Origin of the sequence: Paenibacillus lentimorbus NRRL B-30488, assembly GCF_000411595.1 — a bacterium.
Taxonomy (GTDB): Bacteria; Bacillota; Bacilli; order Bacillales; family Bacillaceae; genus Bacillus; species Bacillus velezensis.
Map to the genome: position 1 here is coordinate 57,672 of NZ_ANAT01000040.1, position 57,671 is coordinate 115,342.

Sequence of the window (57,671 nt, forward strand, 5' to 3'; positions counted from 1 at the left end):
CATGCGGCGTCCGCGGCCGTGCCCTTTTTGACGTCTGACAAGCTCAAAATTAATATCTTCTTCAGTTATATAAAGCCCCGCAGGCACACCTTCTATAATTGTCGTCAGCTGCGGACCGTGTGATTCTCCGGCTGTTAAGTATCTCATTTCTTTCTTCTCCCTTCATCGCATTAACGCTTTTAAGTAAAACTATACCACAAGTTTTCATTAAATGTCTTCTATCTTTTTTGATAAAAAAATGTATCAGTGCTCTCAAGGCCGAATTTTTCCGGGCTGAAAATCTGCTCTGTGCTTCCGACAAACAGAATTCCGTTCTTTTTCAGGCTGCCCGCCATTTTCACATACAGTTCTTCTTTTGCTTTTTCAGTAAAATAAATAAAGACGTTGCGGCAGACGATCAGATCAAAATCCTGTTCATAGCTGTCGGCGAGCAGGTTGTGCCGCTTAAACCGGATGTTTTTTGAATCTCTTGTTTTACTTGATAACTGTTGTCAGCCCGCTTGGTGAAATAACGGCTTTTCACGGAAGCCGGCACCTCTTGCAGCGAGCGTTCCTGATAGATGCCCCGCTTGGCTTTGCCAAGCGCCTTTTCATCAATATCTGTCGCCAATATATCAAATCCGGCCAAACCCGCCTGCTGATTGAGAATCATGGCCAAGGTATAGGGTTCCTCCCCCGTTGAACAGGCCGCACTCCATATTTTTAACGGTTTGTTATGCTTTATTAACGGAAGAATTGAGGTTTCAAGAACTTCCCACCGTTTATAATTTCGGTAAAATTCAGAAACATTGATCGTCATTCTGTCCAATGTTTCATTTAATAAAAGCTTGTCTTTCTCCAAAGCGGCGGCAAATTCCTGAAAATCTTTGAATCCCTTTTTTCATAAAGGGACGTCAGCCGCCTTTTCATTTGTGCTTCTTTGTATAAAGATAAATCAACACCGGTTATTTGTTTCCACTTGGTGATAAAAATTTCGTAAGGCTCCATTGCTTCTCTCCCAATCTCGCTGTCTTTTGTCCTAGTATAGCCTGTTTTCTTTCTAATTTGTACGATTTCAATAAAAAAATCAGCCCGCAGGCTGATTTGTGAGAAATGAAAAGACAGGGCAGCGCAGCCTCTGTCTTTCTTAAAATATGTAAACCTTTTCATAACAAGAGAAAAAGAAAGGCTGACGGCTTAGTACACCCAGTCGGCCATTAATTTTTGATACGGTACAAGCTCTTCCTGTTTGAAGAAAATGTCAATTTCCCGTTCAGCGCTTTCTAAGGAGTCTGAACCGTGAATGATATTTTTGCCGACAAACATGCCGTAGTCACCGCGGATCGTGCCCGGCAGTGCATCTTTCGGGTTCGTTTTTCCGATCAGCTGTCTTGTGATCTCTACTACATTTTCTCCTTCCCATACCATTGCAAATACGGGTCCTGATGTAATGAATTCCACAAGCTCGCCGAAAAACGGCTTCCCTTTATGTTCAGCATAATGGGTTTCAGCCATCTGTTCTGAAACTTGCATTAGCTTGGCTCCTGCCAATTGTAAGCCCTTACGCTCAAATCTGGATAAAATCTCTCCGATCAGCTGGCGCTGTACGCCGTCCGGTTTTACCATGATAAAAGTTTTTTCCATAAGATTCTCCACCCCATCATTATGTATAGGCTTTCAAGTTGCACACCGAAATCGTAACATCTTTCTGACAATTAATCAATCCAGGGCGGAGAATGTTCACATCTTGTTCGTAAAAGGAATTTAAAATTTCCGTTTGCCGATATATTTGGCGATGGCGGCCAATGATGAGCGCGCCCGTCCTCTCGGCAGTGTATTCAGTTTCTCAAACGCTTTTTTTAAGTACCTGTCACTGACAGCCATTGATTTTTCAATCGCGTCTGTGCGTTTAATATTTTCAATAATGGGGGCGAGCTGCTCCTGTGTTGTTTCACTGTTAATTAATTTCAGCTGATTTTTCAATTCAGGCTGACGGAGCGCGTACAAAACGGGCAGAGTGACATTTCCTTGCAGCAGATCCCCTCCGACCGGTTTTCCCAGTTCCTCTTCCGTTGAAGTGAAATCAAGAATGTCGTCAATAATCTGATAGGACATGCCCACGTAATAGCCGAACCAATATAATGCTTTGTGAATCTTCTCATCAGCTCCCGAAGCGATGGCGCCGAGCTGACAGCTGACGGCAATGAGAAGAGCCGTTTTCCGTTTGATGCGGCGCAAATAGGTTCTGAGGTTTTGTTCCATATTGTATTTATCTCTGATCTGTTCAATTTCTCCGAGGCATACTTCTACGATGGTTTTGGACAGGATCCGGTGGGCTTTCGGCTCATCCAATCTCGTCATCATCTCAAGTGAGCCCGCAAGCATATAATCACCGGTATACATGGCGATACGGTTGTCCCACTTGGCTTTGATGGTCGGCTTTCCCCTCCGCAGCTCGGCGTCATCAATGACGTCGTCATGCACGAGGGACGCCATATGAATCATTTCCAGCGTCACCGCAACATATTTTATTTTATTAATGTCATAGTCGCCGAACATGCCGGAAAGCAATACGAAAACAGGGCGGATCCGCTTGCCTCCCGCCTGGAGCAGATGGAGCCCGGCTTCACTCAGCAAGGGATAGTCTGACCGCACCGTTTGCTCAAGCTCCCTTTCGATCACATCAATATCGTCATTTAAAAAAGAATAGGCCATTTTAAATTTCATATCATTCACCCAAACATCTGTATATTCATCATTTCCAACCGATATGCGTAGCAGCCACTCCGCCGGTAAACGAATGGTATTTGACATTCGTCAGGCCCGCTTCTTCAAACAGACACGCAAGTTCTTTCATACCGGGAAATTCTCTTGCCGATTCTTGAAGCCAAGAATATTCTTTATAGCTCTTCGCAAACATTTTTCCGAAGAAAGGCATGATATATTTAAAATAAAGAAAATATGCCTGTCTGAATCCGAACATTTCCGGCTGGGATGTTTCCAGACATACGACCTGCCCGCCCGGTTTGACGACCCGCCGCATTTCTTTCAGCACGGTCAGATAGTCGGGAACGTTCCGCAGCCCGAAGCCGATGGTGACAAAATCAAAAGAATCATCAGCGAAAGGAAGCTCCATCGCATTTCCGTGCAAAAGCTCAATTTGGCTGTAACCGCCCTCTTTCACTTTTTTCTCGCCGATGCTCAGCATATTTTTGCTGAAATCCAGTCCTTTGATTTCGCCGCTTTTTCCGGCTGCTTCTGCGAGGGCAATCGTCCAGTCAGCCGTTCCGCAGCAGACATCAAGCGCTTTTGCGCCTTCTTTTACATTCATGATCTGCATCGTTTTATCGCGCCATTTTTTATGCTGCTGAAAACTGATAACAGAGTTCATTTGGTCATAATTTTTATAGATTTTTTCAAACACGCCGTGTACGCGCTGTTCTTTTGACTCCTGCATGTTGATTACCCTTCTTCCACTTTCTGATGATATGTTTTGTCCTGGCTGATCGCCTTAAGCCGGTTCAGCATCAGGTTTTGGATTGGTGAATTGAGCGGCAGCAGCGTTTCAATGCTTTGCTTTGCCTTTCGGAAGCTATCTTCCATTATGTCAGCCTTTGATTTCCCTGACTTTACAATATTGCCGATGACATCGAGAAATATAGCATTGCCGTTCATCAGCCGCTTATATACAAAAAAATCACTCGCCAGCTCTTTCCAGCGCGGAAGATTAAAGTGGTCTGACACTCTGTGAAACAGGGCCGCTTCCACAATCGCCATGCTTTCGATCAATTGATTCAAGTCATTGACAGACCGATCGTACAGACGGATTTTATGCTCATTGATTTCTTTAATTGCCGTAGCGAGCGTCCGAATCATATAGATATCCTTCATTTCAGATAAAAGCGAATAATACAGTCCGCTGAAATAGTCGCCGGCAAGCACGGTGAGCTGCCGGTTTTTATTTTCGTCTCGCTTTAACGCTCTGGCTGTTGTCACTTCATCGTGGGTATCAAGGGCGCTTTGGACAAGCATCGCAGTTACTATGTAATTTTCTCTGTCGTTGTTCTTAATGTCCGCCTCTTCAAACAAAGCGTGAAAAAGAAGAAGCTTATCCTCATCGATTTTAGGCGCGGAAATATGTTTCGCTAAATAAGGATGAGACAGCTTTTGTTTTAATTTCGTATTTAGATTCGCTAAAGTTCCGTAGATGTCTTGCAAAAATATCACCCTTGTCCCCAAATTCACATTTATTCTAATATGTATGAGATTTACTCGTCATTATTATACGCAGGTATCATTATAGCATAAAAAAAGAAATTGGCTGTATTCTCCCGCCGTTTGCGGGCATTTGGCAAAAGCGGGAAACAGCCGGCTTATTTTTTTCGCTGTTCATTTCTCCGTAAGCGGTCTGGATGAGGGCGTTGCCTCTCACTTTGATGGCAGAGGTATGCTCAGTAAACTGAGCGATAATCACTTCGCCTTTGTCCAGTTTTTCGGAATGGTGAAATTTCGTATCCGTTCCTCTCGTTAAACCGATGACGTTCACGCCGTCCTCGACCGCTTTAATGACGACAAAATCACTTGAATGCTTTGAATTCATATCTGCACCCTCTATCATTATTAATCCGCACGTTTAATATGTTCTAACACTTCGGAACGTGCCGCTGCGTCATCTTTAAAAATACCTCTTACAGCGGAAGTCACTGTTTTTGCGCCCGGCTTTCTTACGCCCCTCATCGTCATGCACATATGCTCAGCTTCGACGACAACCATGACGCCGTGGGGATCTAAGGTCTCTACGATGCTTTCTGCAATCGTTGAAGTAATGCGCTCCTGCAGCTGCGGGCGTTTTGAGACGGCTTCCACCGCCCGTGCCAATTTACTCAGGCCCGTCACTTTGCCGCCGCGCGGAATGTAGGCAATATGCGCTTTTCCGTAAAAAGGAACAAGGTGATGTTCACACATGGAATGAAACGCGATATCTTTTACAAGAACAAGCTCCTCATGGTCTTCTCCGAAAACGGTTTTAAAGTGTTCTTTCGGGTCTTCATTTAATCCCGAGAATACTTCCGCGTACATTTTTGCCACGCGTTTCGGCGTATCTAAAAGCCCTTCCCGGTCCGGATCTTCTCCAATCGCCTCTAAAATCTGGCGAACCGCCTGTTCAATCTGTTCTTTATTAACTTCTTTCATTGTCTGTGTCCTCCACCATTGAATACATTTAATTTCGATTCTAGCACATTTGCCGCGCCAAAAGCAAAACGAAAGTCCTGCCCGGTGACCGGGGCTGCTTAAATATGAAAAGCCCCTTTATCAAGGGGCTTTTCTGTGAAGAAACAAAGTGTATGTATCAGATGCATACACGATCTATATTCACAATTATTTTCCTGCAACAGCGTCTTTAAGAGCTTTACCTGGTTTGAAAGCAGGTACTTTGCTTGCAGGGATTTCGATTTCTTCACCTGTTTGCGGGTTACGTCCTTTACGTGCAGAACGCTCGCGCACCTCAAAGTTACCGAAACCGATCAGTTGGATTTTATCACCGTTTTTAAGTGCATCTAAAATCGTATCAAAAACAGAATCAACTGCTTTTGTAGCGTCTTTTTTAGACAATTCGCTTGCTTCAGCAACCGCATTGATTAGTTCTGTCTTGTTCATGCCTTTCACCTCCTCCCAAAAGGGTATCAAATCAGCAGTTTATTATCATTTCTTCACAGTTCAGCCTGATTCTAAACCTGTCTGATAAAAAATCAAAGCAGGGAAGAACAGACAAGTAAACGGCTTTTCATAAGAAAACAGACACTTTGAGGAATGTTTGTCCAACAAAGTGAAGATTTTCTGTATGTAGAGTAACACATATAAAAAGCCATATCAAGCATTTTAAAGCCTCAATCCCTTGCTCGTCAAGGTTTTCACGTGTTTTACCGAACAAATATTCCTTTTTTTGCTTTTTTCCTCCTAATCCTTGATTGATTTCCAGTATCTAAAAAGAATAAAAAAAGACCCCCCGTTTCAGGAAGAGGTCCTTCAGCTTACAAAATAATGGCGATCAGGCCGCCTGAGCCTTCGTTAATAATTCTCTCAAGCGTTTCTTTCAGTTTGTATCTCGCATTTTCCGGCATGAGTGACAGTTTTGCGGAGATTCCTTCTCTTACGATAGAGCTCAATGATCTGCCGAAAATATCGGAATTCCAGATAGAAAGCGGATCATCTTCAAAGTCCTGCATTAAGTAGCGGACAAGCTCTTCACTTTGTTTTTCTGTCCCGATGATCGGTGCGAATTCACTTTCCACATCCACTTTGATCATATGAATGGACGGAGCGACCGCTTTCAGCCTTACTCCGAACCTTGATCCCTGCCTGATGATTTCCGGTTCATCCAGGCTCATATCGGTTAAGGCCGGGGCGGCAATGCCGTAGCCGGTCTGTTTCACCATTTTCAGCGCATCTGATACCTGATCATATTCTTTTTTCGCGTGGGCGAAGTCCTGCATTAATTCAAGCAGGTGGTCTTTCCCGCGGATTTCAACGCCGACCACTTCTTTTAAAATCTGGTCATATAAATGATCCGGCGCATACAAATCAATTTCTGCCACACCCTGGCCAAGTTCGATTCCGGCCAATCCGGCGCTTTCAATAAATTCAAATTCACTGAAGTGGCCGACAACCCGGTCGACATCGCGCAGGCGTTTAATATCTTTTACGGTTTCTTTCACTGATTCCTGGTAGCTCTCTCTGAGCCAATGATTTTCTTTCAGCACCATGACCCAGCTCGGAAGGTTGACATTGACTTCCAGCACAGGGAACTCGTAAAGCGCTTCTCTGAGGACGCTTAACACATCTGTTTCCCGCATGCTTTCAACACTCATGGCGAGGACAGGAATATCATATTTCGCGCTTAATTCAGCTCTGAGCGCTTCTGTTTCCGGGTGGTACGGTTTTACCGAGTTGATGACCATAATAAACGGTTTGCCGACTTCCTTCAGCTCGTCGATGACTCTTTCTTCCGCTTCCACGTAATCGCCCCGCGCAATATCGCCGATTGAGCCGTCTGTCGTAATGACGACCCCGATTGTGGAGTGTTCCTGGATGACTTTTCTCGTACCGATTTCCGCAGCCTCATGAAAGGGAATCGGTTCTTCGTACCAAGGTGTATTGATCATTCTCGGACCGTTTTCATCCTCATATCCCTTCGCCCCGGGAACCGTATATCCTACACAATCCACAAGACGGATGTTGACATCAAGCCCTTCCGCGACATGAACGGACATGGCTTGATTCGGGACAAATTTTGGTTCTGTGGTCATTATCGTTTTTCCTGCTGCGCTTTGCGGAAGCTCATCCTGCGCCCGCGCTCGGTCGGCCTCATTGCTGATATTCGGGAGCACCACAAGCTCCATAAATTTTTTAATGAATGTAGATTTCCCTGTACGGACAGCGCCAACGACTCCTAAGTATATATCGCCTCCTGTTCGTTCAGCGATATCCTTGAAAATATCGACCTTTTCCAAGTGATCCCCTCCCGGACTTCCTATCCTTATCATTTTTCATTCACCATTCTCCAATCAAATACAGGACACTATATGTGTATGACGTTGTCCTATTTCAATATGACATCTTTAGAAAATTTTCAGGCAGTCTTTTCTATCAAAATCAAAAAAACCTTTCTCCCTATTTGTATGCGCGGGAAAAAGGTTCATTCCTGTTTCGTTTGACTTTCTAAAAAAACGGGTTCCTGTTTTTCATTTACGGTGTATGTGACTGAAAAGGCCGGGACGAAAGGAGTCTCTTTCCATAAAATATCCTGAATTTCCGCGCCCGGTTTGATTTTCTTTTTGTTTTCCTTCAGGCAGCGGGCGAGATCGACGCGATAGTCGGCATAGATTTCTCCGTCAGCGCCGATTAAAAGCGGCAGAGACGTGCCTGAAACCGGACTTTTGACTGAAGGAGAGTCTTTCATGCCGAGCTTTTTTTCATTTAAAGTGAACAGCCCTTTTGAAACGGCGTCCTCATAGGGAGGATATGTATGCTTTTCCTGATACATTTTGACACGCAGCTTCATGTCGCGGATTGCTTCCGCCATTTGGAGATCGACCAGCTTGACGGTCGGCTTATTTTCCACATCGACAAGCACGTATTGGTACATTCCTCCGCTTTCATAAGCTGAGGCCGGCGGCTCCTCTATGTATCTGGGCGCGAGCCGCTTAAAATCTATCGGATATTTTTGATAGAGCGGTGTTTTCATATCTTTTGTCTGAATCGGCAGAAGTCCGCCGTTCGCCTTTTTAAATTCATCCACTGCCGCTTGCACCTGCTGAAGCTGATGTTTGTAAGATACTTTATTTTCAGTTTTTTTGCTTCAGGGTACAGACAGCCGGACAGCAGAAGCACCGCCATTGCCGTTATGACGGCCATTTTTAACTTATGCATTCCGCGCCCCCTTTTTGCTTTATTCATTGACAGGCCCGCTGAAAACGACCATTAACACGATCAATCCCGAGATGACCATGCAGGCATAAGCGAGTGAAGAAACCGCTGCTTTTATCAGTTTGTTTTTCACTTTGTACCTGCTGACATAAATAGAGGCGACCGCAACAAACATTAATCCCATAGCACCAAGCGCAAACCACATTTTCATCAATGCCACACTCACGTTCGTGCCCCCCGTCCCATCATTGTAAGCGTTATATTTCATTTTAATATACAAATGTTGAAAAGATCAACAGGTTTTCCATCTATTGAAAAAACAAAAAAACTGAAGCAAAGAGGGGGACTTTGCTTCAGTCAAGTTGACTATATTCACCTGTACGTCTGAGATACACTCTCTTGGACTTCGATGCTATAGTATGCGTAGATGCGTACGTCTGCATCCTCTTCTGCCTAAATCAGCAAATGTTTTAAGCGATTTCAGCCGGAGAGTTCTGCGTTTTGGACTTTCGTCACTTCAGAATATGCTGACGGCATGTTATTGTCACTTCACCCGGTTTTCGAATGTGTTGACCAAGTCTTCCATCTCATGGGTTTTCACTCTGGCCATTAAGGATTCTACGGCCGTTTCTACCTTCTGCCCGTTAAATAATACTTGGTGAAGCGCTTCTGTGATCGGCATTTTCACCTGATATTTTTGAGACAGCTGATACGCAGCTTTCGTCGTCCGCACGCCTTCAACAACCATCCCCATCTTATCCAGGACAGCTTCCAGCTTGTATCCTTTGCCGAGCAGGTTGCCGGCGCGCCAGTTTCGGGAATGAACGCTTGTACACGTCACGATTAAATCGCCTACGCCGGTCAGGCCGGAAAAGGTGAGCGGATTTCCGCCCATCTTTGTGCCGAGTCTGGCGATTTCAGCAAGACCTCGGGTGATTAAGGCCGCTTTTGCATTATCTCCGTATCCCAATCCATCTGTAATCCCCGCTGCAAGAGCGATGATATTCTTTAACGCTCCCCCTATTTCAACACCGATCATATCCGGATTGGTATAGACGCGGAAATGCTGGTTCATGAATAAATCCTGAACCGCTTCTGCAGCCTTGATATTTTTTGAAGATGATGTAACAGTCGTCGGGTGTCTTAATCCGACTTCCTCAGCGTGGCTCGGCCCTGAAAGCACGACGATGTCTTTTCTGTACTCCTCAGGCAGCTCCTCTTCCATTAATTCTGAAATGCGGAGAAGCGAATCCGGCTCAATTCCCTTGCTGACATGAACAAAAATCGATTGTTTCGGGATGTACGGCAGAGCCTTTTTCAGCACTTCCCGAATGGCTTTTGTCGGAACTGCCACAATGATGAAGTCAGCTCCTTTTAAAGCCTCGCTTAAATCGGCTGTCCCGATGATAGAACTTGATAGCTCCACCCCCGGCAGGTAATCTTTGTTTTCATGCAGTTCGTTGATTTGATCGATCAATTCGGCACGGTGTCCCCACATCATGACTTGATGTCCGTTATCAGCCAGCACTAAAGAAAGTGCAGTGCCCCAGCTTCCCGCTCCAAGCATTGCCACTTTTTTCATCTCTGTATCACACCTTTTTATTTTCTTGCTCTTGCAAATATTTTAATTGGCGTACCTTCAAATCCGAAAGCGTCCCGGATTCGGTTTTCTAAAAAGCGTTCATAAGAAAAATGCATCAGTTCCGGATCGTTGACAAAAACAACGAAGCTCGGCGGCTTAACAGCGACTTGAGTCGCATAATAAATTTTCAGACGGGAGCCGTTGTGCGTCGGAGTCGGATTCATGGCGACCGCATCCATGATGACATCATTTAAGACATTTGTCTGCACGCGGAGAGAGTGGTTTTCACTCGCTTTAATAATCGCAGGCATGAGTGTATGAATCCGCTTTGTCGTCAGTGCCGACATAAACAGCACCGGCGCATAATCGAGAAATTGGAAATGCTCCCGAATATTCTGTTCAAATTCTTTCATCGTGCGCTCGTCCTTATCAACGGCATCCCATTTGTTTACGATAATGACGACGGCTTTCCCGGCTTCATGGGCGTATCCGGCGATCCGCTTGTCCTGCTCAAGGATGCCTTCTTCTGCATTCAGCACAACGCCGACGACGTCTGAGCGGTCAATGGCTTTTAACGCCCGCAGCACACTGTATTTTTCTGTTGTTTCATATACTTTACCCTTTTTTCTCATTCCCGCCGTGTCAACAATTACAAATTCCTGCTGATTGTAAGTGAACGCCGTATCTACAGCGTCTCTAGTCGTTCCGGCTACGTTGCTCACGATAACCCGCTCTTCGCCGAGCATCGCATTGACAAGGGATGATTTTCCGACATTCGGGCGGCCGATCAGGCAGAATTGAACGACATCATCACTGTACTTCGTCTCCGGAATGTTTTTAAAATGCTCGGCACAAGCATCGAGCAAATCTCCCAATCCTAAACCGTGTGTGCCCGAAATCGGATACGGTTCTCCAAAGCCGAGCGCATAAAAGTCATAGATGTTCGCTCTCATTTCGGTATTATCTAATTTATTAACGGCTAATACGACCGGTTTTTTCGTCCGGTACAGTATTTTTTGCCACTTCTTCATCCGCAGACGTCACACCTTCGCGGCCGTTCACCATAAAGATGATCACATCAGCCTCGTCCATGGCGATTTCAGCCTGCTGGCGGATCTGTGTCAGAAACGGTTCGTCTCCGATATCAATTCCGCCCGTATCAATCAGGTTAAAATCATAATTCAGCCATTCCGCCGAACTGTATATCCGGTCCCGCGTCACTCCGGGGGTATCTTCTACTATTGAAATTCTTTCACCCGCAATCCGGTTAAAGATTGTGGATTTTCCCACATTCGGTCTTCCGACAATGGCTACGACAGGTTTACCCATAGTACCCTTCCTTTCAATCCAGCCGCTTACATTTTCACACAAAAAATTGTTCAACCGGTTATTAAAAATCATCTTCGCTATGAAAAGAACCCTTCAAACAGAAGGGCTTAACTCATTTATTATATCAGTTTTCACTGAGATCACAATGTATTCTTCAAAATGTTTCGCATTCATGTAACAGTCTCCGTCTGTTTTCAAGACATTTTTGTCGCTCCTTTGCCCTGCTTTTTGCTTTTTTGGCTGATGCGCGCCGCAAGCTGTTCATATGTAGTCAGCCCGACGAGAAGAATCACTCCCGCCGAACAGCCTGAAAGCCATTTATAATCACCGACGGCTGCTGCACCCGCAATGTTGCGGATGACCGCAGCATACAATAACTCCCCCTGGCACATGCCGAGAACAAAAAGACAAAGCCTCTCAGGGAACCGCCCCTCAACAGAAAGCGTAATAACGGTAAGCAGTATAACCGCCGCCCATTCAGGTTTTATGATAAACCAAACAGGGTCATATAATGCAAAAAGAAAAATAAAGCCGTATGCCGCAGACGCCGTCAGATGAATCACAATATGACGGAGCCGTTTATGCATGCCTAGGCTTCCCGCATAAACAAATGCCGCAGCAAAAAACATGACATATGCCGCGTTCAGCGTAAAATAAGCCGTTATCTGATGTATGCTTGCCATCATATTAGTCAAAATAAAGACTGATACGTAATAACGGCTTTTTGTTTTGGCAAAAATAAAAGTCGCAAGTATCCATAAAAACCACATTGACCAGTAATAATAAAACGGTTCCATAATCGCTCCTCCTCTGACCAGTATGGAGCGGGAACGCATTTTTTAAACCAATTATGCCTGAAAGGAGCGGATAAGGATGGGAAAAGACAGACAGGAGAAAAAACTGAAAGCCTCCCGCCGGGTGGAATCTGATCGCGATGATTCGATTCACCATAAAGGAGCAACAAGCCTTGAACAAAACGGTGAATTCCGAAAAAGAAAATCGTAAAAAACAGAAAAAGGCATGCGTGTTCGCATGCCTTTTAACGTCTGCTGAAACGGGATGTGTCAATTCCCCGTTCAGAAAGCCAGTGATGTGTGTCACCTTTTATGACCAAAGGCGCCTTTTGCAATTGGGCAACCGATTGGCATCCGAGGGCGGTCATAATCATTTTCAGCTCTTGTAAAAGCGCCGTCATCTCGTCAAACAGCCCCTCTTCTCCTTTGGAGGTGAGAGCTTTCAGGAAGGTGCCGGCCATTCCCGCGCCAGAAGCGCCGAGGGCAATCGATTTGGCGACATCCAGGGCACTTTGCAGCCCGCCGGATGCGATAATTGATTGATCAGCGGAGAGCGAGTGGATTTCCGCTAAGCTTGCGGCAGTGGAAATTCCCCACGTATTAAAAAATTGAAGCGCCTTCTCTCTGCGCATATTTTCAATCTTAGAGAAATTTGTACCGCCGTATCCGCCGGCATCAACTGCTGCCGCGCCGGCATCAAATAACTGCCGTGCCGATTCCCTGCTCATTCCGAAGCCGACTTCTTTGACAAAAACGGGAATTCCCGCTTCCGCCGCAATCCGCTCAATACGGCCGAGAGCGCCGGTAAAGCTTCTGTCTCCCTCTGGCATGACGATCTCCTGAATCACATTTAAATGAATCTGGAGGGCATCCGCTTGAATCATATCAATTGCCCTTTTCGCCTGCTCGGCATCCGCCTCGCTGCCTAAATTGGCAAATATCAGCCCGTCCGGATTCTCTTTTCTGACGATCTCATAAGAATACCGTTCGGAGGGATCTTTTAAAGCCGACATTTGCGAACCGACAGCCAGCGGCATGCCGGCTTTGTGCGCGGCTCTTGCCAGCGATCTGTTAATTTCGTATGTAAGCTGTCCGCCGCCGCCTGTCATCGCATTGATAAAAATCGGCGAACTGCTTGTGAGTCCGCCGATTTTCGTTGATATATCCACTTTTTCCAATGCTAGGTTCGGTAGGCTGACATGAACAAACGTAATATCATCAAGCCCCGTTTCCCGGTTTTGACCGGTAGACAGCGCATGATTTATATGTTCTCTTTTTCGTTCTGCTCGTGTCACGTTTTATCACCAATTTATTTTAATTTATTAAGCTTGTCTCCGATTAAATCGCCAAGCTGGAAGCCGGTGCTCGGCTCTTCTTTCGCCTGGTATTGACGGAAGTCCTCCTGATCGGCTTTCGGCGCTTCTTCAAGCTCACGCATGCTTAAGGAAATGCGCTCTTCGCTTTCGTTCACGTCAAGCACTTTCACTTTAACAGTCTGTCCTTCTTCAAGCACTTCATGCGGCGTTCCGATATGTTTATTGGAAATTTGCGAAATGTGCACAAGTCCTTCCACGCCCGGAAGAATTTCAACGAAGGCGCCGAAGCTTACAAGGCGCTGCACTTTTCCTTCAAGCACATCTCCCTGTTTTACCTTTTCGCCGATCTGGCTCCAAGGTCCCGGCAGCGTTTCTTTAATAGATAAAGAAATACGCTCGTTATCGCGGTCTACGGACAGCACTTTCACTTTTACGTCCTGACCTTCTTCCACCACGTCAGACGGTTTTTCGACGTGTGAATGAGACAGCTGCGAAATATGAACAAGCCCGTCAATTCCGCCGATGTCGACAAATGCGCCGAAATCAGTCAGACGCTGCACTTTTCCTTCAAGCACGCTTCCAACTTCAAGCGTTTGGAGAAAATCATGCTTTTTGGCTGTCTGTTCTTTTTCCACTACAGCCCGGTGTGACAGAATCACCCGGTTTTTATCACGGTCGAGTTCAACGACGATAAGAGAGAGGGTTTTCCCTTTATAGTCAGTGAAATCCTCGACGAAATGAGCTTCGACAAGTGATGCGGGAATGAAGCCGCGAACGCCGATATCAACGACGAGACCGCCTTTCACCACATCTTTCACTTCAGCTTCAAACACTTCTTTTGTGTCGAATTTTTTTTCAAGGTCTTCCCAAGCGCGGTCAGCATCAACGGCACGTTTAGATAAAATCAAAGCATCGTCTTCCACTTTTGTTACTTTCAGGTCAAGCTCGTCGTCAACTTTTACGACATCCGATGCTTTCTCTACATGAAGACTTGATAATTCACTGATTGGAATGATTCCGGACTGTTTGACATTGACAATTTCGACATCTACATGCTTGTCCTCTACCTTTGTCACAATCCCTTTTACTACATCTCCAACCTCTGGCACTTGAACATCAATTTGATTCATTTCCTCTGTCATTTGAATAACCTCCTTGGTCCAAACCTACACAGCTTAATTAATACGGTTTGAAAGCTGAACATGTGAATGTCCGCTTTTCAGCCGAATATGTATTAAAGAATCATCCAAAAAAGATTTTGAATGATCAATAAAAAGTTTTATTAGTATTAACTTCTAATAAAAGGACTGGTTTGTCAAGCAATAACATCTTGTCTTTTGAAAAAAATTAAAAAGCGCTCCGCCCGAAGTTAACGTGATTTCTGTTCGACGATCTCCAGAATTTTTCCTGCGACTTCGGCAATGCTGAGTGACGTCGTATCGATTTCAATCGCGTCTTCCGCTTTGCGCAGCGGGGAAACTTCCCTCTCTGAATCGAGTTTGTCGCGTCTGGCAATTTCTTCAATGAGCGTCTCGTAATTCACGTCATAGCCTTTTTTCTTATTCTCTTCATATCGGCGCTTCGCTCTTTCCTCTACGGACGCGAGCAGAAAAATTTTCACTTCGGCATCAGGCAGCACGTGAGTACCGATATCACGGCCGTCCATGACGACACCGCCTTTTTGTCCGAGCTGCTGCTGTCTTTTAACCATTTCTTCTCTGACGCCTTTATGCTTGGCGGCGATTGATACTTGGTTGCTGACTTCGTCTTTTCGGATTTCTTCTGTCACATCTTCTCCGTTTACGAGAACGATTTGTCCTTCCGGAGCGGATACAAGCTCAATTTCCGTACGCTTCAAAAGCTCTGTAAGCGCGGCTTCATCGGTTAAATCGGCATTCTGCTTGAGCGCCGTATATGTAATGGCACGATACATCGCCCCTGTATCAATGTACACATATGATTTTTCTCAGCCACTATTTTAGCAACGGTGCTTTTTCCGGCAGCGGCCGGCCCGTCGATCGCAATTGATAATTTCTTGTCCATAATCTCTCTCCTTGCTCTTTACTCCTCTATGGATTGTATCATGAACTGCCGGAAAAGGGGCGAAAAAATTGAGCTGATTTACCGCTTTACCGTTTCAATCCATTCTTTTTTCTCCATTTTATCAACTCCCTCATATTTCACAGCTTTCGAAATATAAGGTTCAATAGGCTGATAATGAAGCAAAAACTGCACCGCGCCCAAAATTATAAGCTGAATGCAGACCAATTTGACCAGCAGACGTTCAAACGTTTTCATACACGCGCACCTCCATTAGGATTAGTATGGAAAAGTGCGCTGCTGTTTATTCCGACAGACTGTTTCTTCTCTGCTGCAGCTGCGCGCGCATACAATATTGGAGTAAAAGCTGCTGCGCTGCGGGGCCGATTTCTGTAAATTCAAGCGTCATTTTTTGTTTATCCGCCTTTTCATCATAAAAAATCCGCTGTGTAAGAGCCTCGGCCGTTATATCCGTCTCATTTTCCTTGCCGGGAAGAGAAAATGAGACATACAGCTTTTCACCTGGTTCCGCGGAAATATGCTCAGGCATCACAACAGCGATTCCGCCGGCGCTGATATTAGAGGAAACCGTTTGAAAAGCGGTTTTTTTCGCTTCCATTTTGACGGATACATCCAATACTGCGTCTGCACGGACGTATCGGCGTCTTTGAATCCGCTTCATTTCCTCCTGAGGGGGGATGTCCAATCCGATCATCGGGATGGGTTCTTTTTTCTTTCCTTTGATTATGCTTTTAAATTGATACGGTACTTGGCCATTCCCCATAAATTCCGCTGTTATTTCCAATCCTTTATGCAAAAAGACCGTCCGTCCCGAATCCAGATCGACGGGATATGAGATGTGGAGTTCGCCGTTTTCAACGCTTACTGCTTTACTCCTCGCTTTTTTGGGCTCATTGTTCTCTATGTATTCAATCCAAATATAATCTCCGACAGCTATCATGGCCTTCACTCTTTCATTATTTATGCTTTTATTAAAGCATGTAATGAAAAAAAGGAAAAGACTTTTAGTCCTTTCCTCCTTTATTTTTATAGGTCTTTATATATAGGCTCTGCACTTTTAATTTTCTATTATTTCCTCTTTTCCGTCGTCCGCATTAATGAACATTTGATACGTGTCTTTCCCGATCGTCCCGAGCATTTCGTAGCAAAGCACTTCCTGACCGAGTTCATTCGTGATCAGCGCCTGCCGGGTCTCCCGCACTTCAACATTTTTATTCAGCTTCGCTTTCGCTTCATCAGCTGACAAAGCGGGAGCCGGAATCGTTCTCGTGCGGTGCGCCGCCAGGTAATCACGCGCGGAAAAACCGACGACTTCACCATCATCCAGCGCCACTTTCATTCGGATGGCTTCCGGATAAATACGGACGTTTTTCTCCACGGGAATAAAAGAAAAGACGCCGATGTTATTATATTGCGCGCTTTCATCAATTTCGAGGCCTTTTGTTTCATATCCGTTTTTCTTTAAAAACGCGACGGCCCGGTTAGATGCTTCATTGAGGCTGATCTTTTGTTTCTTCACGGCCCGTTTTTGAATCAAATAGACAGGATGTCCCCCTTTTTGGGTAATATCCATATAGATAAAAGATTTGTGATCCGCGTCATTCATGCGGATACTGTATACATCCCGATTCGTCTTCCGGCCGCTTTTGACCACTTTAATGGAATAATTATGATCAGGCGCAAACCGTTGTGCGATTTTTACCGCTTCTTTTTCCGTAATTTGTTTTCCTTTCAGATGCGTAAACCCTTTTCGTTCTGTATTTGCGCTTGTAAACGTAGGGCTGGTACTGTCTTCAGAAAAAGCGCCTACATTTTTTTCGACTGTTTTAAAGCTGTCGACGATCGTATTATCGCTTTGTTTTTTGTCAGAGGCGAGCGCCATCTCAACATCCATCCACCGTAAATTTTTACTCATGACGAGATGCTGAACGCTGCGGAGCTGGTTTTGAATGTTCTCGGCCTGTTTGTACAGGCTGTTCAGTGTTGTATATTCTTTCTTATCAAGCGGTTTTTGGTCTAAATCCCGGACGGATGTTTTATAGCTGAAATCTCCTATATTGGATAAAAACTCCTCCGTCTTATTAAAAGGCATGAGAGTCAGGGGCAGCTGGCTCACATTGTTATGTGCTTCAGATGTAATTCTCCATACATCAATGAGCGCCGGAGACAGAGATTTTTTACTGTTCATTGCAAGCGTCGTCCCGATTTTGTCGTGAAGCTGATCAACATGGTACGTCAGTTCATGAAAAGCCCTCTGATAATTATTTTCCGCGTGCAGAAGGACCGCATCTTTTTCCTGATGCTCTTTATATCCCCAGTATCCGGTTGCGGCGATCGCGACACCGAGAACAGCGATAATGATTCCTCTAATCATGTTAACACCTCATTTTGCGTACTTTTACTCACAGAAAATGTGCTTTCCGATTCTTTTAATCTGCGGACGTCCCCAAATCCATTTGCTTGTCGCCGTATCAGGATTGAAATAATAAAGCGCGTTTTCAGAAGGGTCCCATCCGTTGATCGCATCAAGAACCGCTTCTTTTGCTCTTTCATTCGGCTGCATGTATATTTGGCCGTCGGCAACGGCGGTAAACGCGAGCGGTTCGAAAATGACGCCGGCCACCGTATTCGGAAATAACGGGCTTTTAATACGGTTTAAAATAACCGCGGCGATGGCAACCTGTCCTTCAAACGGCTCACCGCGCGCTTCCCCGTACACAGCCTGCGCCAGAAGATTGATGTCGTTGTTTGAGAAACCGCCAGGCATATTGGCCGCTGTCGTATTTTGCTTTTGATTTGACTGACCGCCTGTATTGTTTTGCGGCTTTTGAGCAGGCTTATTCGTTCCCGCCGGCTTCTGCGCTCCGGCTCTCGGTTTTGTTTGGTTTTCCAATGGGACGTTGCCATAATGAGTGAACGTATTCCCTTTTTGGATCTGCTCCATTACATATTCACGGTAATATTTTGATTTTGAAATCAGCACCTGTTTGGTTTTCGCCCCGACGAGGCCGTCAACCGGCTTCATGCCGAATTTCTCCTGAAAATTTCTCACGGCCCAGTATGTGGTCCAGCCGTAAACACCATCGATTTTCCCGTTATAAAATCCGTTATATTGAAGACGGGCCTGCAATTCTATAACATCATCACCCGTCGCGCCTCTTTGAATCACTTGATTTGAAAACGCATGAACCGTTTCATGATGATCGAAGAAAGCGGCGGCGAAAGAAAATAGAATGAGACATGCCATAAAGGCTCCTTTGCACTTCATCTCTTCAAGCCTCCTACTGCAAAATTTAAAGTGTACCCGTATTGTCTGTCACGCGGATATTTTTATACACCGTTTCCTTCTTATCCCTCATCAAGGCATAAAAAAAGAAACCGCACGCGATGCGCAGTTTCTTCACACTTGGATCATATTGACGGAGCGTGCTTTTTTTGCCTTTCGCAGCCCGAACCACCATAAAAACAGCATAAAACGGCAGCATATAATATACCCAATGATTGAGGGCGGTAAGAATAAAATCGTACGAACCGTGCAGACATGAAGGCACGGCCAGCGAAATCACAAGCCATTTGACACGGGCTTTTTCTGCGAAAAGCGGGCTTTTCCGAGATAAAACCCCATAATCACTCCGATCAGCGCATGGCAGGAGACCGGCAGAAGCGCCCTTATGAAAGCATGCTCAACGCCGTGGCCGAATAAATACAGAATATTTTCAAGCGTGGCAAAGCCTAAAGACACACTGGCCCCGTAAACGATTCCGTCATAATGCTCATCAAAATGAGCATGCGGGTACACACTGATCATCAGAACGAACCATTTCACCGATTCTTCCAAAAATCCCGAAGACAAAAACGAAACGAAAAAGCTTCCTCCCCCCACATGCTCTTTTTCAAGAACATATTGGATAAACATGGTCGGAAACACAAGGACAACCCCGAGAAAAAAAGACCTCAGCACCATATGTACGGGTTCATTGTCATACTGATCTTTTAAATAAAAATAGCTTAACAGCGCAATGCCGGGAGCAATTCCTGCAGAGATGATTGCAAACATCAGGCAACCTCTTTCCTTTATATTCCTATATCTATGGTACCATGTTGTTCATATTTTTACATCTTTCAATTTTTTTAAAAAAGAGCATATGAATGATCATATGCTCTCTGCACCCAGCCGTTTTGATATTTCATTTGCGATCAAGCCGCCGTGAAAACGGCCGTTCTCGATAAAAATTTCATTGGCGTTATTTCCAGCCGCAATGACTCCGGCGATAAAAACACCGTCAACATTTGTTTCCATCGTTTCTTCCCGGAAAAACGGCCGGCCTGATTCCGCATCAATCCGCACACCGATTTTTTCGAGGAAACCGTGATCGGGATGGTATCCCGTCATGGCAAATACGAAATCGTTTTTCAGCCGGACCGTCTCATTTCGGCCGGAGCGGAAAATGATTTCATCTTCCGTCACTTCTTCAAGACAAGCGCCGAATTCCATTCGGATTGTGCCGTTTCTGACAAGGGCCTCAAACTCAGGCAGAATCCACGGCTTGATGCTCGGGGAGTACTCATGTCCTCTGTAGAGCACCGTGACGCGCGCACCGGACTTCACGAGTTCCAAAGCCGCGTCCACACTTGAGTTTTTCCCGCCGATCACAGCAACATCTTTATCAAAATAAGGATGGCCTTCTTTAAAGTAATGAAATACCTTAGGAAGCCCTTCACCCGGTATGTTCATATAATTCGGATGATCATAATATCCTGTCGCAATGATACAAAACGGAGTGAGGTAGCGGTCTTTTGACGTTTCTACAAGAAAACGGCCGTCTTCCTGTTTCGTTACGCGCTCCACCGTTTCAAAGGCGTTTACGCGCAGCTCTTTTCTTCTGACAACCTCTCTGTAATAAGAGAGAGCCTGTATTCGGACCGGTTTTCTGTTTTCCGTAATAAAGGCAACATCGCCGATCTCCAATTTTTCACTTGAACTGAAAAAAGTTTGGTGGGTCGGATAGTTATAAATGCTGTTTACGACATTCCCTTTTTCGATCACAAGCGCGTTCACGCCAATTTGCTTCAGATGTATAGCCGCCGATAATCCGCAAGGACCTCCGCCTATTATAATTGCTTTTTCTTCTGTCATGTCCTTCAACTCCTGCGATTGGCATTTCCATCATAAGTTTCCACTCATATAAAAAATCTCCTATATTATCATAGGAGATTTTTTTGTTTATGCAAACGATTGGTTTATATCCAGCCTCTGAAACGCGAAGCCTCAGCCATTTTCCGCACGCCGACCATGTAAGCCGCAAGCCTCATGTCAATCCGGCGGTTTTGGGACATTTCATAAATATTATTAAACGATTTTATCATCATATTTTCCAGTTTTTCCTCGACTTCTTCTTCACTCCAGTAGAAGCCCTGGTTGTTTTGAACCCATTCGAAATAAGAAACCGTTACACCGCCGGCGCTCGCCAGAACATCGGGAACCAGCAGCGTTCCTTTGTCTGTCAGGATTTTCGTTCCTTCCAGTGTCGTCGGTCCGTTTGCCGCTTCTACCACGATTTTCGCTTTGATGCGGTCAGCGTTTTCTTCTGTAATTTGGTTTTCGATCGCCGCCGGGACAAGTATATCACAGTCCAGCTCAAGCAGCTCCTGATTCGTAATGGTGTCATTGAAAAGCTTCGTCACCGTTCCGAAGCTGTCTCTGCGGTCAAGCAGATAATCAATATCAAGACCGTCCGGATCGTAAAGGCCTCCGTACGCGTCAGAAATTCCGACAACTTTCGCGCCAGCGTCGTGCATAAACTTAGCCAGATAGCTGCCCGCATTTCCGAAACCTTGTACGACGACGCGAGCGTTCTGAATATCGAGACCTTTTTTCTTGGCCGCTTCTTTTATGCAGATGGTGACGCCTTTTGCCGTCGCTGATTCCCTGCCGTGGGATCCGCCGAGTACAAGCGGTTTTCCCGTAATAAAGCCGGGTGAGTTAAATTCATCAATTCTTGAATATTCATCCATCATCCAAGCCATAATCTGTGAGTTTGTAAATACGTCAGGTGCCGGGACGTCTTTAGTCGGTCCGACAATCTGACTGATTGCTCTTACATATCCCCTGCTCAGTCTCTCAAGCTCTCTGAATGACATGTTTCTCGGATCACAAACAATTCCGCCTTTACCACCGCCATAAGGAAGATCAATAATTCCGCATTTTAAACTCATCCAGATGGAAAGTGCTTTCACCTCTTTTTCAGTTACATTCGGGTGAAAACGAATGCCGCCTTTTGTCGGACCTACGGAATCATTGTGCTGCGCACGATAGCCTGTAAATATTTTCACAGACCCGTCATCCATCCGAACAGGAATTTTAACCGTTAATAATCTGAGCGGCTCTTTCAGCAGTTCATACACTTCTTCTGGATACCCCAATTTTTCCAGAGCTTTATGTATTACGGTTTGGGTTGATTTTAATACATCATGTTTGTCTTCTTCATTATGACCGGTGAATCGATCGGCTGCCATTTGAGTTAACCTCCTAAAATCTTCTGTTTCTCTCATGCTCCCTTTCAGTGACTAGTATACACCTTCAATATCTCCGTGCATAGAAGAAAGACAATGATTTTTCCATTATTTCGCTTAAAAAAAGACGGCCGCTGAAAACAGCTGCCGTTTCAAATCTTTTTTATGAAAAATGTTTCTGGATGGTCTCCACAGCATTGCCGTCCATGATGAGTTTTCCGTACTCATGGAGCCTGTAAATCGTAATCGTCGCCGGGTGTCCGTATTCAGCCAGCACCGCGATGACACCTTCGGCGGAACGGGAGCCGAGGTCTTCAAGGCTTACATAGTATTGGTTCTCATAGTGGTAGACGGTGCCGCCGGTAATCCCGATTCGGTGAAGGCTTCCGGCAAGCTGAATGATATCTTCAAACGAATGGAACTGATAAATAATATCCGGGCTTTCGTCAAGTTTGACCTGCATCTCGATATAATCATCGTCATATTCGTCATCTTCTGCGTCCGCGTCATGATTTTTCGTTACAATCACAACCATACCTTGTGCCTGAAGAGAATATACTTCCACCGCGATCGGACCATTCGCTTCAAAGCCGAGCTCTGTATTTGCTTCATTCATCATATCTTTAAATAACTGGTGGACTTTAAACGAGTCCTTCCAGAGGTCTTCTTTTGTCAGTCCCCGATCAGTCAGATCGTCGAGGGTTAAAAAGATTTTAATCTTATTATAGTTCAGACGCTCAAGCCGCATAATGTTCCCTCCTGCCTCTTCTTGCACACAAATCATATAACACAGTATATGAATAAATGAGTCATAGGTTCTTAATTTGTTATCAGTTTACACCGTGTACAGCGGGAAGACAAGCAGAATGCCGTTTTTATCACCGCGGCCGGATTTGTTTCAGGAAAACGGCTCATCCGGTCCGCACAGCGTAATCATATGCGTCTCCGGCTTCGCCCCGAGCCTCAGCGGAACTTTTGTCGTCCCGTAGCCGTTGCTGATCAGGTAATGCGCTTTTTTTACCGTTCCCGTCCCGCCCAATTCGTACGGCCCGAACCGGCCGAAACGGATTTGGCCGCCATGCGTATGGCCGCTGAACACAGCGTCAATCCCGTCTGACTCCCTCATCTGCTCATGGATGTCAGGATTATGGCAAAGCAGGAGGTTTACTTTGTCAGCATCCGTATATCTGATTGCAGATTCGTAATCATCCATCATCATCCTGATATCATCCACCCCGCAGATCGTAACGGTTTCCCCTTTATAAGCAAACTGAACCGATTCATTTCTCAGCGGAATCACTTTGTAAACCCGTAAAAGTGAGAGCAATTTTTGCTGGCTGACCTCGTAATCATTATTTCCCCACACATAAATGACAGGCGCGAGAGCCGTCAGACGTTTGATGTTTTCTTCAATTCTGGCGTAAGGAACTCCGCCCTCCGCCAAATCACCGCCGAGCAAAACGGCATCCGGCTTATAAACTGCCGCTTCGCGGAGAAGCTTTTCATCAATTAAACGGCGGTGCACGTCAGATATAAAGAAGATGGTGAGCGGCTTCATCCCTTTCATTTTATCAAGCGTAAATGTATGTGTTTTCAAATGGCTGCCGTTTGCCGTTTTGTACATGACGGCCGCCATAACCGCAGCCGCTCCCGCCAATGAGCCGAGAATTCCCGCTGTAAGCTTCATAAACGCACTCTCCATTCTGTCATTGTCTTACATTAGACGGACAAACAAAAAAGACGTTTCTATCCTTTCCGGAAAACGCCTCATTTTATTTGCTTTCAAAATAAAGATTGATATCATACCGATGTTTCATCAAGTGAAAAACAGATTCTCTCGCCCTCCATTTTTCAGGCTGGGGCCATAAATCCGTGCTTTTTTGGATAATTTCACATCTCAGTTTATGAAATTCACCCTCAGCTTTTTCTTCCTTTTTTTAAAATAATAAGAAGTGCAATACGCAAAAGCGGAAGCCATAATCCAGCACAAATAAACCGTATGGCCTAATATTTCCTGCAGAATCAGCTGCGGAGAGGCTTGGGGGGCATTAAAGCTTTTAAACATCAGCAGTATACACATCAGAGAAAAACAAACGAGGGACGCCCACTGCCATCTTCGGCACTGTGCGGCATAATTTTCGTATTTTAATTTCCGTTTCACCAGCGCCTGAAGCATTTGTTTCGTCGGTCCGTCAGCAAATCGGTCTAATTGCTTCCATAAAGAATCCATGCGCTTCACACCTTGTCCGTTTTCATTGGTACACTATATGAAAAGCACGGTGAAAACATGCATTTATTTTAATCAGACAGCGGAATGTTCAGAACCTGGCCGGTGTACACGTCGTTTCCGTTTAATCCGTTGTAGCTGCGGATTTTCTCTTCGCCCGCCCGGCTTTTATAATATTTCATTGAAATGCGGTAAAGCGTTTCTTTCGGCTGTACAGTATGCTGTACGGTCCGCACTTTTTTCGGGACAGTCCCGGCTTGATCACTCGCGGCAGCCGGAGCCGCTTTTTCACGGACAGCCGGCGGAGACTGCTGTTTTGTCTCCGCGTATTCGGTGTCTGTCGGCTTTACTTGTTTTTCTGAGGGTGTTTCCGTTTTTCAGGTGTTTTTCACTTGGTTTTCTTTTGTTTTTCAGATGCAGCCGCTTCTTTCTTATCTTTGTCGTCAGACTTTTTTTCGGTTGTTCTAAAAGAGCGGTTTCTGACGTATCTTTCTGAGCGCCTTTCGGAATAACGGCAGGCGCGCTTTCACTGTGGTCTATGAAGACATCTTCATAGTCCTTCGGGTCAAATCTGCTGCTGTTCGTCATATAAAGAAGACCGAAAAAGACACCGATTGTTACGATAATGAACAGGACGGTCAGAAAAGTGAACAGCGGCGTTTTTGTTTTGGTTTTTCCTTCACCTGCTCTTCCTTTTTTTACGCTCCTCTTTTACAGATTGTCTTGTCGGGAGGCTGTCTTCAAGATATTCAATTTGTTCATCCGCGGCCGCGGCAACCTGCTGCTCGGCACGCAGCTGAGCTTTTCTTCTTTCAACTCTTGACATTTCCGTCATAGAAACCCCTCCTAACATATTGAAAACGGATCTGACAGGCAAATACCGCATCAATAATAAAATGCGCTGTAACCGGAACGAATAAATTGCCGGTCCATTCATAGATAAGCCCCAGCAAAAGACTGATGCCCGCAACCATCATAAACAGAAGCCACTTCGCCAAGTATCTGAAATGAAGCACGGTAAAAATGAAGCTGGCGGCCCATAAGCCGATATGTGTCTGCAGAACGCCTCTGAACAAAATCTCTTCGCTGAACGAAATGAGAAGCGTCAAAAACAAAATGTGCAGAACCGGCCTGTTCTTAAAAAGCAATACATTAATGCCGCCGTCATCATATAAATGCGAAGGACACCATTTCATCACCGCCAGATCGGCAAAAATGACAAGGACGGCAAGAGTTACACCGTACCATATGATATTATCGTCACGTATATGCCACAGCTTTAAAAAATCGTGAATGTCGGTGAAAAAGAAAAAGCCGATAACAGCTGAAACCGCCAATATGAGCAATTGGGTGGCATACAGCTGTATCACAATCTCCCGGTCTGAGAGCTGCTGGATCAATTCGCTTTGCCGTCTCAGCTGAACTCACCCGCAGACTCTGAACCGAAAATCCGGCCTAATTCCAGCTTCCAATCTTCAAACCGTTCCATGTTTTTCCGTTCTCCTTTTTGCTCGTACGGAGCCAGATCAAGTCCGCAGCTGCTGCAGCATTGTCCGGTTTGGCCTTCAGGCTCATACGATTCATCAAAATAAGACAGCAGCGCTTTTCTTATACATTCTTTCCGCTCTAATAACGCCGAAAAACGGTTCATTTTACGCAGCTTCTTTTCCACGCGGTATGTCAGTTCTTCCTGCAGCTGCTCTTTTGTGGTTTTTCCTTGCAGATACAGATGGACGGCCGTTCGCGCCTGTGTTTCCTGGACGCCTTTATTGATCAGAACGTCCCGAAGCTTTCGCTCATCATCCGTACCGGCATCCCGTATGACGGCCAGAATGCCTTCCAGATCATAATCAGACAGGCTTTCTGTCTGAATAATCTGCTGCTGAAGCTCGGTATCGCCGGGCGCCCTCAGCAAAATACTGACACTCGGGCTGCCGTCGCGTCCCGCTCTGCCGATTTCCTGCATAAAGGCCTCGGCCGTTTGAGGAGGATAAAAGTGAATGACAAAGCGGATATCTGACTTATCCACACCCATGCCGAACGCATTGGTACAGCAGATGCAATCAAGCTGGTTATGGATAAATTGCTGCTGGATCAAGATTCTGTCCCCTGTATCCATTCCGCCGTGATAATAATCCGTCCGCTTTCCCGTTTTTTCATTCAGCTCAGCCGCAAGCTCTTCCGCCCATTTTCTGGTCGGACAATATATGATACCCGGGCCTTCAAGCTTTTCGGCAAGCTCCGTGAGCCTGCTTATTTTTTCGGCATTATCAGCCAAATGTTCTGCCGCCAGGAGAATATTCGGCCGGTTGACTGAATAAAGATGACGCACAGCATGCTCAAGTCCGAGCACATCCGTCACGTCTCTGAGCGTTTCTTTTGTCGCTGTTGCGGTCAGCGCCAATACAGGCGGCTTTCCGAGTGCCTGTCTGAAAGGCCCGAGCTTCGAATAATCAGGCCTGAAATCATGTCCCCATTCTGATATGCAATGAGCCTCATCAATAACAAATAAACTGACCGAAACGTTTTTCAAACGGTTCAGTACATAAGGTGAAGAAAGGGCTTCAGGAGACATATAGAGAAATTTATACCGGCTGATGTTGCTGAGAATAAAATGCCGCTCTGCGGAATTCAGCATGCTGTTTAATGCCGCAACCCGCTTTTCTCCTTTTGCTTTCAGCTGCTGCACCTGATCTTCCATTAATGAAAGAAGCGGTGAAATAATCAGCACCAGCCCGTCCATCATGTAACCCGGGAGCTGATAGCATAATGATTTCCCCCCGCCGGTCGGAAGCATGGCGATCGTATCCTTTTTTGGAGCACGCTAGTCATAATCTCTTCCTGCCCTTTTTTAAAGGAATGCAAACCAAAATACCTGGATAAAGCTTTATGCAGCTCAGTCATGCTGATTCACCGTCTTTGCCAGCGCCAGCCTGATCTGGAAATAGCTGAAGCGCATCTGCATTCCTTCGCGAATCCGTTTAATTTTATTCGTTTGATGCTGTTTTGCAAATGCCGTTATCATACGCTGTTCCTCTTCAGAAAGATACTGTTCTATAAAAAATGCAGGCTGATGCAATGATATTTCTACGATATGGTCTTCGATTGTGGCGGTTTTTAAATTTCTGACCGCGGCGATCCGTTCAATCGGAAACCCTTTTTCCAACAGCTCAAAGGTTTTTCTGGCAGACTGTGTCAGCGCGCTTTCCGCCTGCAGATCGGACAACAGCTCGCGCAGAGCGGGATATGCACATTGCGGAAGCAATTGAATAACATAATGTACCGCTCCCCAAAACTGGACGGACACATACCATTCATCTTCGTTCAGCTGGAGAGCGAGCTGCTTATTCGTTTTGCCGATTCTGTTGAATGAAGTTAAAGAATAGACAAAAATAAGCGCCTGCCGTTCACTTACGCCTTGCAGAAGCTGAAACAGCGCGTCATGCATTTGGACGGAAAGCTCTTTAGCATCTCTGTTTTTCCGCATGAACCGTTTGACCCATCTCAGCGTCTGCACATCGTTGGTAACCGGGATATATTGACTGCATTGATGCTCTTTGTTTGACAGGACTTGAATGAGCAGGGAAAGCCGCCTCCACAGAGTGACGGCAGGAGTTTGATAATTCGCGCCGTGGCAGTGCTTCGGCCAAGGCCGCTCGGCAAACGCCCGTTCAAGCCTTTGAACGCCGCGCGCAGTCACTTTCCACGTTCCCTCTTCTTTTCCGGCTGTAATGTATGAGTTCTCGGTGAGTTTATGCAAAGAAGCAGCAATATCGCCGCGTTCACACTGTGAAGCCATGCCGAAATATTTAGCGATCTGAAATAAGCCGGCATCCTGAATGGTTTGAGACGACTTTTTTCCTTTTAATAAATGAAACACAGCACTGGGAGTCCGTTCGCCGTCTATTTTGTCCAGACAGTCGAGAACCACGGTATCAAAGTAGTTTATCGCCAATCTAAACACACCTACATTTCTTTTGTGACAAGTTTCGTTTTTTGGTTCTTTTTATTTTAACAGATTTTCATATAAATTTGACGTTTAAAGTCATCTTTTAGGGGGAAGTGCTAAAGAGAATCCCTTATGTGATAAGCATTCTCAATCATTTTTCTGTTGAAATTTGACACTAACATCATTACAATAAGTAAGAGGAATAGGTGTTATATTTAAATTATATAAGGTAAACCATTTGTTCCAACACGAACAATCTGGGAGGTTTTATTCATGGCAAAGTACACAATTGTAGATAAAGATACGTGTATTGCATGCGGCGCCTGCGGAGCTGCGGCACCAGACATTTATGATTATGATGATGAAGGCATTGCGTTCGTTACGCTTGACGAAAATAAAGGTGTCGTCGAAGTTCCGGAAGTTCTGGAAGAAGATATGATTGACGCATTTGAAGGATGCCCTACTGATTCAATCAAAGTTGCGGATGAACCGTTCGAAGGCGATCCGCTGAAATACGAATAAAAAAGCCCTCCCCGTGAGAGGAGCTTTTTCGTCCTGAATAAGACTCCGGCTGTTATCGGCCGGAGTCTTATTTTTTTGCCGATCAGCACAAACAAAAAAAGCGTCCGGCTGTTCTTCACAGAGCGGACGCTTTAAGCCTTTATTGTGTTTGGATGCTGCGTTTTTGTTCAATCCAAGGTTTCAGCTTCGTAAAGATGAACGTAAAGACGATGGTGATGATAATGCCTTTTACAATGTTAAACGGCAGAATTCCTGCGACAACCGCCGTTTTCAACTGGCTGTTTGACAATGCTGGTGAATGTAAAAACCAAGTATACGCGGGCAGGATAAGAATATAGTTCAAAATACTCATCAGCACGGTCATCGCCGCGGTTCCGGCCAGCAGGCTCACTGCAAGCCCTTTTGCAGAATTGAGCTTTTTAAACATAAACGCCGTCGGCAGAATAAACAGCGTTCCCGCGATAAAATTGGCTGCCTGCCCGACAGGCACGCCGGCCATGCTTCCTTGAATGATATACTGCAGAATATTTTTAATCGCTTCAACCGCAATCCCCGCCGCAGGCCCGTAAACCAAAATGGCGATAATTGCAGGAACGTCACTGAAATCAATTTTCAAGTAATCCGGCAGCCCCGGAAACGGGAAATTTAACAGCATAAGCACAAACGCAATACTGCTAAGCATACTGATGACAACTAATTTTTTTACTTTCACAATGCTCTCTCCTTTTCGATCAAATCTCTCGAAAAGAGGAAAGGTTCTTTTGCGCCCCAATAAAAAAACCGCTTTTGTTAAAAAGCGGGAGCTTACTAAGGCTTGGCAAAGAAACGTTTGATATAAGCATCAAAACGTCTGCTGAACCTCCATCTTCTCCCATCCAGACTATACTGTCGGCTCCGGAATCTCACCGGATCCTGCCGCCGAAGCAGCTCGCGGGCTTAGAGCGTGATGCTCATCACCGCCGGTAGGGAATTTCACCCTGCCCCGAAGATTGATCTTATGAATTTATTCACATTATATATGATCAAATTGTAATTGTATAGAGAACTGCTCAATTTTATATAAAATATTGATGATGCCCATTTTAACTGAATTATCGGCTTCCTTTTCTCCTTTACTGCGTCAATACACATTGACACTCTATTAAGAATATGATAAATTATCAGATATTTAGTCAGCTAAACTAGGAGGAAATCTAACAATGTTTCGAGTTTTGGTCTCAGATAAGATGAGCAATGACGGCTTAAAGCCGCTGATGGAATCAGACTTTATAGAAATTGTTCAAAAAAACGTCGCGGATGCAGAAGATGAATTACATACCTTTGATGCCCTGTTAGTCCGCAGTGCCACAAAAGTAACCGAAGAATTGTTTAAAAAGATGACTTCTTTAAAAATCGTCGGCAGAGCCGGTGTCGGCGTAGACAACATCGACATTGATGAGGCCACAAAACATGGAGTTATCGTGATAAACGCGCCGAATGGAAACACCATTTCAACGGCAGAGCATACATTCGCGATGATTTCTTCATTAATGAGACACATCCCGCAAGCCAATATCTCAGTAAAATCAAGAGAATGGAACCGGACGGCTTTTGTCGGGGCGGAGCTCTACGGAAAGACTTTAGGCATTGTCGGTCTGGGCCGGATCGGAAGCGAGATTGCCCAGCGCGCCAGAGCGTTCGGTATGACGGTTCATGTATTCGATCCTTTCTTAACCGAAGAGAGAGCCGGCAAAATCGGCGTAAACAGCCGGACATTCGAAGAAGTGCTTGAAAGCGCGGATATCATTACCGTCCACACGCCTTTAACAAAGGAAACAAAGGGACTGCTTAACAGAGAAACCATTGCCAAAACGAAAAAAGGCGTCCGTCTTATCAACTGCGCAAGAGGCGGCATTATTGATGAAGCGGCGCTTTTGGAAGCGCTGGAAAGCGGCCATGTCGCAGGCGCTGCCCTTGATGTGTTTGAAGTGGAACCGCCAGTTGAATCAAAGCTTCCCGACCATCCGCTGGTGATCGCCACACCTCACTTAGGCGCTTCAACGAAAGAAGCACAGCTGAATGTCGCGGCACAGGTTTCTGAAGAAGTGCTGCAGTTTGCAAAAGGTCTGCCTGTCATGTCAGCGATCAACCTGCCTGCGATGACGAAAGATGAATTCAAAAAAATCCAGCCTTATCACCAAATTGCCGATAAAATCGGAAGTCTCGTGTCACAATGTATGAAGGAACCCGTCAAAGATGTTGCGATTCAATATGAAGGCACCATCGCCAAACTTGAAACATCATTTATTACAAAAAGCCTGCTGTCCGGTTTCTTAAAACCGCGTGTAGACTCAACGGTCAATGAAGTGAACGCCGGCGGTGTAGCAAAAGAACGCGGTATCAGCTTCAGCGAGAAGATTTCCTCCAATGAATCAGGATATGATAACTGCATCAGCGTAAAAGTAACCGGAGACCGGAGCACATTTACGTTAACGGCTACGTATATCCCTCACTTCGGTGAACGAATCGTTGAACTGAACGGCTTTAATATTGACTTAAATCCTGCCGGCCACCTCGTTTATATCCAGCACCAGGATACGACTGGTGTAATCGGACGCGTCGGACGCATCCTCGGCGATAACGATATCAATATCGCTACCATGCAGGTAGGCCGTAAAGAAAAAGGCGGAGAAGCCATTATGATGCTTTCTTTTGATAAACATTTAGATGATAAAGTCGTCAATGAGCTGACTTCAGTTCAGGATATTGTTTCCGTTAAACTGATTGACCTTCCGTAACCAACAGAAAACCCAAAACATTCATATGTTTTGGGTTTTTTACGTTTAATGGGTCGGAAGCGGATTAGGCGCGGCAGGCACAGCAATCGGTTTTGTCACATCATAATTACCGATTTTCTTTGCGTGTGCATGTGTGAACAGCACCTCAGAATAACCGAATTCCTTCGCGGTTAACAAAAGCCCTTCGATCATTAAAATGCCTTCCAGCGAATCTTCAACTTTATGTTTTTCGGACAATTGGATCCGCAGCTGCTCGCCGTCTTCCCTTTCCGATACCGATGCAATCGCATCTGCTTCTATAATGCTCGCGGTCTGTGAGCCTCCGTCTGTTGTCTTCATCCCGTCAATAGCCTGATATACTGAATAATAGGTTTGTTCAGACGGGATGAGATACTCTTGTCCCAGACTGTCGCTGTAAGAAAAATACGCCCGGTTTGTCTGTTTATGTACGGACATCTCAGCGGAAATGCCGTAAGATTTATAAAAATCCTGTCCGGCTCCGTTTTGAACCTTTTTCAATTTAATCCGCTCGTAAGGACTCCATGTCAAAGTCTCTTTCAGCATCTTTTTCAATAAGTCAGCATCGGCAGCTGATTCGATAGAAAGACGTCCGTTTACCTGCACAAGCAAATCCTTATTATCCGCCGTTACCTGCACACCGTCCAAAAGGTTCGGCACAGAAAGGAAAGATTCGGGCACTTCTAAGTTTTCTGCATCAGATAATGCCTCTGAAACCGATTCGTCAGGCTTCTTTTTTTCAAAACTGACCGGAATGACGGCGGATGTATCTGAATCGGCAAACGCCAAAGTAATGTAATTGTTTTTGTTTTCGTTAGAAACGACAAACGTCTTCTGATCCGGCTTGACAGCAGCTGACTGACTGGCTTTTTCAGCTTGACCGCTGTCAGCTGTAAGATCACCGGCAAATTTGTTTGTCATCAGGTGAGGAGAAATAATCAGAGCGATGCACAATGCGCAGATGCCGGCTGCGGCGGGGCCGATCCAGCTTCGGGCCGGTTTTTTCCTGTACGGTTTACCCGTTTCAATATTCCGGTAAATGGCCTCGGGTGAACGATGATCTCTAACCGCCGGAAGTTGTCTTAACAACTCCTCTACTCTTTCTTCGTTCCAATATGACTTCATCATCCATTAGCTCCTCCCTCAAAAGCTCCATCTGTTTCCGAAGTATTTTGAGCCCTCTGTGTTGGGTCGTTTTGACTTTGCTTTCCGAGAAGCGGAGAGCGGCGGCTGTTTCCTGAATGGAATATCCCTGAATAAATCTCAAGATAATAACAGCTCTTTGATCAATGGTGCAATGATCAAGCGCGGTATAAATTTCCCGGACATTTTCATGCTGTACGGCGAGTTCGTCCGGAAGCAAATGCTGATCTCTGACATCTTGTGTATCCCAATCAAACGTACCCATAATACGCTGTCTGATCGTCTGCTGCTTGCGGAACCAGTCAATCGCCACATGGCGTGCGATGGACAACAGCCATGTTTTTCACTGCTTCTTCCTTCAAATGTATGATAGGAATTCAAGACGCGGATATACACTTCCTGCGTCAAATCTTCAGCCTGCGACTTATCTTTTACCATATAAAATAAAAATTGATATAAATCTTGATGGTATGCATCGTATAATATCTGAAAGGTTTCTTCCATGGGAAACCCCTCCGTTCACTTTTTTGTCGTAAAAATGCGTTGAAAAGTTACATTACAACTATATTACGAGAAACTGGAATTTGGAAGGGAATTTATATTAACATATTCTTAAATTTTTAAAGGAGAAACAAACAAAAAACACCCGCATGTTCTGCGGGTGTTTCGTATGGAACAAGATTGTTCGTCAATTTCAGACGTCATCCTGCGCTTTTGTCGGAATATAAAATGTAAACGTCGTCCCTTTGTCGATGCTGCTGTGAACCGCAATTGAGCCGCCGTGGGCTTCCACGATATTTTTTACGATGGCGAGTCCGAGTCCGGTCCCCGCCCTGCCTCTTGTTCTTGCTTTGTCCGCTTTATAAAAACGTTCAAAAATAAAAGGCAGATCCTCTTCCGGTATTCCCGAGCCGGAATCTTTGATATCGATTTTCAGTCCGTCTTTTACGGTCTGAGCCGCGATATGAACGCTTCCGCCTGACTCCGTATGGCGCAGCGCATTATCTATAAGGTTGGTAAACACCTGTTCCATTTTGTCTTCGTCAAAGACACACTCCGGCTGAGACACCGAGATGTCCTCTGTGAGCGAAACGCCTTTTTCCTTCGCTACCCCAGAAAATTTGCGGGAGATCTTCTCCAGAAATTCATGCAGGTTTACCGTTTCATAGCGCAGACCCGTATGTCCGGATTCCATTCTGGCTAAATCCAGCAAATCATTGACGAGCCGGCCCATGCGAAGAGATTCATCATAAATGATCTGCGCGATTTCTTTTTTCTCCTCTTCGGTGCTTGCAATGTCGTCCACTATTGCTTCACTGTATCCCTGCAGCATAGAAATCGGGGTTCTGAGCTCATGACTGACATTGGCAATGAAGTCTTCACGCAATTTATCCAGCCTGCGCTCTTCGGTCATATCACGGAGCACGGCCACGGCGCCGCGGACGTGTGATTCCGCATAAAGAGGCGACATCAATAAAACCCATGACCTTCCTTGAAGCGTCATTTCAATCATTTGCTCTTTTTCCGTGTTCACTGCATTTTGAAATAGCTCTTTTGCTTCAGGGGGAAGGTTGTCTCCTTCTTTAATGTTCATGTTCTGCTCATAATACCATGCCTGCAGAAAACGTTCGGCCGGCGGGTTGGTCACCAAAATGGTGCCGTCGATATTAATGGTGATGACCCCGTCTGCCATACTGCTTAAAATATTGGACAGCTGTTCTTTTTCCTGATTCAGCGCGTTAATATGGAAATTGAGCTGCCGTCCCATCTGATTAAAGGCAATGGCCAGTTCCCCGATTTCATCTTGGGTCAGAATCGGAATTTTTGTATCAAACTTTCCTTTCGCCAAGTCTTGGGCGCCTTCCCGCATTTTCCGAAGGGGATATGTCACCCTGCTGGATAAAAAGAACGCGAAAAACGTTGTCAAGACGATGGCAATGCCCGCCGCAAGAAAAATATAGCGTGTCGTATGTTTCGTCGTATCTTTGACGGCAAGCAGCGATTGGGATAAAAAGACCATGCCTTTTTTGCCGTCTTTTTCATACGGCACTCCGACGATCAGCCGTTCGTTATCCGAACCGGCATTTTTGGGGACCGCGCGTTTGCTTACTTTATTGCGGTCTGTCAGCGCCTTGTGCAGATCCCGGTCATGTTTAATCTGCTCTAATGTAATAGAGGATAAATGATTATCGTCATTGGGCGAATACCAGACATGCTTATCATCCTGAATGATCGCGATGCTCGTTAAATTGTCCGCCAGTTCCCACGTGATGGATCTGGCAAGCGGCTGGTCTTCATGATTTTCTATTATGACCGCAATTTTATCGGCAAGCTGCGTTAAATCTTTTTCCGCTTCTTCAACGTGGTAATTTTCTATAAATTCCAGAAGCAGCACCGTTAAAATAAATAAAACAATTAACACGAGTGAAAGAATGGTAAACCAAAGCTTTCCTACTACGCTTTTCCAAAACTTCATTCAGCGCCTACCTCAAATTTGTATCCGACTCCCCAGACGGTGACGATTTTTTTTGCCGCTCCCGGGGACACTTTGTTTAATTTTTCACGGAGCCGTTTGACATGAGTGTCCACTGTTCTGAGGTCTCCGAAAAATTCATACTGCCACACTTCTTTTAAAAGCTTTTCCCTGTCATACACTTTGTCCGGTGTTTTCGCCAGGAAGTACAGCAGTTCATATTCCTTCGGCGTCAGGCTCACCTCCGTGCCGTCCGCAGTCACCCTGTGAGCATCGTGATCAATGGATAGATGCGAGAAGACGAGCACATTTTTTGTCGGGGTATTGGCTGTCAGATAAGATGTTTGGGAAGCCCTTCTTAAAAGCGCCTTTACCCGAAGCACCACTTCTCTCGGGCTGAAAGGCTTGACGATATAATCGTCCGTACCTGCTTCAAATCCCTGGACGCGGTTGGCTTCTTCCCCTTTTGCCGTCAGCATGATAATCGGGGTCGCTTTTTTTTCTCTGAGCTGCCGGCATACTTCTATTCCGTCCGTTCCCGGCATCATTAAATCCAAGAGCACCAGATCATAATCTGATGCCAGCCCCATTTTAATGGCCTCGTCTCCGTTTTCCGCTTCTTCAATCACATAGTTTTCCCGTTCAAGGTACATTCTTAAAAGGCGTCGAATTCTGGCTTCATCATCTACTACTAATATTTTAGTTTCATTTGTTTGATCCATCGTTTTCCCCCTGCTTTCCTTCTGTTACTTTCATTTTAACAAACTGTGCGGCAGCTTGAGAACTGTATCGGCTTTTTGCATCTATGCGTACGAATGAAGTCCGGCAAGCACAAGATTCACAAAAATTAAGTTAAACATAATAATAGCGAAGCCGATGACGGCAAGCCACGCGGACTTTTCGCCATGCCAGCCTCTTGACAGCCGCAAGTGCAAATACGCTGCGTAAAATAGAAAGGTGATCAGCGCCCATACTTCCTTCGGGTCCCAGCCCCAAAAACGCGTCCATGCAAGCTGCGCCCAAATCATCGCAAACACAAGCGCGCCGAGTGTGAATACCGGAAAACCGATGGAAACAGCGCGGTAGCCGACTTCATCGACCAAGTCCAGATTCACATTTTTGACGAGCGGGCTTATAAGAGCGCTGATTCTCTTTCTGAATATCAGCCTGAGCGCCCCGTATAAAACGAGACCTGCGCCAAACGACCAGATCACCGTATTGACCTTTCTGCCTGAAAAAATGGCCGGAAGCTCAATAAGCGGCTTCATTGCGCCTTCCGTAAGCAGTTCTCCGTCATGCGGGCCGACAAGCGCAGGCATATCATATATCATCACGCTTTTGGCCTCTTTTTATCCACCCAATTAAATTCTGCTTTGTAGTCCGCCAGCCGGAATGCCGACGTGACGGCGATAAATGCCACGGTCGTCACGAGTATAAACATGATGACTTCAAGCCAGAACGTTTTTTTGCCCGGTCTGGATTGGTCGACATGCTTTAACAGGAAAATGACGCCGGCTACAAAACTGATCGCAAGAATCGCCTGCCCGAGCGCCGCCGTCGTGACGTGAATGTACAGCCAATTGCTCTGCAGTGACGGAATAAGCGGCGTGATGTCTGTCGGAAACATGCTTGCATATGCGATAAGCAAAAGCGCGATAGACAATGTGAACATGCCTAATGAAGGCAGTCTGTAAATAAAGTAAATAATAATAAAAGCGAGAACAAGCATCATGCCGAATGACGTCGTAAATTCAAACATATTGCTGACAGGCGCATGTCCGCTTGCCGACCATCTCGCAATGAAATAGCCGAGATGACAAAGAAATCCGAAAATGGTTAACGTGATTCCGATAGCCGACCAGCGGCCCTTACCGTCCTTCGCACCTTTTGTTCCCCGGATGGCGCCGCCGAAAACCGGGACGGCAATTAAATAAATCAAAAAGGCAGCATAAAGAAAATTTGCGCTCAGCTCCGCCATGACACCACTCCTTTTTCACTAGGCCTGATTTTTGGCCAATTCTTTTTGATCGGCCGGCTCTTGAATCCCGGTCCCGCTAAGAACAAATTCGATATCCTTTTTCAGACCGAACCAGTTTTTGTTCGTATGTCCCGCCACAAGCACTTCATGATCACCTGTTTTGATCCAGATCCTTCTGTGCTGCCAGTACATCCCTTGAATGACGCCGATCATAAAGATCGCGCCGCCGACGGCAAGCACCCATAAGGTTAAGTCTTTTCTGACGGTGAGTCCTGTAATGTTTTTTGTTTCCACATGGTCGAATTTTAATTTGTACTTGTTACTTTCGGAACCTTCAACAGTCTGCTGAATCGCAACAAAACTTTTCTCCCCTTTCGGCTTGTCGGGAGCCGTGATTTTAAAGACAAAAGCCGGATTGTTAGGAACCTTCGTTTTCGTGCTCGGTTCTCCGTCCTTGTTAAAATAAAAATCAGGAAGATAACTGGCGATCTGCACTTTGTAACCGTTACCAAGATCGTAGTCCGTGTCGGGATCAAGAAGATTGATCTTCAGTTTGCCGAATGACTGTTTTGTTTTTGGTCGATCAGCTGAAATACCATCTGATCGAGCTGGTTTTCTTTATAGTCCACCTGATACACAGAATAGGAGTCAAAGCGCAGCGGTTCATTGACGCGGATATTGTTTTCTTTGACTCTTTTAAGCTTCGGCTTTTCACCGAATACAATGTCGCCTTCCCTCTTGTACAGAACCGCGTCCGTTGTGAAGGATTTGGCGACTTTGCCGTTTCCGGCTCTATCAATGGCGTCGGCGAATACTTTTTTCTCAGTGTCTTTGTTATATGTCTGCATCGTGAACCGGTTGTTTTTTAAGTAATATTTGCCGTCAGTACCGGGGATCTGGGCGGTTTCGCCTTCACGGACCCAGAGCGTTTCATCGACATACATACCGGGTACAAATCTCAGCATGGCTCCGATCAGAAAAATGATCAGGCCGATATGATTGACATAGGGTCCCCACCTTGAAAAACGGCCTTTTTCCGCCAGGATGCTTCCCTCTTGTTCTCGCACTCTATAATGCTTTTTTTTCAATCGTGTTCTGAGGCCATCAGCCGCATCCCCGCTCAGCTCGGTTTCTGTCCGGCTGTATAGACGCTGCCTCTTCAAAAAGACCGGATTCCGCCGAACTCCTTGATTTTTCAGCGCCCTGTACAAAGGAATCACCCGATCCAGGCTGCAGATGACCAGTGATATGCCAATGGATGCGATCAGGAGCATATACCACCATGAGCCGTACAGGTGATGAAACCCCAGCAAATAATACAGTTGGCCGATTATGCCGTACTGCTGTTCATAATATGTATCCGGCTGGGCGCCCGGCGGCAGATAAGCTTCCTGCGGAAAAACCGTGCCGAAAGCAGATGCCGCCAGAGTAATGACAATCAGCCATATTCCGACTTTTACGGAAGAAAAGAAGTTCCATACCTTATCTACGATTGTTTTGTTATATGTTTGCGAACGCCTTGCGCTGCCGTCGTACCGCATATCGGCAAGCGGCGATTTTTGATCATCAAGCGGCTTCCCGCACGACTCGCACAAAACCGTCCCGGCTGGATTCACGTGCCCGCATTCACATTTGACCTTTTTCATGAAGACGCCTCCGGCTTAATTAAATTCATATAGTCATGAACCATGCGTTCTGTCATCGTGCCGGTCACCACTTTTACGACTTTTCCGTCGGGATTGATCAAAAATGTCGTCGGAATAGGTGATACGCCGTACGCATCCAGCACTTGCCGGTCAGTATCGAGCGCAACCGGGAAATTGACGCCGTATGTTTTCATAAAATTATGTACTGCAATTTTTGATTCGCCGACATTTACCGCAACCACCTCGACACCGAGGTCTTTAAAATGCTTGTATTGATTCTCCATGTAGGGAAATTCCTGCTTGCACGGCTCACACCACGTTCCCCAGAAATTCAGAAAAACACCTTTCCCTTTTAACTGACTCAGTTCTATGAGTCTGCCCTCTGTATCTTTCAGCGCGAAATTCGGGGCTTTGGACCCCTCAGATATACGCTCTCCGTTTGTGTAAACGGCATTATAGATGGTATATCCGAGCGCGCAGAGTAAGATGAGAAGGATGCCGGTCCGAATGAATAAACGCCGCCGTTTTTTGTTCATTGTACACTGCTCCCCTCCCCTGTCTGCAAATCCATTCAATTATATCATCTACACGTTTTGTAATTTTTGAAGGTTATGTGAAAATTAGAAAGCGTTTTTACCGTGTTCAGCTAAAGCCCGCAGCCTTTTCACCTCATGCGGCGTCAATTCTCTTGCGTCTCCTGTGCGCAGACCTCTTAAATCTAAAAATGCGTATTCTTCACGTTTGAGTTTCAGCACGTCATGACCGATCGCCTCAAACATGCGGCGGACCTGTCTGTTTCGGCCTTCGTGAATCGTCAGCTGAATAATGCTCGTCTGCTTTCTTTTGTCCAGGGAAAGCATTTTCGCTCTGGCCGGCGCTGTCTTGCCTTCTTCAAGCTGAATGCCGCGCTCAAGCTTTCTCAGAAGTTCCTTGGAAGGAATTCCCTTCACTTTGGCGACGTACGTCTTATCAATTTCGTATTTCGGATGCATGAGTTTGTTGGCAAACTCGCCGTCATTTGTCAGCAATAAAAGTCCGCTCGTATCATAATCAAGCCTGCCGATCGGATAAATGCGCTGCGGCACTTCTTTGAAAAAGTCGGTCACCACTTTCCGCCCTTTGTCGTCATCAGCTGCTGAGATCACTCCTCTCGGTTTATAAAGCAGAAAGTACACGGGTTCTTCCCGCTCCACCTTTAATCCGTTTACTTCAATCTGATCAGAACCGGTCACTTTTACGCCGAGCTCTGTTATTACTTTTCCATTCACCTTTACTTTTCCTTCTTTTATCAGCTCTTCTGCCTTTCTGCGTGATGCCACGCCGGCATGAGCAATAACTTTTTGCAGTCTTTCCATGTCGTTCACCTCAAGTATAATCTTACTTTTTTCCCCTTGAACAAACAAGCTTTTTCAAGGGGAGTTATTCTGATATATAAAAAGCGCCTGATTTCAGGCGCTTCCAAATAATAACGTAACTATGATGATTGATGCAACCACCCCGATCAGATCAGCAAGAAGACCAACCTTTAAAGCATCCCCCATTTTTTTGATGCCGACCGCCCCGAAATACACCGTCAGGACATACAGCGTCGTGTCAGTCGATCCCTGCATGACCGAGGCCAGTCTGCCGATAAATGAATCAGGCCCGTACACGGCGATCAGATCTGTCGTCATGCCGAGCGCCGCCGTCCCCGAAATCGGGCGGATCAGAGCAAGCGGCACGACTTCTGCGGGAATGCCGAGCGCTGTAAAGAAAGGCTTGCACAGCCCCATGACAAAATCCAGCGCGCCTGAGGCCCGGAATACGGTAATCGCCACCAGCATCCCGACCAAATACGGAATGATGGAAAACGCAATCTCAATTCCTTCTTTTCCGCCTTCAACGAATGATTCATACGTCGGCACTTTTTTGATCGTGCCGTATATCAATATACCGGCGATAATAATCGGAATCATGGCTAAAGACAGCCAATTCACCATTTCCATTCGCTTACCTCCCTTTTCTTTTGCGGCGGTACCAGAAGTAGCGGTCAATGAAAATCGCGCCGATTCCCGAAATTAAAGTCGCTAAGATGGTCGGCCCGACGATATCGGTCGGTGATTTCGCCGAATAAGCCATGCGCACGGCAATGACGGTTGTCGGTATCAATGTAATACTCGAAGTATTTACCGCCAAAAAGGTAATCATGGAACGGCTGGCCTCAGACTTACCTCCATTCAGCTTTTTCATCTGCTCCATGGCTTTAATGCCGAGCGGTGTCGCCGCATTTCCCAGTCCGAAAAAGTTTGCCATGAGATTTGATAAGATGTATCCCATCGCCGGATGATCAGGGGGAATATCGGGAAACAGCTTAGAGATAAACGGGCGGCACATTCTGCTGAATATATCCAAAAGGCCGGACTGCTCGGCTATTTTCATCAGGCCGAGCCAGAAGACGAGGACGCTCATTAATCCGAACGAGATCGTAACCGCTTCTTTCGCTCCTTTAAAAACGGCTTCATTCACATCCTGCAAGGTACCGTTAAACATCGCAAAGACAAGTCCGATTACCGTCAGACATACCCAGATTAAATTGACCATGACGAACCGCCCGCCGCGCTCATAAACAGGCTCGTAAACGTCTCAATGAAATGCTTTTTCGGTTTTTATGGCGCTCGTTTTCATAATAGACGGGAATCTTGGCGATCACTTTCCCATCATGCATAACAGTCATCCGGCCGACGACATCAGGAATGAGAGAGGCATCCTTTTTCCAGGCTTTTTTCGGTTTTATTAAGGTTGTGCGGATTTTTACATCGTCGATTTCATCCTCTTTTAATAAATATTTGACATCCCGGGCAATAAAAGCGTGTTTTCCGTAAAACGTCTTTTTCAGCTTCGGGATGCCGCCTTTTTTAGCGACGACATAGGTTTTATAGTGCTCAAAGACATAATTAAACATATTCATATGGTCATCCCAGTCATCCGGATCATTTATGGTGACCGCGATGAGATCCGTTCCGTCTTTTGAGGCCGTCGAAACGAGCGTCCGTTTCGCGATTTTTGTGTAACCCGTTTTTCCGCCTGTGCTGTAACGGTAGAGCCCAGTCAGAAGCTTGTTTTTATTTTCCATACCCGGTCCATCGTTTCCGCCTTATACACTTTTGTGCCTGAAACGGTCCGGTATTCCTTGATTTTCATCGCGTATTTAGTCAAAAGCGCCATGTCATACGCCGTTGAATATAAATTTTCATGGTCGTCCAGCCCGTGCGGATTTTGAAATTTTGTATTTTCCATCCCGATTTGCTCGGCTTTTTTGTTCATCATAAATACAAAACCGTCAAGGCTTCCGCCGACATATTCAGCTATTGCCGCAGCGGCGTCATTTCCTGATCTCAGCATAAGCCCGTAAACGAGATCTTTCAGCTTTACTTTTTGTCCCGGCTGAAGATAAATGGCTGAGCCTTCCGTTTTTACGGCATTCGGGGAAACCGTCACGGTCTCTTCCATCTTCCCTGATTCAATCGCCAGCACCGCCGTCATGATTTTCGTAATGCTTGCAATCCGCCGCTTATGATGTTCATCCTTGGCGAATAACACCCTGCCAGATGCTCCGTCGATAATAATCGCGCTTTTTTGCGCTGACATGTATTTGGGCATGTGCCGTATTGCCGTCTGTAATGGAAAAAAGAATAACAAAAGTCAAAAGAAATACGGCAGCTTTTTTGAGAAAGCGCATGAATGCTCACGTCCTTGTTGTGGGTTTGTACAAGTTTATGCGCCTGTCCATGACTTATGAATACCAATTGCATCACTTTCACATAAAAAAACTCTCCCAAAAGGAAGAGTTTTTATCTGACTGATGCCATATTTGAGCCTGATGCTTCATATTGCGCCAATTCTTCCCGCATGCGCAGAAATTCACTGCTGAGCGAAAGCAGAAGGCTCCGCAGCGAGTCCGGCACTTGCTGGTAGAATTCAATCGCGCTTTGGCCTGTATAAGCGGCGCGGCTGTTTTCGTACCATGTATCCTTTTTCGGCATGAAAAATTCTTCCACGCACTGATGATACACTTTATACAGCGTTTTTTCCGCTCTCACCTCATGAAACGGCTCCTGCATTAAGAGCCGCCGGCAGGCTTCCTGGGCGCCTTCGCAAAAGACGGTCATCCTCCTCAGCACACTGAGCACGTCGCGGCAGTATGCCTCATCCGCCTCTCCTTGAGCCCGCATCTCCGGCAATGTTGTATGATTTAAATAGCTGCTGACCATCGTGACAACCTCGGCTAAAAATTCACCAGTTTCTTCAGTATGGGCCCTCACAATCGAATTTCCCATTTCCGTCCGTTTCCTTCCTCTCTTGTACGTCGTCATTTGCGTCATTCATCAATGGCCTTTCCCTACTATCGTATGATGAAAAACGGTTATTATTTAATATCCTCAAAAGTTTGGTTGAAGTTTTCAAAGAATAAATCGGCTTCCTCCTGGAGAACGTCTTCCTCCGCATTTTCAGGAAGCGGCGGGAGCTCCTCCAATGTTTTTAAGCCGAATTGTTCAAGAAATACCGGTGTCGTGCCGTATAAAATCGCCCGGCCGGGACCGTCGGCGCGGCCCACCTCACACAGCAGCGCTTTTGACACGAGGCTGTGCAGAATCCGCTCAGACTTCACGCCCCGGATATCTTCAATTTCCGCCCGTGTGATCGGCTGCTTGTACGAAACGATCGCCAGCACTTCCAAAGAAGCCTGTGACAGCCCTTTTGACGGCACTTCGATTAGTTTTTTCAAATAAGGCACGAATTCTTTTTTCGTTCCAAGCATATACGTATCCGCATATTCGGTAAGCTCGATGCCTCTGTCGTCTTCCTTGTACTGAGCGGCCACTTCTTCCATGATTCCGGCCAGTTCCGCTTCTTCTATTTCAAGCACCGTCACCAATTGCTTTTTGGTCAGCCCTTCATCACCCGCCGCATACAGCAGGGCTTCCACAATCGCTTTCCAATTCACGATATCAAGCGCCATGAATGGATTCACTCCCCGTAATGTATATATCTGAAAAGTTTTCTTCCTGTTCAATGATAATCTGCTGATTTTTCATCAGTTCCAGGACTGCTAAAAACGTCACGACGAGATGGTCCTTTTGCCGAGAAGGAAAAAGCTCCGTGAAGTTTATTCTTCTCCCCGCCGTTTTTAAGCTTTTTACGATTTCGTTCATTCTGTCTTCAATCGGTATTTCCTGCCTTGTAATGGTCGTTTCTTTCGGCCGCGTGATTTTTTTACGCTGAAGCACCTTTTGAAACGCGCCGATCATGTCATAAACGGTCACCGACAGTTTCTGCTCGGTCTGTTTGATTTCTTTTGCATACTCACTTAAATCACTCGGCGGCTTTGTAAATGACTTTTGTCTTTCTTCTTCCCGCTCTTTTAAATCCTTCGCAGCGGTTTTATACTTTCTATACTCAATCAGCTTTTCAATCAGCTCGTCCCGAGGGTCTTCTTCTTCAAGCATTTCGTCTTCAAACAGCTCTTCCTCTTGTTTCGGAAGCAGCATTCTGCTTTTAATGCTGAGAAGCGTCGCCGCCATGACCAGATATTCACTGGCGACATCAAGTTCAAGCTCTTGCATTGTATGTACATATAATAAATATTGTTCAGTAATGGTTGCCACGGGTATGTCGTATATGTCGATTTCAAGACGGTTAATCAGATGAAGCAGCAGGTCCAATGGGCCTTCAAACGTATCAATTTTCACTTGATATTCTACCATTATCTCACCATTTTCAGTATCACTCTCATTGCCGGAAAAACTGGCTACCCTTTAGTATAATCCACCGAAATGCTCTCGTCCAATACTTTTATACACGTCCTCCGTTATTTAGAAAATACTGAAAAAGAAGATATACGCCTATACCTTTAAAGGCGGATGCACATATGATAGCCGTGTAAACTTGAAACAAAGGGAGGCTGATTTCACATGAGCGGAGCTTGTTTCGGCGGAGGTTTTGCATTAATTGTCGTTCTGTTTATTTTGCTCGTTGTCGTAGGAGCATCTTACATCTGCTAGTTCCTCAGGCTTCAGACACCAAGCCGCTCTTTTTCCTTTTCATAGCGCTGTGGTACACTGGTTTTAGCATAAAAGGAGGAAGCGGCTTGTATCCTAAAGCTTATATCGGCTTTTTGGCCGAATTTCACGCATCAAGAGATTATTTTGAGTGTCATGAACTGTTAGAGGAATATTGGAAAGAAAGCCCGGCTGAAAAGCGGAGCATTCATTGGGTCGGCCTGATTCAGCTTGCCGTCGCTCTGTATCACCAGCGCAGGGGAAATGAAGCCGGGGCGAAACGGCTGATTGCCAACAGCTTACGTATTCTGCGGTCTGAAAAGCAGGCGGTCTGTTCTCTCGGGCTCAGCCATCCGAAGCTGATTGAGCTGATAGAAACGCTGTCAGACGATATAGAAGCGGGCCTGCCTTACAGAAGTGTTATGCTTCCGATTACAGATGAAGCCCTGAAAGAAGCATGTCTTGCCGAATGCCGCCAAAAGGGTTATACATGGGGGCAAGACGGCGTATCAGATACCTTTCTTATTCATAAACACCGCCTGCGGGACAGGACGGATGTCATTAAGGAACGCGAACGGGAAATGGAGAGAAGAAAAAAAAGCAGAGGCTGACGGTCAGCCCTGCTTTTTCTATATCAAAACAGCTCCCGAAACCGTGAAGATTCCGGGAGCATTTGTCAGTTATTATATGAGATATCCTGATCTTTTTGATGTTGACAGCGTTCAAAAAAGCTTTGCGTTAATTCATTCGGAACGAGTGCCTCCGTTTTGAACAGACGTTTTAAGGCGTCCATCATTTGCTTTCCGATTCCTTGATGGCGGTGAGAAGGATTCACGCTGATATGCCGGATTTCAACCTCTGAGTCCTTTTTTTCGACTCCGATCGCTCCGACGATATCTTCATCCTCTTTCCAAAGAAAGAGCTGGCGGCCAGTATCCGTTTCATAGTCCTTTATTGTCTGCTGAAGCTGCTTGAGATCTTTTTCATTCGGCATAAATGACAGAAGACCCATCGCAATCTTTTCAAACGATTTTTTATAACGAATTAACATAAAAACCCCTCTATATCCAAAATGTCCATTCATGTCCTATCAAACGGATACATAAGGCGATCCGTTTTCTCACATTATATCATTTTCGCCGCGGTTTTAAACGCTTTTCAACAAATTATTCAAATGAGCGGTTTAAATTTGCCATTTCAATGGCAGATACTGCGCAATCCGCTCCCTTATTTCCGGCTTTTGTTCCGGCTCGTTCGATGGCCTGCTCAATGGTTTCAGTCGTCACGATGCCGAAGATAACCGGGACGCCCGTCGCCGTTCCCGCCTGGGCGATGCCTTTTGCCGCTTCATTGCAGACATAGTCATAATGCGTTGTCGCTCCTCTGATAACCGTGCCGAGCGTAATGACGGCATCGTATTTTTCGTTTCCGCCATTTTCTTTGCCGCAAACGGGATTTCAAACGCTCCCGGCACCCAAGCGACGTCAATGTCGTTTGATTCTACACCGTGGCGAAGCAGCGTGTCTTCCGCTCCGCTTAACAGCTTGCTCGTTATAAATTCATTAAATCTGCCGACGACGATTCCGATTTTAAGTCCTGTTCCTACTAGGTTTCCTTGTATGATATTCATATGTTATCCATCCTTTTTGTGAGATTTGTTTTTAGAAATGGAGCAGATGTCCAAGTTTTTTCATTTTGGTCTGTAAATACTGTTTGTTATGCTCACTCGCTTCCATTTGAAGCGGCACCCGTTCCGAAATGCTGAGACCGTATCCTTCGAGGCCGGCGATTTTCCGGGGGTTATTGGTTAAAAGTTTCATATGCTGAACCCCTAAGTCGCGGAGAATCTGGGCGCCGATGCCGTAGTTGCGCAGATCAGGCAGAAAGCCGAGCGCTTCGTTCGCTTCAACCGTGTCGTACCCTTGTTCCTGCAATCGGTACGCCTTCAGCTTATTGATTAAACCGATTCCTCTGCCTTCCTGCCGCAAATACAATAGAACGCCGCGGCCTTCTTCAGCAATTTGCGCAAGCGCGGCATGAAGCTGAGGTCCGCAATCACAGCGATGGGATGCAAACACATCGCCCGTCAGGCATTCTGAGTGCACTCTGACAAGAACGGGTTCGCTGTTAAACGGGACTTCCCCCATGACAAAGGCGAGATGTTCTTTTCCGTCAACCTCGTTTGTATATCCGTAAACTCTAAACGTGCCGAAGTCAGTCGGCAGCGTAATATCAACTTCTCTGTTCACAAGTGTCGTAATGTTGTAACGGTACTCTATTAAGTCTTTTATCGTAATCATTTTCAGCTGGTGGCGTTCGGCGATTTCGGCTAACTCCGGCACTCTGGCCATTGTGCCGTCTTCATTCATAATTTCACAAATGACGCCCGCTCCCTGAGATCCGCAGGCTTTTGCAAGGTCAACGGCTGCTTCCGTATGGCCCGCCCGCTTCAGGACGCCTCCTTTTTTTGCGATTAAGGGGAAAATGTGGCCCGGACGCTGAAAATCGTCAGACACAGATTCCTCGTTCAACAGCGCCTGAATGGTAAAAGAACGTTCTTGAGCGCTGATGCCCGTTTTTGTCAGCCTGTGGTCAATACTGACCGTAAAGGCGGTCTCATGTGAGTCCGTATTATGATCGACCATCGGGTGAAGATCCAGCCGGCCGGCGATGTCTTCAGACAGCGGCGTGCAGATCAGGCCTCTCCCATGGGTCGCCATAAAATTCACCACTTCAGGCGTGGCATGCTCAGCCAGCGCTACGAAATCTCCTTCGTTTTCTCTGTCTTCATCATCGACAACAATGATGACTTCACCTTTTTTCAGCGCCTCTAACGCCTCTTCTATCGGATGAAACATATCGATCTTCCTTTCTAAAAGCCGTTCTCGCTTAAAAAGGCTTCCGTGATAGTTTGATTGCTTTTCGTTTGTTCTGTTTTGTGCAAAAAGCGGTATAAGTATTTGCCGATCATGTCACACTCAATATTTACGGTTGATCCGACTGTTTTCGTCTGAAAAATCGTTTCTGAGATGGTATGCGGAATGATGGATACCGTCACGCTTTCGTCTGATAGACCGAAAATCGTCAGGCTCACGCCGTCTACCGTAATTGAACCTTTCAATACGAGCGTTTTTGTCAATTCCGGCGAAAGTTTTAAATCGTAATAGACCGCGTTGCTTTTTTTCTCGATCCGCGTAATTTCCGCCGTTCCGTCCACATGCCCTGATACAAAGTGGCCGCCGAACCGTCCGTTGGCGGACATCGCTCTTTCCAGGTTTACTTTACTGCCTTTTGACAAGCCGTTCAGCGAAGTGGCTTTCACTGTTTCCGGCATGACATCAACCGTAAATTGATTGTCAGAAAATCCGGTTACGGTCAGGCAGATGCCGTTTACCGCAATGCTGTCGCCAAGCTTCACATCACTTGTCACTTTTGAAGCGGCGATGGTTAATGCCATGGAAAGGCCTGTCTTTTTGATTGCTTGGATCGTGCCTGTTTCTTCAACGATTCCTGTAAACATCGTCACCATCCTTTCCATCTTTAGGTATGGCCGTCAGTTTTATATCCGGCCCGATTTGGGTGATTTGTGTGAATTGTAAATGGGGGACATCTTTCATTGATTGAAAACCTTCACCGGAGATCAAGCTGGGAGCAAGCGTTCCTCCGATTAATTTAGGGGCGAAATAGAAATGAAGCTCTTGGAAACAGCCTTCCTTGACAAAACTTCCGTGTACGGATGCTCCGCCTTCCACATAAACGGACATTATGCCGTTTTCAGCGAGAATACTGAGCACCTCAGGGATGTGAATACGGTCTGTTTCCAGCGGAAAAACTTTTATTCCGAGTGCGGTCAGCCGGTCTTTCTTTTGCACGTCTGCACCTTTGGCCGTAAATATCCATGTCGGCGCAGCGCCGTCAGTGAGCACATTTGCCGTTTCAGGAATGGTCAGCTTTGTATCGAGAATCACTCTGACCGGCTGCTTCACCGCATCAGGAAGCCTGCAGGTCAGGCTCGGATTATCGGCTTTGACTGTGCCTGCTCCGACAAGAATGCTTTGATGCGATTTCCTGTATTGCTGGGCATCAAGCCTTGCCGCCTCTGATGTAATCCATTTGCTGTCACCGGTTTCGGTCGCTGTTTTCCCGTCAAGGCTCGCGGCCGCTTTCAAGGTGACATACGGAAGTCCGGTCCGCATGAAGTGAAGAAACATTTTATTCAGCTCTTCTGCCTGCTGCCTGAGAAGTCCGGTTTTCACTTCGATGCCCGCTGCTTCCAGCATTCCGATGCCTTTTCCGGCTACAAGCGGATTCGGATCTTTCACAGCAATGAACACCCTTTTTATTCCCGACTTTATTATCAGTTCGGCGCATGGCGGTGTTTTTCCGTAATGGCTGCAAGGCTCCAGCGTCACATACAAATCGGCGCCTTTTGCGTGTCTGCCGGCCATATTAATCGCGTGAACCTCGGCATGCGCTTCTCCGTATTGCAAATGGGCGCCCATTCCGACGATCTGTCCGTTTTTGACGACGACAGCGCCTACAAGAGGATTGGACTGTGTCTGTCCTTCACCGCGTCTGGCAAGTTCTATTGCCGTATTCATATAATATTCATCCATCGTTATCCCTCCCTTCTTCCACGCAATTTGGCGTCAAAAAAGCCCCGAATGTTTACACAGTTCGGGGCTTTGCCAGTTTTAATCCATAGGAAATAAGACTATACAGTAAGTTTATTTTTTGCATAGCTTCTCTCATCCTTCTCCCATCCAGACTTTCACTGTCGGCTTCAGCTTTTCACTGAATCCACCGTATACAGATGCATACGGGTCACGGGCTGTAAAGCGCAAAGCGCCTTATTACCGCCGGTCGGGATTTTCACCCAGCCCCGAAGGATACAATCAATATTTTTTGTCCTTATCCGCTATTATAACATCCTTTGCGGCAGGCGCAATGAATTTGCACCTCATTATTCAGAAAAATAAAAGCGCCCTTTTCCCATAAAAGGCGTCTTTATTTATTCGTTCACTTTGACGACCTTCAATAAGCCGTCAATCCGGTTTGATTTGCTGAAGTACGCTTTAATCTTATCACCTTTTTTCACATCGGAGAGATCCTGCTTCAGCTTGTCGCCGTTAAAAATAATTTTTGTGCCGTTCGCTGCCGTACCGTGGTACTCAGTTCCTTCGATTTTCGTAATTTTATATGTTTTGACTGTATATTCTTCTTTTTCCTGGGACAGGGTTTGTCCGATTGCAGTCGGCACGTCTTTCAGTTCAATATCGTTTATGACCATATAACCGCCCGCTAATAACAGCAGCAGTACAAGTAAAATGGCTGCTTTTGTTTTAATTCTTCCCATTTTTCTACCTCCAGCCCGTATCAATCTATTCATTACTATGTCATATTCCTTTTTTTCATGAATAGAAAACCGTTCTTCCCTGCGTGAGTTATTCATATAACGTTTCATTAAGGGAAGATGTTTCATGTATCTGTAAAACTTTCTATCTATTAAATAGATATACGAATTTATGTTCTGTTTTTGAGGGTGGAGAGATAAATTTATATAAAAAAAGCAGTTTTCTCATGAAGAAAACTGCCTGTACGGTTTATTTCGTCTTGCGAATTTCGTTAAACGGGAAGAAGACGAATTTTGATGTGCCCGCTATTTGTTTTTTCGTAAAAAGACCGAGGCCGTTGCGGCTGTCCATAGATTCTCTGCGGTTATCACCCATGACGAAATATTTGTCATCCGGCACTTTCACCGGGCCGAAGTCTTCTGTCAGCCGGTCATAGCCGTCTTGCTTCGCCTTGTTCTTGTTTGCCGCTAAATACGGTTCGGACACTTTTTTGCCGTTGATATACAGCTGATCGTTTTTCATTTGCACCGTGTCGCCGGGAAGTCCGATAATCCGTTTGACATAGTGCTCATTTTCTCCGTTCAGCACGACGATCTGGCCGCGTTTGAAGTCGCTTATGTATTTGACCGTCATATTGACAAAGATTCTCTCGCGGTCATGCAGCGTCGGATCCATTGATCTTCCATCAACGAGATAAGGGGCAAATAAAAAGTTTCGGATGAGCAGTGCCAGAACGACAGCGATGATAATGGCTTTCGCCCAATCAAGTACGGCGCTTTTTTTAGAAGTTTTTCTTTTTCTGATTTCAAGTGATTTCCTCCCATTAGCCATGGTCGTTTTTATTTTACCATGAATCCCTGCACAGAGGGCAAATAAGCCCCGCACCCCATCCATTTTTTCATTTTATAAGCCGGATCTGCTGATTTTACGGTATTTCACGAAGCTTCCGATCCGCCAAATACATAAATACACAAAAGCAAGCTCCATCGTTAAAACGGCGAATTCCGCCGCGTCAATGTTTTTGAAATATTGGCTGAGCGCGATACGGATCGCAATAATCGCGATAATGACATATTTAAAGTTTTTATTCCGCTTGGAGTAGACAAAGCCGTCTTCCCGGATTTCATAGGCGGTTTGCGACAGCATGATGACACCGAATACCGCGCCTAACAGTCCGGCGATGGCGAGCTCCCAAAGAGCGGGAAAATGAAACGGCTTTCCCGGGATATTCATGAGCTGGCTGATACTGAATGTGAAAATGACGGCGATAATCAAAAGCGGGAGAATGATGCCGAAGCCGCCGCCTTTAATCGGCCTGTTTCCCTTTTTCACCCTGAACCAAATCATAAGTGCGAGAATGATAATGACAAATAAAACGGTTGCCAATTGAACCAACGTTTCTACCTCTTTTCATTGTTGTAATCGGTCTTTTTCACTATACCAGAATGATCACCGATGTTCATATATGTATTTTTTCATGATTTACACATGAGAATTTTCATATACATAAAAAAACCCGCCTGAAAAAGGCGGGTTTTCCGTCATTATCCTTCTACACGGATTTCTTTCATTTTGTCTCCGTTAGACATGTTTTTCGCATGCTCTAAACCGCTTGTCACTTTTCCGAATACAGTATGAACGCCGTTTAAATGCGGCTGCGGCTCGTGTACGATGAAGAATTGGCTTGAACCCGTGTCTTTACCGGCATGCGCCATTGATAAAGAACCGGCTTCGTGTTTATGCGGATTGCCTTCTGTTTCACATTTGATCGTTTTTCCGCTTCCGCCCATGCCTGTCCCAGTCGGATCTCCGCCTTGGCTGACAAAGCCCGGAATCACGCGGTGGAAAATAACGCCGTCATAAAAGCCCGTATTCGCCAGATTTTCAAAGTTAGCGACTGTATTAGGCGCTTCATTCGGATAAAGTTCAAATTCGATTCTGCTGCCGTTTTCCATTTCGATGTAACCAGTTTTCATTCTCATTCCTACTTCCGTATTGTTTTTTGTCAAAGCCTTCTTCAATATGAATTTCAATTGTAAGCCGGCTTTCTTTTTGATATTCTTTTGAAGGAAGAGGCCTCTGCTCTTCTTTTCGCGGCTATTATACCACACCTTCAGCCGGAAAACGAATCTCCCCGCTTCCGCAGAAAGAAAATGAAACCAGAACAGCTTCACAGCCGTCTATGTATCGGAACTGCTTCACGCAGGTCCTCACAAACCGCTTCAAAACGGCATTTGTGAAAAGAAGGAGGTTAACCGCTTTGAAAAAATGTGGATTGGATTGCTGGCGGCGGCCGTTGTATTGTGCACAATACCGAAAATCAGCCTGGCTGATGCCGCAGTCGGAGATGTCATCGTCACACTGGGGGCGGATCTGTCAAACGAAAACCGTCAGAAAGTGCTTGACGAATTAAATGTCCCTGATAACGCGACAAAAGTGACGGTCACAAATAAAGAAGAACATGAATATTTGGGAAAATATATATCGAACGCCCAAATCGGCACAAGAGCCATCTCTTCGTCATCGATCACGGTGGCAAAGAAAGGGTCCGGGCTTGACGTTAAGACCCATAATATCGATTCCATTACGGATGAAATGTACTTAAACGCCCTGATGACAGCAGGAGTGAAAGATGCGAAAGTATACGTGACGGCGCCGTTTGAGGTATCAGGCACCGCAGCATTAACGGGAATCATCAAGGCATATGAAGTCTCATCAGACAAAGCAATTTCAGAAGATGTAAAACAGGTCGCCAACCAAGAGCTTGTCACCACTTCAAATCTCGGGGATAAAATCGGGGATAAAAACGCCTCCGCACTTATCGCAAACATTAAAGATGATTTCGCGAAAAACGGTGTGCCCGATACAAAAGAAGGAATCGAGAAAAAGGTCGATGATGCGGCTTCAAACCTTAACATTACACTGACTGACGCTCAAAAAGACCAGCTCGTTTCATTGTTTAATAAAATGAAAAATGCAAAAATTGATTGGGGCCAAGTCGGCAGCCAGCTCGATAAGGCAAAAGACAAAATCACGAAGTTCATTCAATCCGATGAAGGCAAAAGCTTTGTTCAAAAAGTTATTGATTTCTTCGCTTCGATTTGGAATGCGATCGTGTCTGTATTTACAGGAGACAGCGGATCAAGTTCTGACAGCTGAACGCAAAAAGAGACCGGACGCCATTGTTCCGGTCTCTTTTTTATTTATTGTTTGACCCCCGTCTTAAACGGCAGATCCAGTTTTACAATGTCTTCATAAGTTTCTCTTCTAATGACAAGATGCGCTTCGCCGTCTTCCACAAAAACGACGGCGGGACGCGGAATGCGGTTGTAGTTGTTAGCCATGCTGTATCCGTACGCTCCCGTGCAGAAAACGGCGAGAAGATCCCCTTCTTTCACTTCCGGAAGGTCTATATCCCAAATGAGCATATCCCCGCTTTCACAGCACTTACCCGCGATGGATACCGTTTTGTCGTGATGTTCTCCGATTCTGTTTGCCGATACGGCTTCATATTTCGCCTGATACAGCGCAGGACGGATATTATCGCTCATGCCCCCGTCAACCGCTGCATATTTACGGGTGCCGGGCACTTCTTTTTGCGAACCGATGGTATAAAGCGTCGTTCCGGCGTCTCCGACGAGCGAGCGTCCCGGTTCAATCCAGATCTCCGGAATGTCAAAAGCGTGCAGCGCTGCGTTTTCTTTTACCGCTTCGATAATTTTTCCCACATAAACGGCGGGATGAAGGGGTTCATCCTCTTCCGTGTAGCGGATGCCGAAGCCGCCCCCTAAATTCAGCACTTCAGAGACAAAGCCGAATGATTCTCTCCATTCATTCAGTTTTGCGAAGATTTTTTCTGCGGCCAGCACAAAGCCCGCCGTATCAAAAATTTGCGATCCGATGTGGCAGTGAACGCCGAGAAGGCGGATATGGTCTGACTGCAATACTTGTTCAATCGCCTTTTCTATTTGCCCGTTATGCAGATCAAAACCGAATTTGGAATCTTCCTGCCCCGTCGTAATATAATCATGCGTATGCGCCTCTACCCCCGGAGTGATCCGCAGAAGCACATCCATTGTGCGCCCTGATTTGCGGCACAGTTCCGCGAGTAAGGATATTTCATAAAAATTATCAACGACGATGCAGCCGATTTGATGATCGAGCGCCATTTTTAACTCTTCTTTGCTTTTGTTGTTGCCGTGAAAATGAATCCTGTCAGCCGGAAAACCAGCCGCAACCGCCGTGAACAGCTCTCCGCCGGATACAACGTCCAATGAGAGCCCCTCCTGCTCAGCGAGCTGTATCATCGCAACGGAAGAAAACGCCTTGCTCGCGTACGCGACCTGTGCCTTTAAATCCGCGTCAATGAATGCCTGTTTAAAGCTTTTAGCGCGCTCACGTATTAAAGCCACATCGTAAACATAAAGAGGCGTGCCGTAATGCTCCGCTAAATACAGCGCGTCCACACCTCCGATTTCCAAATGACCTAGTTTGTTTTGTCTGCTTGTGCCATGTAAGAACAATGCTCATTCCCTCTTTCTGATCCGCCTATGGGTGAAAAGGACAGCTTCTTTTGAGCTGTCCTTATACAAGTCCCGTATAAGTTAAGACATACAATATCATAATCTTCTGTCGGTTTCAATGCGATTATGAACCGCTTGGCTGTCTTTGACGGTCTTTCGGGTGAACAATGCTCGGTCTGACTTTCGCTCCCGGCACTGTCGTCCGGACGAGCACCTGCCACAGCGCCTTGCCGTTAAAAGGTAAAAATGGCCATAAATACGGCGTATGAAACGAGCGGATATTCGCCATTATGATCAGCAGCAATGTAAAGCCTATCACAAAGCCTTTCACTTGGAAAATGGCCACGAGCACCATTAAGATGAGGCGTATCATTTTATTGGCGAGGCTGAGCTCATAGCTCGGTGTGGTAAATGATCCGATGGCGGCGATCGATACGTACAGAATCACTTCTGCTGAAAACAGCCCTACCGCTATGGCGATTTGACCGATCAGCACCGCCGCAATCAGACCCATGGCGGTGGATAAAGCGGTCGGCGTATGGATCGCGGCCATCCTGAGAAACTCAATCCCCAAATCGGCCAAAAAGATTTGCAGAATGATCGGGATGTGCGTATTTTTATTTAAACCGATAAAATCCAATCTTTCAGGCAGAAGAGACGGTTCAAGAACAAAGAGGAACCAGATCGGAAGCAGAACCGTTGAAGCGATAATACCGAAGAACCTGATCCATCTTAAAAATGTTCCCACTGAAGGCGCCTGCCTGTATTCTTCCGCATGCTGAACATGGTGAAAAATCGTTGTCGGCGTTATGATCACGCTCGGTGACGTATCAACGACAATGATGACGTGCCCTTCCAAAATGTGATTGGCGGCCACATCCGGCCGCTCCGTATATCTGACCATCGGAAACGGGTTGTAGCCCTGTTTGACGATGAATTCTTCCACCGTTTTATCAGACATCGTCAATCCGTCAATGTCAATCGCATTCACTTCGTTTTCGACGATGCTGACAAGGTCCGGATCTGCGATGTCTTCTATATACACAATGGCAAGATCGGTCTTAGAGCGCTCGCCGACTTTCGTAATTTTGACGCGGAGCCTTTCGTCCCTGATTCGTCTTCTGATCAATGCTGTATTAATAACGATATTTTCGATAAAACCGTCTCTTGCCCCGCGGACGACCTTTTCCGTATCCGGTTCTTCCGGTGTGCGTCCGGGGTAACTTCTGACGTCAACGATAAAGGCGAAGCCCGCGTCTTCAACGATAACGGCCACAAGTCCGGAAAGCACTTGATCTGTTGCTTCGTCGAGCGTTTTGACTTTTTGAACCTGCTGATTGACAAGCCTGTTTTCAACAACGTCAATCGCTTCATCCGCATTCTCGTCATAATTATTGACGTCGACGAGCTGTTCCATTAAATGAATGATAAACAAAGTATCGGTTAATCCGTTGACAAAGTAAATCTGGACTTCCCGGTCTAATACTCGAACTTTGCGGACGCCGACATCATAGCTCGTTCCCATACCGACGCGGTCTTTAAAAAATTGTTCATTTTTTCTAGGATCCCGGTATACCTTGATCATATTTTCCGGTTTTTCCGGCATGGCTTTCGCTCCTTTCTAAAATGAATTCGACCGCCTTCATCGTAATCGGCGAGCCTTTGGATATGTCATCTTTTCTCCCCATCTTTCCTATGTCGCCGATGCCCACAATGAGGGGAACGTCCAAATTATCCAGACAATACACCGTATCTCCGTTCATTCTGTGCTCGTCCATTTCTCTCATTCCGGTTTTATCCACGCCGTACTCCGTCACTTCTCCATCACGGTCAATGGAGACATCGACTTTCGTCCATTCAGCCTGATGGGTCTTAGAAGCGACCGCAATCACCCCCAGCACTTCAATGTCCTGATGTGAGGCGACATATTTCAGCGCCGTTTCACCCGGCCCTTCCCCTTGCAGGCCTGAATCGTCAAACATGACAAACACCGGGTCATTCGGCGCGGCTTTAATCAGCTGAACAAGTTCGGGGCCGCTTCTGGTTGACGGATTGCCCTTTGATTGGGAAATACACCGTCCGCCTGCTTTTTCCGCGGCATATTCAATTGTTTTGGCGGCGTATACGTCCCCGTCTGTCACAAGAATGACCTTCCGTTTCGTCATCAGGCATTATCCTTTCGGTTTAAAAATAACGGCTACAAGAAATGCGAATAAAATCGCTGAAGATATACCGGCGGAAGTAAGTTCAAAAATCCCCATGGCGATCCCGATAAATCCATGCTCGTGAGCTTGATGCATGGCGCCGTGCAATAAGCTGTGACCGAAGCTGACGATGGGAACCGTCGCGCCCGCACCTGCGAATTCGATAAATTTGTCATATATTCCGAACCCATCCAACAAGGCGCCGATGACGACAAAAGTTGTCATCACATGGGCGGGTGTCAGTTTAAAAATGTCAAGCAGCAGCTGACCGATAATGCATATGATTCCCCCGCAAACAAAAGCCAACAGATATTCCATTTATGATGCACCCCCCGCCCGCTCAAATACCACACCGTGCGCGATGGTCGGAATGGTTTCCTTCTGCTGGATCATTGTCGGACTTAAAAGCGCTCCTGTCGCGACAACGAGCACCCTGTTCAGAGCCCCTGATTTTAATTGATTAAAAATATGTGTGTACGTAACAAGCGCGGAGCAGGCGCAGCCGCTTCCGCCCGCAAACACCTGCTGGTCCGGCGTATAGATGAGAAGACCGCAGTCATCGTGTTTCGTTCCGGCGGGATAGCCTTCTTCTTTGAGCAAATCTTTCACGATCGGCGAGCCGACGCCTGAAAGGTCTCCCGTTAAAATCAGATCATAATCATCCGCCGTGCGGTTTAAGTCCTGAAGGTGCTGTTTGATTGTGTCGGCGGCAGCGGGCGCCATGGCGGATCCCATATCGAACGGGTCCGTAATCCCGAGGTCGCTTACTTTTCCCACTGTTGCGCTTGTAATCTTGATATCAGAAGGGTTTTGGCTGA

At 46.0% G+C, this 57,671-nt stretch carries 52 protein-coding genes, 15 pseudogenes and 2 riboswitches (2 of these 69 cut by a window edge); of the genes and pseudogenes, 6 read left to right on the forward strand and 61 right to left on the reverse strand.

Annotation, left to right across the window (positions count from 1 at the left end; translation table 11 throughout):
• From aroC to D368_RS17860, 15 genes and pseudogenes are all read right to left on the reverse strand, one after another.
• On the reverse strand, positions 1-147 hold the 5' portion of the coding sequence (gene aroC / locus D368_RS17790; RefSeq protein ID WP_101562233.1) for a chorismate synthase. The gene continues 1,026 nt to the left of window position 1, outside the view; 147 of the gene's 1,173 nt are visible here — the first part of the coding sequence; it begins with the start codon at positions 145-147; its stop codon lies beyond the left edge, outside the window.
• A 71-nt stretch (positions 148-218) separates the two neighbouring features.
• Positions 219-987, reverse strand: a pseudogene (locus D368_RS17795) (protein-glutamate O-methyltransferase).
• 189 nt (positions 988-1,176) lie between these two features.
• Entirely contained in the window at positions 1,177-1,623 is a 447-nt protein-coding gene (gene ndk / locus D368_RS17800) for a nucleoside-diphosphate kinase (protein ID WP_071391686.1), read from the reverse strand.
• A 120-nt stretch (positions 1,624-1,743) separates the two neighbouring features.
• The gene (gene hepT / locus D368_RS17805; protein ID WP_003153454.1) at positions 1,744-2,706 is read right to left on the reverse strand and encodes a heptaprenyl diphosphate synthase component II; all 963 of its coding nucleotides are present in this window, start codon (positions 2,704-2,706) and stop codon (positions 1,744-1,746) included.
• 28 nt (positions 2,707-2,734) lie between these two features.
• Positions 2,735-3,436: a demethylmenaquinone methyltransferase gene (gene menG / locus D368_RS17810; protein WP_071391685.1), complete on the reverse strand. Its 702-nt coding sequence runs from the start codon at positions 3,434-3,436 to the stop codon at positions 2,735-2,737.
• A 5-nt stretch (positions 3,437-3,441) separates the two neighbouring features.
• Complete coding sequence (hepS, locus tag D368_RS17815) at positions 3,442-4,197, reverse strand: heptaprenyl diphosphate synthase component 1 (RefSeq protein WP_007409455.1); 756 nt, start codon at positions 4,195-4,197, stop codon at positions 3,442-3,444.
• A gap of 79 nt (positions 4,198-4,276) precedes the next feature.
• A complete protein-coding gene (mtrB, locus tag D368_RS17820) occupies positions 4,277-4,579 on the reverse strand; it encodes a trp RNA-binding attenuation protein MtrB (RefSeq protein WP_486129295.1) in 303 nt (100 codons plus the stop codon).
• Positions 4,580-4,599: 20 nt separating this feature from the next.
• On the reverse strand, positions 4,600-5,172 hold the full coding sequence (folE, locus tag D368_RS17825; RefSeq protein ID WP_003153448.1) for a GTP cyclohydrolase I FolE: 573 nt from the start codon (positions 5,170-5,172) through the stop codon (positions 4,600-4,602).
• Between the two features lie 186 nt (positions 5,173-5,358).
• A complete protein-coding gene (gene hbs, locus D368_RS17830; protein ID WP_003153447.1) occupies positions 5,359-5,637 on the reverse strand; it encodes a non-specific DNA-binding protein Hbs in 279 nt (92 codons plus the stop codon).
• 374 nt (positions 5,638-6,011) lie between these two features.
• A complete protein-coding gene (gene spoIVA / locus D368_RS17835; protein ID WP_003153438.1) occupies positions 6,012-7,490 on the reverse strand; it encodes a stage IV sporulation protein A in 1,479 nt (492 codons plus the stop codon).
• 185 nt (positions 7,491-7,675) lie between these two features.
• Positions 7,676-8,409 (reverse strand): annotated as a pseudogene (locus D368_RS17840) (hypothetical protein).
• A 19-nt stretch (positions 8,410-8,428) separates the two neighbouring features.
• Positions 8,429-8,632, reverse strand: coding sequence for a DUF2768 domain-containing protein (locus D368_RS17845; RefSeq protein WP_003153435.1), 204 nt, complete (start codon positions 8,630-8,632; stop codon positions 8,429-8,431).
• A 318-nt stretch (positions 8,633-8,950) separates the two neighbouring features.
• On the reverse strand, positions 8,951-9,988 hold the full coding sequence (locus D368_RS17850; RefSeq protein ID WP_003153434.1) for an NAD(P)H-dependent glycerol-3-phosphate dehydrogenase: 1,038 nt from the start codon (positions 9,986-9,988) through the stop codon (positions 8,951-8,953).
• Between the two features lie 17 nt (positions 9,989-10,005).
• Positions 10,006-11,317 (reverse strand): annotated as a pseudogene (gene der, locus D368_RS17855) (ribosome biogenesis GTPase Der).
• 194 nt (positions 11,318-11,511) lie between these two features.
• Positions 11,512-12,114 (reverse strand): YphA family membrane protein, encoded by a 603-nt coding sequence (locus D368_RS17860; RefSeq protein ID WP_071391683.1) that lies wholly within the window; start codon positions 12,112-12,114, stop codon positions 11,512-11,514.
• Between the two features lie 76 nt (positions 12,115-12,190).
• Here D368_RS17860 and D368_RS17865 point away from each other — a divergent pair, with 76 nt between their 5' ends.
• A complete protein-coding gene (locus D368_RS17865) occupies positions 12,191-12,322 on the forward strand; it encodes a YpzI family protein (protein WP_003153429.1) in 132 nt (43 codons plus the stop codon).
• A gap of 34 nt (positions 12,323-12,356) precedes the next feature.
• On the opposite strand, the gene fni is transcribed toward D368_RS17865, so the two are convergent.
• From fni to D368_RS17945, 17 genes and pseudogenes are all read right to left on the reverse strand, one after another.
• Positions 12,357-13,406 (reverse strand): type 2 isopentenyl-diphosphate Delta-isomerase, encoded by a 1,050-nt coding sequence (gene fni, locus D368_RS17870; RefSeq protein WP_071391682.1) that lies wholly within the window; start codon positions 13,404-13,406, stop codon positions 12,357-12,359.
• 14 nt (positions 13,407-13,420) lie between these two features.
• Positions 13,421-14,569 carry a 30S ribosomal protein S1 gene (gene rpsA / locus D368_RS17875; protein WP_003153426.1) on the reverse strand — a complete coding sequence of 383 codons (1,149 nt, stop codon included), beginning with the start codon at positions 14,567-14,569 and terminating at the stop codon, positions 13,421-13,423.
• Positions 14,570-14,796: 227 nt separating this feature from the next.
• Positions 14,797-15,470: pseudogene (gene cmk, locus D368_RS17880) on the reverse strand ((d)CMP kinase).
• A gap of 78 nt (positions 15,471-15,548) precedes the next feature.
• Complete coding sequence (locus D368_RS20345; protein WP_003153420.1) at positions 15,549-15,725, reverse strand: YpfB family protein; 177 nt, start codon at positions 15,723-15,725, stop codon at positions 15,549-15,551.
• Positions 15,726-15,771: 46 nt separating this feature from the next.
• On the reverse strand, positions 15,772-16,428 hold the full coding sequence (locus D368_RS17885; protein WP_128575024.1) for a flagellar brake protein: 657 nt from the start codon (positions 16,426-16,428) through the stop codon (positions 15,772-15,774).
• 86 nt (positions 16,429-16,514) lie between these two features.
• Positions 16,515-17,862 (reverse strand): annotated as a pseudogene (ypeB, locus tag D368_RS17890) (germination protein YpeB).
• Positions 17,863-17,886: 24 nt separating this feature from the next.
• Positions 17,887-18,756 (reverse strand): spore cortex-lytic enzyme, encoded by an 870-nt coding sequence (gene sleB, locus D368_RS17895; protein ID WP_015388061.1) that lies wholly within the window; start codon positions 18,754-18,756, stop codon positions 17,887-17,889.
• A 132-nt stretch (positions 18,757-18,888) separates the two neighbouring features.
• Positions 18,889-19,545 (reverse strand): annotated as a pseudogene (gene prsW / locus D368_RS17900) (glutamic-type intramembrane protease PrsW).
• A gap of 96 nt (positions 19,546-19,641) precedes the next feature.
• Positions 19,642-20,625, reverse strand: coding sequence for a YpdA family putative bacillithiol disulfide reductase (locus tag D368_RS17905; protein ID WP_012117874.1), 984 nt, complete (start codon positions 20,623-20,625; stop codon positions 19,642-19,644).
• 104 nt (positions 20,626-20,729) lie between these two features.
• Positions 20,730-22,004 carry an NAD-specific glutamate dehydrogenase gene (gene gudB / locus D368_RS17910; protein ID WP_003153413.1) on the reverse strand — a complete coding sequence of 425 codons (1,275 nt, stop codon included), beginning with the start codon at positions 22,002-22,004 and terminating at the stop codon, positions 20,730-20,732.
• A gap of 160 nt (positions 22,005-22,164) precedes the next feature.
• Complete coding sequence (locus D368_RS17915) at positions 22,165-22,749, reverse strand: genetic competence negative regulator (RefSeq protein ID WP_003153412.1); 585 nt, start codon at positions 22,747-22,749, stop codon at positions 22,165-22,167.
• A gap of 150 nt (positions 22,750-22,899) precedes the next feature.
• The gene (locus tag D368_RS17920) at positions 22,900-23,688 is read right to left on the reverse strand and encodes a metallophosphoesterase (RefSeq protein ID WP_101562237.1); all 789 of its coding nucleotides are present in this window, start codon (positions 23,686-23,688) and stop codon (positions 22,900-22,902) included.
• Positions 23,689-23,773: 85 nt separating this feature from the next.
• Positions 23,774-24,231, reverse strand: a pseudogene (locus D368_RS17925) (YpbF family protein).
• A gap of 68 nt (positions 24,232-24,299) precedes the next feature.
• Positions 24,300-25,063: pseudogene (locus D368_RS17930) on the reverse strand (LysM peptidoglycan-binding domain-containing protein).
• Positions 25,041-25,628 (reverse strand): CPBP family intramembrane glutamic endopeptidase, encoded by a 588-nt coding sequence (locus D368_RS17935; RefSeq protein WP_071391678.1) that lies wholly within the window; start codon positions 25,626-25,628, stop codon positions 25,041-25,043. The pseudogene D368_RS17930 and the gene D368_RS17935 overlap by 23 nt, the downstream one beginning before the upstream one ends.
• Before the next feature lie 14 nt (positions 25,629-25,642).
• Positions 25,643-27,132, reverse strand: a pseudogene (locus tag D368_RS17940) (RecQ family ATP-dependent DNA helicase).
• Complete coding sequence (locus D368_RS17945) at positions 27,125-28,183, reverse strand: YpbB family protein (RefSeq protein WP_071391676.1); 1,059 nt, start codon at positions 28,181-28,183, stop codon at positions 27,125-27,127. The pseudogene D368_RS17940 and the gene D368_RS17945 overlap by 8 nt, the downstream one beginning before the upstream one ends.
• 267 nt (positions 28,184-28,450) lie before the next feature.
• Between D368_RS17945 and D368_RS17950 the strand changes: the two genes are divergently transcribed.
• Positions 28,451-28,699, forward strand: coding sequence for a ferredoxin (locus D368_RS17950; protein WP_003153403.1), 249 nt, complete (start codon positions 28,451-28,453; stop codon positions 28,697-28,699).
• 139 nt (positions 28,700-28,838) lie between these two features.
• On the opposite strand, the gene fmnP is transcribed toward D368_RS17950, so the two are convergent.
• Positions 28,839-29,411 (reverse strand): riboflavin transporter FmnP, encoded by a 573-nt coding sequence (gene fmnP / locus D368_RS17955; protein WP_003153402.1) that lies wholly within the window; start codon positions 29,409-29,411, stop codon positions 28,839-28,841.
• Positions 29,412-29,558: 147 nt separating this feature from the next.
• A riboswitch (FMN riboswitch) is annotated at positions 29,559-29,693 on the reverse strand.
• 205 nt (positions 29,694-29,898) lie between these two features.
• Here fmnP and serA point away from each other — a divergent pair.
• Entirely contained in the window at positions 29,899-31,476 is a 1,578-nt protein-coding gene (gene serA, locus D368_RS17960; RefSeq protein ID WP_003153401.1) for a phosphoglycerate dehydrogenase, read from the forward strand.
• A 45-nt stretch (positions 31,477-31,521) separates the two neighbouring features.
• Here the strand turns inward: serA and D368_RS17965 are convergent, their stop codons facing one another.
• From D368_RS17965 to D368_RS18030, 14 genes and pseudogenes are all read right to left on the reverse strand, one after another.
• Positions 31,522-32,622, reverse strand: coding sequence for a sugar dehydratase (locus tag D368_RS17965; protein ID WP_458306034.1), 1,101 nt, complete (start codon positions 32,620-32,622; stop codon positions 31,522-31,524).
• Positions 32,558-33,141, reverse strand: a pseudogene (gene sigX, locus D368_RS17970) (RNA polymerase sigma factor SigX). Before sigX ends, D368_RS17965 begins: the two are co-directional and overlap by 65 nt.
• Before the next feature lie 190 nt (positions 33,142-33,331).
• The gene (locus tag D368_RS17975) at positions 33,332-35,113 is read right to left on the reverse strand and encodes an ATP-binding protein (protein WP_071391674.1); all 1,782 of its coding nucleotides are present in this window, start codon (positions 35,111-35,113) and stop codon (positions 33,332-33,334) included.
• Positions 35,110-35,832: a DNA-binding response regulator ResD gene (gene resD / locus D368_RS17980; RefSeq protein ID WP_003153397.1), complete on the reverse strand. Its 723-nt coding sequence runs from the start codon at positions 35,830-35,832 to the stop codon at positions 35,110-35,112. Before resD ends, D368_RS17975 begins: the two co-directional genes overlap by 4 nt.
• 81 nt (positions 35,833-35,913) lie before the next feature.
• Positions 35,914-37,088, reverse strand: a pseudogene (ccsB, locus tag D368_RS17985) (c-type cytochrome biogenesis protein CcsB).
• A gap of 18 nt (positions 37,089-37,106) precedes the next feature.
• Positions 37,107-38,734 (reverse strand): annotated as a pseudogene (gene resB / locus D368_RS17990) (cytochrome c biogenesis protein ResB).
• Positions 38,731-39,270 (reverse strand): thiol-disulfide oxidoreductase ResA, encoded by a 540-nt coding sequence (gene resA, locus D368_RS17995; protein WP_003153391.1) that lies wholly within the window; start codon positions 39,268-39,270, stop codon positions 38,731-38,733. The pseudogene resB and the gene resA overlap by 4 nt, the downstream one beginning before the upstream one ends.
• Positions 39,271-39,354: 84 nt before the next feature.
• A complete protein-coding gene (rluB, locus tag D368_RS18000) occupies positions 39,355-40,089 on the reverse strand; it encodes a 23S rRNA pseudouridine(2605) synthase RluB (protein WP_015388055.1) in 735 nt (244 codons plus the stop codon).
• Positions 40,090-40,182: 93 nt separating this feature from the next.
• Complete coding sequence (spmB, locus tag D368_RS18005) at positions 40,183-40,719, reverse strand: spore maturation protein SpmB (protein WP_003153387.1); 537 nt, start codon at positions 40,717-40,719, stop codon at positions 40,183-40,185.
• Between the two features lie 4 nt (positions 40,720-40,723).
• Complete coding sequence (locus tag D368_RS18010) at positions 40,724-41,314, reverse strand: nucleoside recognition domain-containing protein (RefSeq protein ID WP_003153385.1); 591 nt, start codon at positions 41,312-41,314, stop codon at positions 40,724-40,726.
• Positions 41,302-42,452: pseudogene (locus D368_RS18015) on the reverse strand (D-alanyl-D-alanine carboxypeptidase family protein). Before D368_RS18015 ends, D368_RS18010 begins: the two are co-directional and overlap by 13 nt.
• 112 nt (positions 42,453-42,564) lie before the next feature.
• Complete coding sequence (locus D368_RS18020; RefSeq protein ID WP_003153380.1) at positions 42,565-43,050, reverse strand: DUF3907 family protein; 486 nt, start codon at positions 43,048-43,050, stop codon at positions 42,565-42,567.
• Between the two features lie 89 nt (positions 43,051-43,139).
• On the reverse strand, positions 43,140-43,733 hold the full coding sequence (gene scpB, locus D368_RS18025; RefSeq protein ID WP_007409428.1) for an SMC-Scp complex subunit ScpB: 594 nt from the start codon (positions 43,731-43,733) through the stop codon (positions 43,140-43,142).
• Complete coding sequence (locus D368_RS18030) at positions 43,723-44,478, reverse strand: segregation/condensation protein A (RefSeq protein ID WP_007409427.1); 756 nt, start codon at positions 44,476-44,478, stop codon at positions 43,723-43,725. Before D368_RS18030 ends, scpB begins: the two co-directional genes overlap by 11 nt.
• A 207-nt stretch (positions 44,479-44,685) precedes the next feature.
• Between D368_RS18030 and D368_RS18035 the strand changes: the two genes are divergently transcribed.
• Positions 44,686-44,775, forward strand: a complete 90-nt coding sequence (locus D368_RS18035) for a YjcZ family sporulation protein (protein ID WP_003153376.1) — start codon at positions 44,686-44,688, stop codon at positions 44,773-44,775.
• Between the two features lie 86 nt (positions 44,776-44,861).
• Positions 44,862-45,383, forward strand: a complete 522-nt coding sequence (locus D368_RS18040) for a DUF309 domain-containing protein (RefSeq protein WP_071391672.1) — start codon at positions 44,862-44,864, stop codon at positions 45,381-45,383.
• Positions 45,384-45,448: 65 nt separating this feature from the next.
• Here D368_RS18040 and ribT read toward each other — a convergent pair whose 3' ends face one another.
• From ribT to D368_RS18090, 9 genes and pseudogenes are all read right to left on the reverse strand, one after another.
• Positions 45,449-45,823, reverse strand: coding sequence for a GNAT family N-acetyltransferase RibT (ribT, locus tag D368_RS18050; RefSeq protein ID WP_003153373.1), 375 nt, complete (start codon positions 45,821-45,823; stop codon positions 45,449-45,451).
• Positions 45,824-45,938: 115 nt separating this feature from the next.
• Positions 45,939-46,402, reverse strand: a pseudogene (gene ribH, locus D368_RS18055) (6,7-dimethyl-8-ribityllumazine synthase).
• Positions 46,403-46,433: 31 nt separating this feature from the next.
• Positions 46,434-47,630, reverse strand: a complete 1,197-nt coding sequence (locus D368_RS18060) for a bifunctional 3,4-dihydroxy-2-butanone-4-phosphate synthase/GTP cyclohydrolase II (RefSeq protein WP_071391671.1) — start codon at positions 47,628-47,630, stop codon at positions 46,434-46,436.
• A 14-nt stretch (positions 47,631-47,644) separates the two neighbouring features.
• Positions 47,645-48,292 carry a riboflavin synthase gene (gene ribE, locus D368_RS18065; RefSeq protein WP_007409425.1) on the reverse strand — a complete coding sequence of 216 codons (648 nt, stop codon included), beginning with the start codon at positions 48,290-48,292 and terminating at the stop codon, positions 47,645-47,647.
• The gene (ribD, locus tag D368_RS18070; RefSeq protein ID WP_128575026.1) at positions 48,273-49,388 is read right to left on the reverse strand and encodes a bifunctional diaminohydroxyphosphoribosylaminopyrimidine deaminase/5-amino-6-(5-phosphoribosylamino)uracil reductase RibD; all 1,116 of its coding nucleotides are present in this window, start codon (positions 49,386-49,388) and stop codon (positions 48,273-48,275) included. Before ribD ends, ribE begins: the two co-directional genes overlap by 20 nt.
• Before the next feature lie 131 nt (positions 49,389-49,519).
• Positions 49,520-49,666: riboswitch (FMN riboswitch) on the reverse strand.
• 117 nt (positions 49,667-49,783) lie between these two features.
• Entirely contained in the window at positions 49,784-50,128 is a 345-nt protein-coding gene (locus D368_RS18075; protein WP_003153366.1) for a hypothetical protein, read from the reverse strand.
• 247 nt (positions 50,129-50,375) lie between these two features.
• Entirely contained in the window at positions 50,376-50,957 is a 582-nt protein-coding gene (lepB, locus tag D368_RS18080; protein ID WP_128575027.1) for a signal peptidase I, read from the reverse strand.
• A gap of 72 nt (positions 50,958-51,029) precedes the next feature.
• Positions 51,030-51,521: a CcdC protein domain-containing protein gene (locus tag D368_RS18085; RefSeq protein WP_070082052.1), complete on the reverse strand. Its 492-nt coding sequence runs from the start codon at positions 51,519-51,521 to the stop codon at positions 51,030-51,032.
• Positions 51,522-51,670: 149 nt separating this feature from the next.
• A complete protein-coding gene (locus tag D368_RS18090; protein WP_003153363.1) occupies positions 51,671-52,102 on the reverse strand; it encodes a peptidylprolyl isomerase in 432 nt (143 codons plus the stop codon).
• Positions 52,103-52,394: 292 nt separating this feature from the next.
• On the opposite strand from D368_RS18090, the gene D368_RS18095 reads away from it, so the two are divergent.
• Positions 52,395-53,285 (forward strand): DUF1002 domain-containing protein, encoded by an 891-nt coding sequence (locus D368_RS18095; protein ID WP_128575028.1) that lies wholly within the window; start codon positions 52,395-52,397, stop codon positions 53,283-53,285.
• A 44-nt stretch (positions 53,286-53,329) separates the two neighbouring features.
• Here D368_RS18095 and lysA read toward each other — a convergent pair whose 3' ends face one another.
• The 5 genes and pseudogenes from lysA to spoVAD all read right to left on the reverse strand — a co-directional run.
• Positions 53,330-54,649 carry a diaminopimelate decarboxylase gene (lysA, locus tag D368_RS18100; protein WP_071391667.1) on the reverse strand — a complete coding sequence of 440 codons (1,320 nt, stop codon included), beginning with the start codon at positions 54,647-54,649 and terminating at the stop codon, positions 53,330-53,332.
• 124 nt (positions 54,650-54,773) lie between these two features.
• A complete protein-coding gene (locus tag D368_RS18105) occupies positions 54,774-56,255 on the reverse strand; it encodes a spore germination protein (protein WP_003153360.1) in 1,482 nt (493 codons plus the stop codon).
• Entirely contained in the window at positions 56,209-56,817 is a 609-nt protein-coding gene (spoVAEA, locus tag D368_RS18110) for a stage V sporulation protein SpoVABEA (RefSeq protein ID WP_101562240.1), read from the reverse strand. The genes D368_RS18105 and spoVAEA overlap by 47 nt, the downstream gene beginning before the upstream one ends.
• Positions 56,818-56,820: 3 nt before the next feature.
• On the reverse strand, positions 56,821-57,171 hold the full coding sequence (gene spoVAE, locus D368_RS18115; RefSeq protein WP_007409415.1) for a stage V sporulation protein AE: 351 nt from the start codon (positions 57,169-57,171) through the stop codon (positions 56,821-56,823).
• Positions 57,172-57,671, reverse strand: a pseudogene (gene spoVAD, locus D368_RS18120) (stage V sporulation protein AD); it runs 516 nt beyond the window's last position.

Coding starts and splice junctions, on each gene's coding strand:
- D368_RS17965 (WP_458306034.1), bottom strand. CDS start 32,622: ATGATGAAGTCATATTGGAACGAAGAAAGAGTAGAGGAGTTGTTAAGA.
- ndk (WP_071391686.1), bottom strand. CDS start 1,623: ATGGAAAAAACTTTTATCATGGTAAAACCGGACGGCGTACAGCGCCAG.
- folE (WP_003153448.1), bottom strand. CDS start 5,172: ATGAAAGAAGTTAATAAAGAACAGATTGAACAGGCGGTTCGCCAGATT.
- hbs (WP_003153447.1), bottom strand. CDS start 5,637: ATGAACAAGACAGAACTAATCAATGCGGTTGCTGAAGCAAGCGAATTG.
- D368_RS18035 (WP_003153376.1), top strand. CDS start 44,686: ATGAGCGGAGCTTGTTTCGGCGGAGGTTTTGCATTAATTGTCGTTCTG.
- lepB (WP_128575027.1), bottom strand. CDS start 50,957: ATGGCTAATGGGAGGAAATCACTTGAAATCAGAAAAAGAAAAACTTCT.
- D368_RS17920 (WP_101562237.1), bottom strand. CDS start 23,688: ATGAAGCTTACAGCGGGAATTCTCGGCTCATTGGCGGGAGCGGCTGCG.
- scpB (WP_007409428.1), bottom strand. CDS start 43,733: ATGGCGCTTGATATCGTGAATTGGAAAGCGATTGTGGAAGCCCTGCTG.
- D368_RS18095 (WP_128575028.1), top strand. CDS start 52,395: ATGTGGATTGGATTGCTGGCGGCGGCCGTTGTATTGTGCACAATACCG.
- D368_RS18075 (WP_003153366.1), bottom strand. CDS start 50,128: ATGGGAAGAATTAAAACAAAAGCAGCCATTTTACTTGTACTGCTGCTG.
- D368_RS18060 (WP_071391671.1), bottom strand. CDS start 47,630: ATGTTTCATCCGATAGAAGAGGCGTTAGAGGCGCTGAAAAAAGGTGAA.
- mtrB (WP_486129295.1), bottom strand. CDS start 4,579: ATGAATTCAAAGCATTCAAGTGATTTTGTCGTCATTAAAGCGGTCGAG.
- D368_RS17850 (WP_003153434.1), bottom strand. CDS start 9,988: ATGAAAAAAGTGGCAATGCTTGGAGCGGGAAGCTGGGGCACTGCACTT.
- rpsA (WP_003153426.1), bottom strand. CDS start 14,569: ATGACAGAGGAAATGAATCAAATTGATGTTCAAGTGCCAGAGGTTGGA.
- hepT (WP_003153454.1), bottom strand. CDS start 2,706: ATGAAATTTAAAATGGCCTATTCTTTTTTAAATGACGATATTGATGTG.
- D368_RS18030 (WP_007409427.1), bottom strand. CDS start 44,478: ATGGTAGAATATCAAGTGAAAATTGATACGTTTGAAGGCCCATTGGAC.
- spoVAE (WP_007409415.1), bottom strand. CDS start 57,171: ATGGAATATCTGTTGGCTTTTGTTTGCGGGGGAATCATATGCATTATC.
- rluB (WP_015388055.1), bottom strand. CDS start 40,089: ATGGAAAGACTGCAAAAAGTTATTGCTCATGCCGGCGTGGCATCACGC.
- resD (WP_003153397.1), bottom strand. CDS start 35,832: ATGGATCAAACAAATGAAACTAAAATATTAGTAGTAGATGATGAAGCC.
- D368_RS17915 (WP_003153412.1), bottom strand. CDS start 22,749: ATGCGGCTTGAGCGTCTGAACTATAATAAGATTAAAATCTTTTTAACC.
- D368_RS18020 (WP_003153380.1), bottom strand. CDS start 43,050: ATGGGAAATTCGATTGTGAGGGCCCATACTGAAGAAACTGGTGAATTT.
- resA (WP_003153391.1), bottom strand. CDS start 39,270: ATGAACAAAAAACGGCGGCGTTTATTCATTCGGACCGGCATCCTTCTC.
- D368_RS18090 (WP_003153363.1), bottom strand. CDS start 52,102: ATGAAAACTGGTTACATCGAAATGGAAAACGGCAGCAGAATCGAATTT.
- gudB (WP_003153413.1), bottom strand. CDS start 22,004: ATGGCAGCCGATCGATTCACCGGTCATAATGAAGAAGACAAACATGAT.
- ribD (WP_128575026.1), bottom strand. CDS start 49,388: ATGGATGAATATTATATGAATACGGCAATAGAACTTGCCAGACGCGGT.
- sleB (WP_015388061.1), bottom strand. CDS start 18,756: ATGAAGTGCAAAGGAGCCTTTATGGCATGTCTCATTCTATTTTCTTTC.
- D368_RS18105 (WP_003153360.1), bottom strand. CDS start 56,255: ATGCCGGAAAAACCGGAAAATATGATCAAGGTATACCGGGATCCTAGA.
- D368_RS17975 (WP_071391674.1), bottom strand. CDS start 35,113: ATGAAGTTTTGGAAAAGCGTAGTAGGAAAGCTTTGGTTTACCATTCTT.
- serA (WP_003153401.1), top strand. CDS start 29,899: ATGTTTCGAGTTTTGGTCTCAGATAAGATGAGCAATGACGGCTTAAAG.
- D368_RS20345 (WP_003153420.1), bottom strand. CDS start 15,725: ATGAAAACGTTTGAACGTCTGCTGGTCAAATTGGTCTGCATTCAGCTT.
- ribE (WP_007409425.1), bottom strand. CDS start 48,292: ATGTTTACAGGAATCGTTGAAGAAACAGGCACGATCCAAGCAATCAAA.
- D368_RS17885 (WP_128575024.1), bottom strand. CDS start 16,428: ATGATAGCTGTCGGAGATTATATTTGGATTGAATACATAGAGAACAAT.
- D368_RS17860 (WP_071391683.1), bottom strand. CDS start 12,114: ATGGAACCGTTTTATTATTACTGGTCAATGTGGTTTTTATGGATACTT.
- menG (WP_071391685.1), bottom strand. CDS start 3,436: ATGCAGGAGTCAAAAGAACAGCGCGTACACGGCGTGTTTGAAAAAATC.
- spmB (WP_003153387.1), bottom strand. CDS start 40,719: ATGGAAATGGTGAATTGGCTGTCTTTAGCCATGATTCCGATTATTATC.
- D368_RS17905 (WP_012117874.1), bottom strand. CDS start 20,625: ATGACAGAAGAAAAAGCAATTATAATAGGCGGAGGTCCTTGCGGATTA.
- D368_RS17865 (WP_003153429.1), top strand. CDS start 12,191: ATGGGAAAAGACAGACAGGAGAAAAAACTGAAAGCCTCCCGCCGGGTG.
- D368_RS18010 (WP_003153385.1), bottom strand. CDS start 41,314: ATGGTCAATTTAATCTGGGTATGTCTGACGGTAATCGGACTTGTCTTT.
- ribT (WP_003153373.1), bottom strand. CDS start 45,823: ATGTTAATTCGTTATAAAAAATCGTTTGAAAAGATTGCGATGGGTCTT.
- D368_RS17950 (WP_003153403.1), top strand. CDS start 28,451: ATGGCAAAGTACACAATTGTAGATAAAGATACGTGTATTGCATGCGGC.